The sequence below is a fragment of the Streptomyces sp. NPDC103540 genome (genome assembly GCF_055584445.1).
In genome coordinates this window covers 397,428-454,157 of the sequence record NZ_JBVJMA010000005.1, presented here as the reverse complement: position 1 = coordinate 454,157, position 56,730 = coordinate 397,428, and the positions used below count along the sequence as shown (strand labels likewise).

49 protein-coding genes (2 of these 49 running past the window's edge) are annotated in these 56,730 nt (G+C 74.2%); 32 read left to right on the top strand and 17 right to left on the bottom strand.

Annotated elements, in window-relative coordinates; translation table 11 throughout:
• Positions 1-361 carry the 5' end (the start) of an NAD(P)-dependent malic enzyme gene (locus tag ACZ6ZI_RS15385; RefSeq protein ID WP_469520378.1) on the bottom strand. The gene continues 842 nt to the left of window position 1, outside the view, so 361 of the gene's 1,203 nt are visible here — the first part of the coding sequence; its start codon is at positions 359-361; its stop codon lies beyond the left edge, outside the window.
• A 526-nt stretch (positions 362-887) separates the two neighbouring features.
• Between ACZ6ZI_RS15385 and ACZ6ZI_RS15380 the strand changes: the two genes are divergently transcribed.
• Genes ACZ6ZI_RS15380 through ACZ6ZI_RS15370 form a run of 3 tightly spaced genes read left to right on the top strand, consistent with a single transcriptional unit; the run spans position 888 to position 3,577 of the window.
• Positions 888-1,832, top strand: a complete 945-nt coding sequence (locus ACZ6ZI_RS15380; RefSeq protein WP_363053246.1) for an ABC transporter substrate-binding protein — start codon at positions 888-890, stop codon at positions 1,830-1,832.
• Positions 1,833-1,862: 30 nt separating this feature from the next.
• Entirely contained in the window at positions 1,863-2,813 is a 951-nt protein-coding gene (locus ACZ6ZI_RS15375; RefSeq protein WP_469520375.1) for an amino acid ABC transporter permease, read from the top strand.
• 11 nt (positions 2,814-2,824) lie between these two features.
• Complete coding sequence (locus tag ACZ6ZI_RS15370; protein WP_363053428.1) at positions 2,825-3,577, top strand: amino acid ABC transporter ATP-binding protein; 753 nt, start codon at positions 2,825-2,827, stop codon at positions 3,575-3,577.
• A 149-nt stretch (positions 3,578-3,726) separates the two neighbouring features.
• Here ACZ6ZI_RS15370 and ACZ6ZI_RS15365 read toward each other — a convergent pair whose 3' ends face one another.
• Positions 3,727-4,497, bottom strand: a complete 771-nt coding sequence (locus tag ACZ6ZI_RS15365; RefSeq protein ID WP_363053248.1) for a class I SAM-dependent methyltransferase — start codon at positions 4,495-4,497, stop codon at positions 3,727-3,729.
• A 93-nt stretch (positions 4,498-4,590) separates the two neighbouring features.
• Between ACZ6ZI_RS15365 and ACZ6ZI_RS15360 the strand changes: the two genes are divergently transcribed.
• Positions 4,591-5,220, top strand: a complete 630-nt coding sequence (locus tag ACZ6ZI_RS15360) for a CGNR zinc finger domain-containing protein (RefSeq protein ID WP_469520370.1) — start codon at positions 4,591-4,593, stop codon at positions 5,218-5,220.
• On the opposite strand, the gene sodX is transcribed toward ACZ6ZI_RS15360, so the two are convergent.
• Entirely contained in the window at positions 5,124-5,543 is a 420-nt protein-coding gene (gene sodX / locus ACZ6ZI_RS15355) for a nickel-type superoxide dismutase maturation protease (RefSeq protein WP_469520366.1), read from the bottom strand. The genes ACZ6ZI_RS15360 and sodX overlap by 97 nt on opposite strands.
• Positions 5,544-5,716: 173 nt before the next feature.
• Here sodX and sodN point away from each other — a divergent pair, with 173 nt between their 5' ends.
• The 4 genes from sodN to ACZ6ZI_RS15335 all read left to right on the top strand — a co-directional run bounded on the left by sodN (position 5,717) and on the right by ACZ6ZI_RS15335 (position 8,448).
• Entirely contained in the window at positions 5,717-6,112 is a 396-nt protein-coding gene (gene sodN, locus ACZ6ZI_RS15350; protein WP_007266490.1) for a superoxide dismutase, Ni, read from the top strand.
• Positions 6,113-6,313: 201 nt separating this feature from the next.
• Positions 6,314-7,558: a helix-turn-helix domain-containing protein gene (locus ACZ6ZI_RS15345; protein ID WP_469520362.1), complete on the top strand. Its 1,245-nt coding sequence runs from the start codon at positions 6,314-6,316 to the stop codon at positions 7,556-7,558.
• An 87-nt stretch (positions 7,559-7,645) separates the two neighbouring features.
• A complete protein-coding gene (locus ACZ6ZI_RS15340) occupies positions 7,646-8,122 on the top strand; it encodes a hypothetical protein (protein WP_469520359.1) in 477 nt (158 codons plus the stop codon).
• Entirely contained in the window at positions 8,119-8,448 is a 330-nt protein-coding gene (locus ACZ6ZI_RS15335) for a hypothetical protein (RefSeq protein WP_469520356.1), read from the top strand. Before ACZ6ZI_RS15340 ends, ACZ6ZI_RS15335 begins: the two co-directional genes overlap by 4 nt.
• Positions 8,449-8,524: 76 nt before the next feature.
• Here ACZ6ZI_RS15335 and ACZ6ZI_RS15330 read toward each other — a convergent pair whose 3' ends face one another.
• Positions 8,525-8,710, bottom strand: coding sequence for a DUF6104 family protein (locus ACZ6ZI_RS15330; protein WP_164267593.1), 186 nt, complete (start codon positions 8,708-8,710; stop codon positions 8,525-8,527).
• A gap of 148 nt (positions 8,711-8,858) precedes the next feature.
• Between ACZ6ZI_RS15330 and ACZ6ZI_RS15325 the strand changes: the two genes are divergently transcribed.
• The 7 genes from ACZ6ZI_RS15325 (at position 8,859) to fxsT (ending at position 22,025) form a co-directional block, all read left to right on the top strand.
• Positions 8,859-10,940, top strand: coding sequence for a VMAP-C domain-containing protein (locus tag ACZ6ZI_RS15325; RefSeq protein WP_469520353.1), 2,082 nt, complete (start codon positions 8,859-8,861; stop codon positions 10,938-10,940).
• A 145-nt stretch (positions 10,941-11,085) separates the two neighbouring features.
• On the top strand, positions 11,086-12,150 hold the full coding sequence (locus ACZ6ZI_RS15320; RefSeq protein WP_469520351.1) for an AAA family ATPase: 1,065 nt from the start codon (positions 11,086-11,088) through the stop codon (positions 12,148-12,150).
• A gap of 4 nt (positions 12,151-12,154) precedes the next feature.
• Positions 12,155-15,628, top strand: a complete 3,474-nt coding sequence (locus tag ACZ6ZI_RS15315) for an SAV_2336 N-terminal domain-related protein (RefSeq protein WP_469520348.1) — start codon at positions 12,155-12,157, stop codon at positions 15,626-15,628.
• A 181-nt stretch (positions 15,629-15,809) separates the two neighbouring features.
• Positions 15,810-16,025, top strand: a complete 216-nt coding sequence (fxsA, locus tag ACZ6ZI_RS15310; RefSeq protein WP_469520346.1) for an FxSxx-COOH cyclophane-containing RiPP peptide — start codon at positions 15,810-15,812, stop codon at positions 16,023-16,025.
• Positions 16,026-16,153: 128 nt separating this feature from the next.
• The gene (locus tag ACZ6ZI_RS15305; RefSeq protein WP_469520343.1) at positions 16,154-17,467 is read left to right on the top strand and encodes an FxsB family cyclophane-forming radical SAM/SPASM peptide maturase; all 1,314 of its coding nucleotides are present in this window, start codon (positions 16,154-16,156) and stop codon (positions 17,465-17,467) included.
• Positions 17,464-18,921 carry an aKG-HExxH-type peptide beta-hydroxylase gene (locus ACZ6ZI_RS15300; protein WP_469520340.1) on the top strand — a complete coding sequence of 486 codons (1,458 nt, stop codon included), beginning with the start codon at positions 17,464-17,466 and terminating at the stop codon, positions 18,919-18,921. Before ACZ6ZI_RS15305 ends, ACZ6ZI_RS15300 begins: the two co-directional genes overlap by 4 nt.
• Before the next feature lie 101 nt (positions 18,922-19,022).
• On the top strand, positions 19,023-22,025 hold the full coding sequence (gene fxsT, locus ACZ6ZI_RS15295; protein ID WP_469520338.1) for an FxSxx-COOH system tetratricopeptide repeat protein: 3,003 nt from the start codon (positions 19,023-19,025) through the stop codon (positions 22,023-22,025).
• Between the two features lie 78 nt (positions 22,026-22,103).
• Here the strand turns inward: fxsT and ACZ6ZI_RS15290 are convergent, their stop codons facing one another.
• From ACZ6ZI_RS15290 to ACZ6ZI_RS15275, 4 genes are all read right to left on the bottom strand, one after another.
• Positions 22,104-25,997 (bottom strand): multifunctional oxoglutarate decarboxylase/oxoglutarate dehydrogenase thiamine pyrophosphate-binding subunit/dihydrolipoyllysine-residue succinyltransferase subunit, encoded by a 3,894-nt coding sequence (locus ACZ6ZI_RS15290; RefSeq protein WP_469520335.1) that lies wholly within the window; start codon positions 25,995-25,997, stop codon positions 22,104-22,106.
• A gap of 257 nt (positions 25,998-26,254) precedes the next feature.
• A complete protein-coding gene (locus ACZ6ZI_RS15285; RefSeq protein WP_469520332.1) occupies positions 26,255-27,379 on the bottom strand; it encodes a HAMP domain-containing sensor histidine kinase in 1,125 nt (374 codons plus the stop codon).
• The gene (locus ACZ6ZI_RS15280; RefSeq protein ID WP_469520329.1) at positions 27,376-28,116 is read right to left on the bottom strand and encodes a response regulator transcription factor; all 741 of its coding nucleotides are present in this window, start codon (positions 28,114-28,116) and stop codon (positions 27,376-27,378) included. The genes ACZ6ZI_RS15285 and ACZ6ZI_RS15280 overlap by 4 nt, the downstream gene beginning before the upstream one ends.
• A 279-nt stretch (positions 28,117-28,395) precedes the next feature.
• Complete coding sequence (locus tag ACZ6ZI_RS15275) at positions 28,396-28,998, bottom strand: hypothetical protein (protein ID WP_469520326.1); 603 nt, start codon at positions 28,996-28,998, stop codon at positions 28,396-28,398.
• A 300-nt stretch (positions 28,999-29,298) separates the two neighbouring features.
• Between ACZ6ZI_RS15275 and ACZ6ZI_RS15270 the strand changes: the two genes are divergently transcribed.
• The 5 genes from ACZ6ZI_RS15270 to ACZ6ZI_RS15250 all read left to right on the top strand — a co-directional run bounded on the left by ACZ6ZI_RS15270 (position 29,299) and on the right by ACZ6ZI_RS15250 (position 35,699).
• Complete coding sequence (locus ACZ6ZI_RS15270) at positions 29,299-30,618, top strand: glycosyltransferase family 39 protein (RefSeq protein WP_469520324.1); 1,320 nt, start codon at positions 29,299-29,301, stop codon at positions 30,616-30,618.
• A gap of 37 nt (positions 30,619-30,655) precedes the next feature.
• Positions 30,656-31,681 (top strand): sulfurtransferase, encoded by a 1,026-nt coding sequence (locus ACZ6ZI_RS15265; protein WP_469520322.1) that lies wholly within the window; start codon positions 30,656-30,658, stop codon positions 31,679-31,681.
• A 92-nt stretch (positions 31,682-31,773) separates the two neighbouring features.
• Complete coding sequence (locus ACZ6ZI_RS15260; RefSeq protein ID WP_469520319.1) at positions 31,774-32,547, top strand: DUF4097 family beta strand repeat-containing protein; 774 nt, start codon at positions 31,774-31,776, stop codon at positions 32,545-32,547.
• 143 nt (positions 32,548-32,690) lie between these two features.
• Positions 32,691-35,087: an endopeptidase La gene (gene lon / locus ACZ6ZI_RS15255; protein WP_469520316.1), complete on the top strand. Its 2,397-nt coding sequence runs from the start codon at positions 32,691-32,693 to the stop codon at positions 35,085-35,087.
• A gap of 171 nt (positions 35,088-35,258) precedes the next feature.
• Positions 35,259-35,699, top strand: coding sequence for a MarR family winged helix-turn-helix transcriptional regulator (locus tag ACZ6ZI_RS15250; RefSeq protein WP_363053266.1), 441 nt, complete (start codon positions 35,259-35,261; stop codon positions 35,697-35,699).
• A gap of 13 nt (positions 35,700-35,712) precedes the next feature.
• Here ACZ6ZI_RS15250 and ACZ6ZI_RS15245 read toward each other — a convergent pair whose 3' ends face one another.
• Positions 35,713-36,486, bottom strand: a complete 774-nt coding sequence (locus ACZ6ZI_RS15245; RefSeq protein WP_469520312.1) for a protein phosphatase 2C domain-containing protein — start codon at positions 36,484-36,486, stop codon at positions 35,713-35,715.
• A 378-nt stretch (positions 36,487-36,864) separates the two neighbouring features.
• Between ACZ6ZI_RS15245 and ACZ6ZI_RS15240 the strand changes: the two genes are divergently transcribed.
• The 5 genes from ACZ6ZI_RS15240 to ACZ6ZI_RS15220 all read left to right on the top strand — a co-directional run bounded on the left by ACZ6ZI_RS15240 (position 36,865) and on the right by ACZ6ZI_RS15220 (position 42,839).
• Positions 36,865-39,999: a sensor histidine kinase gene (locus ACZ6ZI_RS15240; protein WP_469520309.1), complete on the top strand. Its 3,135-nt coding sequence runs from the start codon at positions 36,865-36,867 to the stop codon at positions 39,997-39,999.
• Positions 39,996-40,475, top strand: a complete 480-nt coding sequence (locus ACZ6ZI_RS15235) for a roadblock/LC7 domain-containing protein (RefSeq protein WP_363053269.1) — start codon at positions 39,996-39,998, stop codon at positions 40,473-40,475. The genes ACZ6ZI_RS15240 and ACZ6ZI_RS15235 overlap by 4 nt, the downstream gene beginning before the upstream one ends.
• Positions 40,472-40,855, top strand: a complete 384-nt coding sequence (locus ACZ6ZI_RS15230) for a DUF742 domain-containing protein (protein ID WP_363053270.1) — start codon at positions 40,472-40,474, stop codon at positions 40,853-40,855. Before ACZ6ZI_RS15235 ends, ACZ6ZI_RS15230 begins: the two co-directional genes overlap by 4 nt.
• Complete coding sequence (locus ACZ6ZI_RS15225) at positions 40,836-41,462, top strand: GTP-binding protein (protein ID WP_469520305.1); 627 nt, start codon at positions 40,836-40,838, stop codon at positions 41,460-41,462. Before ACZ6ZI_RS15230 ends, ACZ6ZI_RS15225 begins: the two co-directional genes overlap by 20 nt.
• A 117-nt stretch (positions 41,463-41,579) precedes the next feature.
• The gene (locus tag ACZ6ZI_RS15220; RefSeq protein ID WP_469520302.1) at positions 41,580-42,839 is read left to right on the top strand and encodes a styrene monooxygenase/indole monooxygenase family protein; all 1,260 of its coding nucleotides are present in this window, start codon (positions 41,580-41,582) and stop codon (positions 42,837-42,839) included.
• Here ACZ6ZI_RS15220 and ACZ6ZI_RS15215 read toward each other — a convergent pair.
• A complete protein-coding gene (locus tag ACZ6ZI_RS15215; protein WP_469520299.1) occupies positions 42,836-44,131 on the bottom strand; it encodes a C40 family peptidase in 1,296 nt (431 codons plus the stop codon). The two genes, ACZ6ZI_RS15220 and ACZ6ZI_RS15215, sit on opposite strands and share 4 nt — an antisense overlap.
• Before the next feature lie 228 nt (positions 44,132-44,359).
• Here ACZ6ZI_RS15215 and ACZ6ZI_RS15210 point away from each other — a divergent pair, with 228 nt between their 5' ends.
• Positions 44,360-45,241 (top strand): aminoglycoside phosphotransferase family protein, encoded by an 882-nt coding sequence (locus ACZ6ZI_RS15210; protein WP_469520597.1) that lies wholly within the window; start codon positions 44,360-44,362, stop codon positions 45,239-45,241.
• Between the two features lie 78 nt (positions 45,242-45,319).
• Here ACZ6ZI_RS15210 and ACZ6ZI_RS15205 read toward each other — a convergent pair whose 3' ends face one another.
• On the bottom strand, positions 45,320-45,787 hold the full coding sequence (locus ACZ6ZI_RS15205) for a hypothetical protein (RefSeq protein ID WP_469520297.1): 468 nt from the start codon (positions 45,785-45,787) through the stop codon (positions 45,320-45,322).
• Complete coding sequence (locus tag ACZ6ZI_RS15200) at positions 45,784-46,179, bottom strand: DUF6325 family protein (protein WP_469520295.1); 396 nt, start codon at positions 46,177-46,179, stop codon at positions 45,784-45,786. The genes ACZ6ZI_RS15205 and ACZ6ZI_RS15200 overlap by 4 nt, the downstream gene beginning before the upstream one ends.
• Before the next feature lie 97 nt (positions 46,180-46,276).
• On the opposite strand from ACZ6ZI_RS15200, the gene ACZ6ZI_RS15195 reads away from it, so the two are divergent.
• Together ACZ6ZI_RS15195 and ACZ6ZI_RS15190 are read left to right on the top strand one after the other, a co-directional pair.
• On the top strand, positions 46,277-47,671 hold the full coding sequence (locus tag ACZ6ZI_RS15195; protein WP_469520293.1) for an FtsW/RodA/SpoVE family cell cycle protein: 1,395 nt from the start codon (positions 46,277-46,279) through the stop codon (positions 47,669-47,671).
• Positions 47,668-49,128, top strand: coding sequence for a penicillin-binding transpeptidase domain-containing protein (locus ACZ6ZI_RS15190; protein ID WP_469520290.1), 1,461 nt, complete (start codon positions 47,668-47,670; stop codon positions 49,126-49,128). Before ACZ6ZI_RS15195 ends, ACZ6ZI_RS15190 begins: the two co-directional genes overlap by 4 nt.
• Before the next feature lie 164 nt (positions 49,129-49,292).
• Here the strand turns inward: ACZ6ZI_RS15190 and ACZ6ZI_RS15185 are convergent, their stop codons facing one another.
• Both ACZ6ZI_RS15185 and ACZ6ZI_RS15180 read right to left on the bottom strand, forming a co-directional pair.
• Positions 49,293-50,039, bottom strand: a complete 747-nt coding sequence (locus ACZ6ZI_RS15185; RefSeq protein WP_469520288.1) for a LamG domain-containing protein — start codon at positions 50,037-50,039, stop codon at positions 49,293-49,295.
• 116 nt (positions 50,040-50,155) lie between these two features.
• Positions 50,156-51,283, bottom strand: coding sequence for a ferritin-like domain-containing protein (locus ACZ6ZI_RS15180; RefSeq protein WP_469520285.1), 1,128 nt, complete (start codon positions 51,281-51,283; stop codon positions 50,156-50,158).
• 168 nt (positions 51,284-51,451) lie between these two features.
• On the opposite strand from ACZ6ZI_RS15180, the gene ACZ6ZI_RS15175 reads away from it, so the two are divergent.
• From ACZ6ZI_RS15175 to ACZ6ZI_RS15165, 3 genes are read left to right on the top strand one after another with little or no spacing between them, the layout of a single operon-like run.
• Positions 51,452-52,381, top strand: a complete 930-nt coding sequence (locus tag ACZ6ZI_RS15175) for an AurF N-oxygenase family protein (protein ID WP_469520282.1) — start codon at positions 51,452-51,454, stop codon at positions 52,379-52,381.
• Positions 52,382-52,403: 22 nt separating this feature from the next.
• Positions 52,404-53,117 carry a TetR/AcrR family transcriptional regulator gene (locus tag ACZ6ZI_RS15170; RefSeq protein ID WP_469520279.1) on the top strand — a complete coding sequence of 238 codons (714 nt, stop codon included), beginning with the start codon at positions 52,404-52,406 and terminating at the stop codon, positions 53,115-53,117.
• Between the two features lie 10 nt (positions 53,118-53,127).
• On the top strand, positions 53,128-53,424 hold the full coding sequence (locus ACZ6ZI_RS15165) for a hypothetical protein (RefSeq protein WP_469520276.1): 297 nt from the start codon (positions 53,128-53,130) through the stop codon (positions 53,422-53,424).
• 145 nt (positions 53,425-53,569) lie between these two features.
• Here the strand turns inward: ACZ6ZI_RS15165 and ACZ6ZI_RS15160 are convergent, their stop codons facing one another.
• The 3 genes from ACZ6ZI_RS15160 to ACZ6ZI_RS15150 all read right to left on the bottom strand — a co-directional run bounded on the left by ACZ6ZI_RS15160 (position 53,570) and on the right by ACZ6ZI_RS15150 (position 56,290).
• Entirely contained in the window at positions 53,570-54,799 is a 1,230-nt protein-coding gene (locus tag ACZ6ZI_RS15160; RefSeq protein ID WP_469520272.1) for an ATP-binding protein, read from the bottom strand.
• Entirely contained in the window at positions 54,796-55,521 is a 726-nt protein-coding gene (locus ACZ6ZI_RS15155) for a hypothetical protein (RefSeq protein ID WP_469520269.1), read from the bottom strand. Before ACZ6ZI_RS15155 ends, ACZ6ZI_RS15160 begins: the two co-directional genes overlap by 4 nt.
• A gap of 175 nt (positions 55,522-55,696) precedes the next feature.
• Positions 55,697-56,290 (bottom strand): hypothetical protein, encoded by a 594-nt coding sequence (locus ACZ6ZI_RS15150; protein WP_469520267.1) that lies wholly within the window; start codon positions 56,288-56,290, stop codon positions 55,697-55,699.
• A 196-nt stretch (positions 56,291-56,486) separates the two neighbouring features.
• Here ACZ6ZI_RS15150 and ACZ6ZI_RS15145 point away from each other — a divergent pair, with 196 nt between their 5' ends.
• Positions 56,487-56,730: the start of a nuclease-related domain-containing protein gene (locus tag ACZ6ZI_RS15145; protein ID WP_469520263.1), read on the top strand. Its footprint extends 557 nt past the window's final position; only the first 244 of its 801 coding nucleotides appear in the window; it begins with the start codon at positions 56,487-56,489; the stop codon falls past the right edge of the window.

Below are 56,730 nucleotides of genomic sequence, written 5' to 3'. Positions count from 1 at the left end.
CGAGCGCGATCGGAACCGCGTCGACACCGCCGAACTGCTTGAAGAGGATGGCCTTGCCCTCCATCACGGGGAGGGAGGCCTCGGGCCCGATGTCACCGAGTCCGAGCACGGCCGTACCGTCGGTGACGACGGCGACCACGTTCGACTTCCAGGTGTACTCGTTCACGAGCTCGGGCTGCTCGGCGATGGCGGTGCACACCTTCGCCACGCCGGGGGTGTACGCCAGGGACAGGTCGTCCTTGTCGTTCACCGGCACCGTGGCCTGGATGGCCATCTTTCCGCCCCGGTGCAGTGCGAACACCGCGTCGGGGTTGTTGTCCGTCGCGCTGTCGCTGCGAGGGTTGACGATCTCCGCTGCCACTTCGTGTGACCCCTTAGGTCCTTTGAATCGTTGAGGGTGGCCACTCCTGGTTAAGAAGTGGGCGGGCACCGCGTCCGTACTCCGCATCGACGGTTGGCCCGTCTCCGCGAAGGGGAGGTTCGTACGCGCGGGCACGCCGCACGCGCGCCCTGAGCCCCGGATGAGGGGTGTAAGGATCTGTTCTACCGGAAGAACGCTCACCCAGACGAGTCGATTCCTGCTCGACCATAGGCTGCTTGTCCTGTTTTTGGCTAAAAGTCCAAAGCTCTGTGTCCACTGGGCGAGACGCACCGTAAAAAGTGCTCCCAAAAGGGCTGGTCACAGCGTTTTGTGCGGCCCCGAGAGCCGTTCCCCGCAGGGCTGTTGGGTCTACGCGGGCACCCGTTATCTGATTTTGACCTGACGGGCAGCCTGAATGCGTCAGTCCGAATGGCAAGATGCCGTAATCACACAAGGTCGCGACACTCGATGGTGCGTGCCCGACCTGTCTCGGATGCTTTTCCACCCCTGTCGGAGGAACCAGCTCATGACCGCTAGCACCACCCGTCGTACGACCGCCGCCCGGTCCCGGATCGCCGCGGTCGGCGCGATCGCGGTCGCCGGCGCCCTGATCCTCACCGGCTGTGGCGACCAGACCGACAGCGGTTCCGCCACCAAGGAGAAGACCAGCGACGCTCCGCTGTTCTCCAAGCTGCCCAAGAAGATCCAGGACGCGGGTGTCATCAAGGTCGGCACCGACGCGGCCTACGCCCCCATGGAGTTCACCGAGGGCGGCAAGATCGTCGGCGTCGACCCCGACATCGCCGACGCGCTCGGCAAGCAGCTCGGCGTGAAGTTCCAGTTCACCTCCGGCACCTTCGACGGTCTGATCACCTCGCTGGAGACCGGTCGTCAGGACGTCGCGATGTCCTCGATCACCGACAACAAGAAGCGCCAGGAAGGCCTCGACGACAAGGGCGCCAAGATCGGCAAGGGCGTCGACTTCGTCGACTACTTCTCCTCCGGTCTCTCCCTCCTGGTCAAGAAGGGCAACCCGGACAACATCAAGTCCCTCGACGACGTCTGCGGCAAGACGGTCGCCGTCCAGCGCGGCACCATCTACGAGGACACCTTCAAGGCCCAGGCCGAGAAGTGCGGGGACAAGAAGCTCACCATCGAGGCCTTCGACACCGACGCCGAGGCGCAGACCCGCGTCAAGGCCGGCGGCGCCGTGGCCGACCTCAACGACTTCCCGGTCGCCGCGTACATCGCGAAGACCTCGGGCGGCGGCAACGACTTCGAGGTCGCCGGCCAGCAGGCCGACGTGGGCCTCTTCGGCATCGCGGTCTCCAAGGAGAACACGCAGCTGCGCGACGCCCTCAAGGAAGCCCTCGACGCCATCATCAAGGACGGCTCCTACGCCAAGGTCCTGGAGAAGTGGAACGTGAAGGACAGCGCCGTGCCGTCCGCCACGGTCAACGCAGGAAAGTAAGACCGAGCGCTCCACTGAAGGGCAGTCATTGTGACTGACAAGATCGACAAGGGTCCGGCCGCCACTCCGCCGGCCGGGCCCGGCGCCTCGGGCACCCCCTACGAGGCGATCAAGGCCATCCCCGTACGGCACTACGGTCGCTGGATCAGCGCCGTCGTCGTGGCCGTACTGCTCACCTGGCTCGTCTACGCCTTCTCCCAGGGCAAGATCATCTGGGGCACGGTCGGTGACAAGCTGTTCGACCCCTCGGTGCTCGCCGGTCTCGGCAACACCGTGATCATCTCCATCGCCTCGATGGCGCTGGGCCTCGCGCTCGGCATCCTCTTCGCGGTGATGCGGCTGTCGAAGAACCCGGTCACCAGCTTCGTGGCCTGGCTCTACATCTGGTTCTTCCGCGGCACCCCGGTCTACGTGCAGCTGCTGGTCTGGTTCAGCCTCCCGCTGATCTTCCAGTACATCGACCTCGGTCCGATCTACAAGAACGAGACCGTCGACGTCATGACCCCGTTCATGGTCGCCCTGCTGGGCCTCGGCCTGAACGAGGGCGCCTACATGGCGGAGATCGTCCGGGCCGGCATCCAGTCCGTCGACGAGGGCCAGACCGAGGCCTCGCACGCGCTCGGCATGACGCAGGTCCAGACGATGCGCCGGGTCGTGCTCCCGCAGGCGATGCGCGTGATCATCCCGCCGACCGGCAACGAGTTCATCAACATGCTGAAGACCTCCTCCCTGGTCTCGGCGGTGCAGTACACCGAACTCCTGCGGGCCAGCTCCAACATCGGCACCACGGCCGGCGCGGTCATCGAGATGTACTTCGTCGCCTCCATCTGGTACCTCGCCCTCACCAGCGTCTTCAGCGTCGGGCAGTACTACCTGGAGCGCCGCTACGCCCGCGGTTCCCTGCGCAGCCTGCCGCCCACGCCGCTCCAGCGGCTGAAGGCCAACCTGAACCTGTTCCGCCGTACGGAGGTGGCGAAGTGACCGCCCAGCCGATGGTCAAGGCCGAAGGCGTCCACAAGTCGTACGGCGCCGCCCACATCCTGCGCGGCATCGACCTGGAGGTCGCCCCCCGCGAGGTCTTCTGCCTGGTCGGTCCCTCCGGCTCCGGCAAGTCGACCTTCCTGCGGTGCATCAACCACCTGGAGCGCATCAACGCCGGCCGGCTCTCGGTCGACGGCCACCTGGTGGGCTACAAGCAGAAGGGCGACAAGCTCTACGAGCTGAAGGACAGCGAGGTCGCGGCCCAGCGCCGGGACATCGGCATGGTCTTCCAGCGCTTCAACCTCTTCCCGCACATGACGGCCATCGAGAACGTCATGGAAGCCCCCGTCATGGTCAAGGGCGAGAGCAAGGCCGTCGCGCGGGAGCGCGCCGTCAAGCTCCTCGACCGCGTCGGCCTCGGCGACAAGGGCGGGAACTACCCGACGCAGCTCTCCGGCGGCCAGCAGCAGCGCGTGGCCATCGCCCGCGCGCTGGCCATGGAGCCGAAGCTGATGCTCTTCGACGAGCCCACGTCGGCCCTGGACCCGGAGCTGGTCGGTGACGTCCTCGACGTCATGCGCGACCTGGCCGAGTCCGGCATGACGATGGTGGTCGTCACGCACGAGATGGGCTTCGCCCGCGAGGTCGGCGACAACCTCGTCTTCATGGACGGCGGCGTGGTCGTCGAGTCGGGCAACCCGCGTGACGTCCTCGGCAACCCGCAGCACGACCGCACGAAGGCGTTCCTGTCCAAGGTGCTGTGACCGTCGTGACCGGTCCCGGCGCGTTAGGCACGGTCCCCGCGACACGCGAGAGGGGCGGTACGGAAGACCCGTACCGCCCCTCTCGCGCGTTCCCGACCCCGACCCCGTTCCCGCCGGGGCGGGCGGGCGCCGCCCCTCCTTCGGTCCCGCTACCTCAGCCCGAGGACCAGCGCGTCCGAGGGGGAGCGCCAGACGGTACGGGCCTCCGCGAAACCGGCCTCGCGCAGCGTGCGGGCGTGCCAGGCCTCGTCGGGGGTGTCGCCGTCGGCGTGCTCGCCGTAGATCTCGAACCGGGCCTTCGTGGGCTCCGCCAGCACCGGGTCGGCGGCGGCCAGGGCCCACCACTCGCGCCAGTCGGGCACGCCCTGCGCGCGGGCCCGGTCCATGCCGGCGTGCCGGTGGGCGTGCTCGGCGGCGTCGATGCGCGGGGTGCTCGGGTCGGGCATGTGGTCGGCGTTCATGAACACCCCGCCGGGGCGCACCAGCGGCGCGATCCGCCCGTAGAGGACCGACAGGTCCGCGCTGGGCAGCCAGTGCAGGGCGGTGGCGGTCAGCACGGCGTCGTAGGAGTCGTGGGGGAGCGCCGCCGGCCAGTTCGGGTCCTTGAGGTCGGCGGTGACGAAGGTGACGCGGTCGTCCCCCTCGAAGTGGCCCCGGGCGATCGTCAGCAGCGCGGGGTCTAGATCCAGCCCGGTGCTCGTCGCCTCCGGGAACCGCTTGAGGAGCCGGTCCGTGATACTTCCCGTACCGCACGCGAGATCCAGGACCCGGGGGGTGGGACCGACCAGTGCCTCGACCATGTCCAGCATGACCCGGAACCGTTCCTCGCGGTCGGGCATGTACCACTCCTGCTGGCGGTCCCAGCTGTCCTGCCAGGCCTGCCAGTCCGTGCCGATCGAGTCGGTCCGCGCATCCGTCATCCCGAAACCCTCCTCCACGTAATACCCTCGAACGTATATCGGCCGTTACAGCCGGCCCCCGCAGACACTAACCCGCAGCCGTAAGGACTACAAGTGGAACTGGCCCATTACTCGGACTATGCCGTGCGCCTGGTCAACACCGAGGAGCCGGCCCGCGGCAAGGACTCCCTCACCTCCGCCGACGACGTCCGCGCCCTCTTCGGGGCCAGCGTCCAGATGGCCCGCCGGGTCACCGACACCGACGTCACCCGCTTCCGCAACGTCCGCGGCCGGCTGCGCTCCGTCTTCGAGGCCGCCGACGGCGGCGACCACGTCCTCGCCGTCGACCTGCTGAACTCCCTGCTCATGGAGTTCCCCGTCAGCCCCCAGGTCTCCGGCCACGAGACCGTCGGCCCGGACGGCCACCCCGACTGGCACATCCACCTCGCCGACCACCCCTCCAACGCCTCCGCCGGCTACGCCGCCATCGCGTCCTTCGGGCTCGCCTTCCACCTCACCGAACACGGCCCCGACCGGCTCGGCCTCTGCCAGGCCGCGCCCTGCCGCAACGCCTACCTCGACACCTCCACCAACCGCTCCCGGCGCTACTGCTCCGACCGCTGCGCCACCCGCGCCAACGTCGCCGCCTACCGCGCCCGCAAGCGCCTGGAGGCCGAGGAGTCCGCGCGCAGCGGCCGCGCCGCCGACAGCAGCCAGGACAGCCGGGCCCTGAGCGAGCGCTGAGCCGGGTCGCGCGGGCGCAGGCGCAGCACGGCCGTCGCCAGGACCAGGTCCTCGGGCACCGCCCCGTAGACGGTGCTGTCGCCGGTCTCGTTGAACGGGTTGTCGCCGAGCATCCACCAGCCGCCCGGGCGCCGCTCCACCGCCCGCTTCACCACGAGCAGGTCCTGCTGGAACGGATGCCGGAACACGACCACGTCACCCGGTCGGACCAGCGCCCCGTAGCGGACCACGAGCCGGTCCCCCTGCGACAGCGTCGGAACCATCGACGGGCCCGTCACCTCGACGACACCGAAACGCACCCGTTCGCGCCTGTTCTCCGTCATGTCCGCCCTCCTTGTCCCTCCCCGCATGCTGCCGTACGGCGCCGTACGTTCGCTCACCACTCCTCGTCCGGGGCTGGACTTTTGTCCCAAGCCCATGGGGGCGCCCGCGATTTCCCCTTTCTCAGCGAGTAATCTCCACCCTTGAGAAGACGATCACGAGGAGGACAAGCCCCATGCTTTCCCGTTTCTTCGCCCCCAAGGTGAAGGTCTCCGCCCACTGCGACCTGCCCTGCGGCGTGTACGACCCGGCCCAGGCCCGCATCGAGGCCGAGTCGGTCAAGGCCGTCCAGGAGAAGTACCAGGCCAACGAGGACGCGGACTTCCGCGCGCGCGCCATCACCATCAAGGAGCAGCGCGCCGAGCTCGCGAAGCACCACGTGTCGGTGCTGTGGAGCGACTACTTCAAGCCCCCGCACTTCGAGAAGTACCCGCAGCTCCACACCCTGGTCAACGACACCCTGAAGGCCCTCTCGGCCGCCAAGGCGTCGAACGACCCGGCGACCGGCGCCAAGGCCCTGGAGCTCATCGCCGAGATCGACCGGATCTTCTGGGAGACCAAGGCCGCCTGATCCCGGTGCCCGGGGGATCCCCCCGCGCCGCTCAGCGCGCACGCGACAACGGCCCGACCGCTCCGAGCGGCCGGGCCGTTGGGCTGTCCGCCCCCGGTCGAGGCCTCGGGGCGCGGGACGAGACTGCCGCTCTCGATCACACGGATCGAGCCCGCCTCTTACCCTGTCGGTGTCGAGCCGCACGGTAGGAGGGCAAGGCCCATGTCACCTGATGCTTCCCCGCACCCCTACGGCGATCCCCTGGCCTTCGGCCAGCGGATGCAGATCCTCCGCACTCGTCGAGGCGTCACCCGCGACCAACTCGGCGGCCTCACCGGCCGATCCGGATCGTGGGTGAAGGCCGTCGAGACGGGTCGGCTGAAGACCCCTTCCCTGTCACTCATCCTGCGGATCGCCGAGGCGCTGCGCGTGCGGGATCTTTCCGAACTCACGGGGGACCAGTCCATGCACACCGCCCTGTTCGCCGGACCCGGGCACGCGCGGTTCGCCGCCGTCAGGGAGGCGGTCAACGAGCTGCCCCTCGGCGTCGGCCGCGACGCGCCGTCCGCCGCGCACCTGTCCGCCCGACTGACGCGCGCCTGGTCGGCCCGGCACTCGGCCCCCCACCACCGCGAGGTGGTGGGGGCGCTGCTGCCGGACCTGATCCGGGACGCCCAGGCCGCCGTCCGGCAGGCCGCCACGCTCGCGGACCGGAAGGCGGCCCAGGCCCGACTGGCGGAGACCTACTTCCTGACCCAGTTCTTCTGCGCCTACCAGCCGGACGCTCCCCTCGTGTGGCGGGTCGCCGAGCGCGGCATGATGGCGGCCCAGGACTCCGAGGACCCCCACGCCATCGGCCTGGCCGCGTGGCTGACCACACAGGCCCACCGCGACAGCGCCGGGTTGGACGCGGCGGACGCCATCACCTCGGAGGCCCTGCGCTACCTGGAGCCGTTGCTGCCGGACGCCGGGGAGGACGTCCGGGCCGTGGCCGGGGCACTGACGGTCGAGGCGGGACTGACCGCCGCGCGCCGTGCCGAGACGGGTACGGCCTGGCGGTACTGGGACGAGGCCCGCAGGCTCGCCGAGACCCTGCCCGCCGGCTACTTCCACCCGGTCACGAGCTTCTCGCGGGCGGTGATCGGCGCGCACGCGGTATCCGTCGCGGTCGAGCTGCACGCGGGTGGGGAGTCCGCGCGCCAGGCGGCACGCGCGGAGGCCGACGCGATCCCCTCCCGGCCGCGCAGGGCCCGCCACCGCATCGAGCAGGCCCGCGGCTACCACCTGGACGGACAACCCGACGTCGCCCTCGCGACGGTCGCGCAGGCCCACGAGACGGCACCGGAGACCGTCCAGTACAACGGCTACGCGAAGCGGATCGTCCTGGAGGAGGCCGATTCGAAGGTTCCCGCCCGGCGCCGCCGGGCCTCCGAACTGGCCCAGCGGCTGGGGCTGCTGACGGCCTGACCGATGGGGGCACAATCCGTACCCCCGTCGTGGCGCCCCCGCCCCTACCGTCGTGCCACCACTCGCTGACGACGGTAGGGAGCCGCCGTGTCCTGTAGGAGAACGGCCGACTGGTACGCGCGGTGTCTGGACGATCCGGCGGTCGCGCACGCCGAGTGGCGGGAGCGGGGCGTGGCCGTGCTGCCGCTCGGGGCGCGGTTCGAGGCCGTGCGGATCCCCGACGCCCTGGCCCGGGCCGCGACCCTGAGCGACCGGGACGACGTCGTGGGCCTCGTCCTCGCCGTGGCCCTGGAAGGACCCGTCATCCACGACGCGCGCGGGCGCAACCACTACGCCCTCGTCGAGCCCGGCACGGCGCGGGGGTGGGGTGCCCGCGCCGGCGCGGAGTGCCTCGGCCACGGCACGTACCTCGGGGTGCCCGACCCGCTGCGGGCCCGGGGCGAGGAGCGGCGGCCCCTGTACTGGGCCGCGCCCCCAGTCCCCGGGGACTGGTTCTGCCGCACCGCCGCCGTCCGCCTGCTCGTCCGCGTCGGCGAGGCCCGGCTCGGCGGGGCGGGCGGATGATCGAGGTCGCGGCGTCGCACGCGCACCCCGACGGGCTGTGCGCGCGGCCCTGGACACCGTGCGCCGGGTGCGGCCTGCCCGCGCCGGTCGTGTTCCGCTACGGCGGCCCCATGGCCGACTGCCGCCCCTGCCGCCACGCCCGAGCCGTCCACCACCACCCGGACCGCTGCGGATGGGCCCGCAGCCACTACTTCGACGGAGACGCGGACGAGGCGTTCCTCGCGGCCCGGGTCGCCGCGCTCACCCCGGTGCTCCTCGCCGCGTGCGCCCGGCTCGCCGCGCGGTCCGAAGCTTTTCGGTCGCCGGGCGGGTGTGGGGGTGGGTGACGGGCGAGGGGCCCGACCGGGTGTGGTCGGGCCCCTCGGGGGTGTGCGCGCCGGGCCCGGGGCCGGGCGGGCGGGGTCAGTCGTCGTCCTCGTCCTCGTCGTCGAGACGGGCCAGCCAGGTGGCGAGGCGCTCCACCGGGACCTCGAAGTCCGGGTTGAGGTCGACGAACGTACGGAGCTGCTCGGCGAGCCACTCGAAGGTGACCTCCTCCTCGCCGCGCCGCTTCTCCAGCTCCTCGATGCCGCGATCGGTGAAGTACAAGTCGGGCTCCGTGCCGTGTCGTGGTGGGGGTGTTTCCCGCCAGGATAATCCGCCTTACGACCACACCCTCCCGCCACGTCCGTCCCCGGGGCTAGCCTGGACGGCCACGATGGGGCGACAGGGCCTGACGGTGGGCGGGGGGCGCGGGATGCCTGACGGGCTGGGCACCGGTTCGGCGCGTGCCTACGCGCTCCTGGAACCCCTGGTCCGGGCCGCGACGGTACGCGTCCATCCGCCCCGGGGCGGGTATGACAACCCCGGCAGCGACTGGTCCGGACCCACCTGGGGCAGCGGCTTCTTCATCGCCCCCGGCTGGGTCCTGACGTGCGCGCACGTGGTCGGCGAAGGGGGTGCCGCGATGCGGCTGGCGGGGCGCGAGCTCGGCATCACTTTCCAGTCCGGCCCCGACGGGGCCACCGGAACCGTCGCGGGCCGGGTGGAATGCGTCCTGCCCGAACGGCTGGAGGAACGGCGCCCCGGCCGCCGGGCCCTGTGGGACCTGCCCGACCTGGCCCTGGTCCGGGTCCTCGCCCCCGTCTCGCACGCCTGCGTCTGGCTCACCGACCGCGCCGGCCCCCACCTCGACGAGGCCGCCTACTTCGGCTGCACCGAGGAACTCGGCGTCCCCGAGATCACCGGCCGCACCACCCGGCTGCGCGGCATCGCCGCCCACGGCGCCGCCATCCGCCTCGGGGACGACGACGAGATCGAGGCCGGCATGTCCGGCGGCCCCGTCGTGGACCTCGCGCGCGGCGAGGTCGTCGGCGTCGTCAAGGCCCGCCGGCACGGCGGCGGGGGAGGACTCGCCGTCTCGGTGTCCCAACTGCGGACCCTGCCCATGGCCGCCACCGGCCAGACCGGCCTGTACCGCAGGGTGATGCAGGCCCACGACCTCTACCACCACGACCGCCACCTGAGCGACCTCGACAGCCGCCGCACCTGGACCGACGTCCACGACGAACTCGCCCCCGCCGAGCCCGACCGGTACGGCGCACGCCACGGCGGCCGGGGCCGGCTCACCCCCGGGGAGTTCACCACCCTGTGCGGGCTGCTCGCCGAGCTGCCGCCGCCCGGCTCCTCGGAGGCCGTGCGCGAGCTCGTCGAACAGGCCCGGGGCGAGGAACCGGACACCGCCGTACCGGCCCCGCTCGGCTGGCGCGACGGCCTCGGCCTGCTGCACGATCCGCCCGGCGTCGGCGGTGAGGCCGCGGCGATGCTCCGCTACGCGACCGGCGTGAGCGTCGCCGACCACCGCGAGCCCCCCTCGCCCGGCGCGGACGACGAACTGTGGGACTGGGTGCGCACCACCGCGGAGCGACTGTGGCGCCCGCTGCGGCGCGAACTGGGCGAGCAGCGCGACCGCGGCCTCGTCGAACGCGAGCGCCGCCGCCGCGCCCACGCCGCGACGGGCGCGCGCGGCCGGTCCAGGACCGCCACGGGACCCCCGTCGGGACCCTCCGTACTGCTGGAGGTGTGGGCGCACGGCTGGGAGGACGTCCACGACTGGCGGGTCTCCGTCCTGGCCGGTCCCGCCCGCCCCGGCCACGTCACCCCGATCGCGTCCGGCGTCCGCGTCCGCCCCCCGGACCTGCCCGAGGTCCTGCGGGCCCCGCTCGCCGAGGGCTTCCGGCGCTGCGACACGCACGAGGCGGCATCGCTCCTCGAAGTGGCCGTGGAACCGGAGCTGTTCGGACTCCCGGTGGACGCCTGGACGCTGTCGGGCGGGGTGCCCGTGGGCGTCCAGCGCCCGGTGGTGCTCCGCCACCCGGACGGCGACGGGGGACCGGCCGCGGCCGGCCGGTGGGCGCGGGTGCGCGAGGGGCCGCTCCTCGACCAGCGGGCCGACTGCGCGCGCGGGCGACCGCGCAGCCCCTCGCCCGGCTGGCTGGCCGGACTCCTGGACAACACCGTCCCCGTGCTCTGTCGGGCGGCCGACGCCGAACCGACGCTGGGCGCGCTGCGCGCCGTACGGGAGACGGGCTACGGCGTGCTGGTCGGCCGCCGCCCGCCGCCCGGCCCGCCCGTGTCCTGCGCGCCCTTCCACCGCGGGCTGCGCGAGGAGTTGGCCGAGGCGGGCCGCGCCGCGGTGTTGCCGCAGCGCCTGCGGGCGCTGCGGGCCCGGGCCTACGGGGCGGACCCCGACGCCTACTGGGCGGCCGGGGTGACCCTCGTCTGGGACGACCCGGCGCGGCCCCTGCCCGAGGACGAGCCGCTCCAGGGGGACCTGTGAGCGGGCGGCGGACGACCGCCCCGGGCGCCGCGCCCGGGGTGCGGGGGAGCCGGGCGGCGGCGGGCGCGGCGTCCGGGGGAGCACGGAGCGCGGGACCCGTACGGAGCGGGTCCGTACGGGTGTGGGGTCGTGGGAGGGAGCGGGCGTGAGCGAGGAATGGCTGATCTACCGGGGGGTGGGCGAACCCCACGACGGGATCGGGGCGCTGCCCGACCCGCCGCCGTGGCGGGACTTCGACGGCGGACCCCTCGCCGAACCGGAGGGGGCCGCCGCGGCCGTCGACGGGAGCGTGGCGCGCAGGCTGGGCGCCCACCGCCGGGCCGCCGCCCTGCACCGGCCCGAACCGGAGGAGCTGGAGGCGGTCAACGCGGCCCTCTACCTGCGCCGGCCGCTGCTGGTCACCGGCTACCCGGGCACCGGGAAGTCCACCCTGGCGCACGCCGTCGCCCACGAGCTGAAACTGGGGCGGGTCCTGCGCTGGCCGGTGGTCTCGCGGACCGTCCTCCAGGAGGGCCTCTACCGCTACGACGCCCTCGCCCGCCTCCAGGACGTCCAGATCACGGCGGGCGCCGGCCGGTCGGACCGGGCCCCCGACGGCGGAGTCGACGCCGGAGGCCACGGCGGAGTCCACGGCGGAGCCGACAGCGGCATCGGCCGGTACATCCGCCTCGGCCCGCTCGGCACCGCCCTGCTGCCCACCGCGCGACCGCGCGTGCTGCTCATCGACGAACTCGACAAGAGCGACATCGACCTGCCCAACGACCTCCTGAACGTCCTGGAGGAAGGCGAGTTCACGCTGCCCGAACTGGAACGGGTCGCCGACTCCGAACCCGAGGTGCGCGTCCTCACCGACGACGGCACCAAGGTCACCGTCCGCGACGGCCGCGTGCGCTGCCGGGCCTTCCCCTTCATCATCCTCACCAGCAACGGCGAACGGGACTTCCCCGCCGCCCTGTTGCGCCGCTGCATCCAACTCAAGCTCGGCCCCCCGGGCGAGAAGCGCCTCGCCGGCATGGTCCGCGCCCACCTCGGGGAGGAGGCGGCGCAACTCGGCGCCGACCTGATCCGCGAGTTCCTCAGCCGCTCCCGCTCCGAGCTGGTCGCGGCCGACCAACTCCTCAACGCCATCTACCTCACCCACTACGCCGCCCCGCCCACCCGCGAGGACCTCGCGGACCTGCTCATCCAGCGCCTCGACCGTCCGAGGTGAGCCCGTGGCCGCATCCCCCGACCCGGTGATCCGCGCCCTCGCCGGCCTGCTGCGCTCCGTCGGGCTCGACCCCTCCGCCGAGGAACTCGCCGACGCCCTGTGGCTGGCCGGCCGCACCCGCGAGGCGGCCCGCGCCGCCGCCCCGGGCGGCCCGCGCGACACCCCGCCCCGACCGGACCGAGAGGAGGGAGATTCCGGCGAGGAGACCGGCGAGGGACCGCGCCCGACCCGCCCCCGGGCGGAGACCGACGCCGAGGAGGCGCTGCGCCTCTACCCGGCCGGCGGCGCCCCCGCCCCCGGGACCGACCCGGACGGGGAGACCGGTGCCGAGGCCGGCCCCGACGCCGACGGCGAACCGTTCGGCGGCGGGCAGACGCCGGGCGCGATCCCCGTACGGGTGCCCGCGGCGGCCGCGCTGCCGCGCATCCTGGAGGTCCAACGAGCCCTGCGCGCCCTGCAACGCCACCGCCCGCCCGGCCCGCCCACCCGACACGTCCTGGACGAGGCCGCCACCGCGGAGGCCGGAGCCCGCGCCCTCGGCCTGCTCATCCCCGTGTTCCGGCCCGAGACCCGCCGCGAGGCGACCGTACGGCTGGTGATGGACGCCTCCCCGTCCATGGCCGTCTGGCACGAGATGTTCGAGGAGCTGCGGGCCGTCTGTGAACGCCTCGGCGCCTTCCGCGACGTCCAGGTCCACTACCTCCACCGGCCCGCCGACGGCACGGCCGCGATCGGGCGCGGCCCCGCCCCCGGCACCGCCCTGCGCTCCGGCGACCAACTGCGCGACCCCACCGGACGCACCCTGACCATGGTCGTCTCCGACTGCGCCGGACCGCTGTGGCGCGAGGGAGAGGCCCAACGCCTGCTCCACCGGTGGGCCCAGTGCGCGCCCTGCGTGGTCGTCCAACCCCTCCCGCAGCGCCTCTGGAGCCGCAGCTGGCTGCCCACCGAACGCGGCGTGCTGGAGCGCGCCGACGGCGGCGCGGGCGCGGGCGCCGGCCCGCTGCTGCGCTTCCGCTCCGACCGGGCGCCCCGGCCCGGCCGGCCCACCGGAGGGCTCACCGTCCCGGTGCTGCCGCCCAGCGCCACCGCCCTCGGGGCATGGGCCCGGCTCGTCGCGGGGCTGGGCACCGGCCCCGTACCGGCCGAGGTGGGCCGCGTCCTCGCCCGCCACCCCGCGTCCCCCCAGCCCCTGCCCAGGGCCGCCCGACCGCCCCGCGAACTCGTGCGCCGCTTCCGCTCCTCCGCCGCGCCCGACGCCGTCCGGCTCGCCGTGTACCTGTCCGCGGCCCCGCTCACCCTGCCCGTGATGCGGCTCGTCCAGCGCACGATGCTCCCCGACTCCGAACCCTCCGACCTCGCCGAGGTCCTGCTCAGCGGACTCCTGCGGCGCAGCGGGGAGGCGCCGGGCCAGTGGTACGAGTTCGTCCCCGGGGTGCAGGACGTGCTGCTGGGACCCCTGGGACGGGACGAGGCCGCGCTCGTGCTCACCCACTGCTCCGAGTACGTCCTCGCGCACTTCGGCCGCGGCGTGCGCAACTTCCCCGCGCTCGCCGTCTCCCAGCTCACCGGCGTCCCCCTCACCGAACCCGGGGCCGAAGCCGGCCGGGTGCCCCCGCTGCGCCCCCCGCAGGCCTTCGCCCACGTGTCGGCCAAGGTCGTACGCCGCTACCTGCCCGGCCCGCCCGAAGAGGACCCCGCCCACGCCGTGACCGCGCCCCCCGCACCGCCCGTCCCCGACCGCGCCCGCTCCCTGCGCGCGGCCCTGGACCGGCTCGTGGACGGCGACGCGCGGGCCCTGTACGAGGCCGCCGCCCTGCTGCGCCGGGCCGTCACCGCCCCGCCCGGACCCGAGGACCCGCCGGAGGAGGCCGAGACCGCGCTCGCGGAGGTCCTGCTGTGGCTGTGGGCCGAACAGCGCGACCCCGAACTCCTCGACGAGGCCGAACGGGCCCTGACCGGCCTGCGCACGCCCGCCGCCGGCGCCGCCCTGGGCCGGGTGCTGTACGAACGGGCCCTGGCCGGCCGCCCCGACGCGGAGCTGCTGGCCGCCGCCGAGCGGGAGTTCGCGCAGGCCGGCGCCGCCGCCGACCCCCGCCTGCGCCGGGACTGCGCGGTCCGGCGGGCGCAGACCCTGATCCGGCTGGGCGAGCTGCGCGGCGACGCCGGCCCGCTGCACGAGGCGCGGGTGGCGCTGGAGGCCGCGGTCCTGCCGCAGGAGGCCCCGGGCGGCCCGGGCGCCCACCCCGAACTGCTGCTGGCCCTGGGCCGGGTGCTGCTGGCCCTGCTGCCCCACACCCCGGACCCGACGGAACGCACCGCCCTGGCCGAACGGGCCGCCGCCCGTCTGGGCACCGCCCTGGCCGCCCTGCTGGACGGCGCCTCCGCCACCGACCCCGACGCGCCGCGACCGCACGGGCGGGGCGCCGCCGAGCACGGCGCCGGCGGGCACGACGGGAACGCCGGGCACGACGGGAACGCCGGGCACGACGGGGCCCCGACCGATGCCGACGCCGACGCCGACGCCGGGGCGGGCGCGGCCGGGATCCGGGAACGCCGGGTCGCCCGGCCCGTCGGCCCGACGGAGGCGCGCGGGACGCGGGCGCGCGTGCGCGTGGAGCTGGCCGCCGCGCTGCGCCACCTCCCGGCGCGGCTGGAGGAGGCGGCCGGGCAGCTGGCCCGGGCCCTGGAGGAGTCCGTCGGGGACCCCGAGCTGCGGTTGGCCGCCCTGCTGTGCCTGGCCCGGGTGCACCGGGCCCGGTACGCGCGCGACGGCGACCCGGCGGCCCTGGAGGAGGCCGGCGAGGCCTACGGCCGGGCCCGGGGGCTGATCCCACGGGACGCGGACGCCTTCGCGGAGCTGCTCCCCGAGTGGGGCGACGCGCTCCTGGACCGGGCCCGGGCCGGCGACGGCCGCCGCTTCGCCTCCCTCGCCGTACGGGTCCTGCGCGAGAGCCGGGCGGCGGTGCCCCAGTCCGACCCCGGATCGGCGTACCGGCTGCTGAGGCTGGCCGCCGGGCTGCGGCTGCGGCACGCCTACGAGGGGGACCTCGTCGACCTCAGGGAGGCGGAGTACCTGTTGGAGCTGGCCGTCCGGCAGAGCCACGGCCCCCTCGAACGGGCCCGCGCCTGGCGGGAACACGGGGACGTGCAGCAGGAGATCCACGCCCACACCGGCACCGCCGACCGGCTCGACCGGGCCGCCGACTCCTACCGGCGGTCCTGGCGCGCCGCTCTGGAGGCCGACCACGACGCCCGCGAGGACCACGCCGACCGCCGCGCGGACGGCGCCGCCCTGCGCCTCGCGGCCCGCGTCCAACAACGGCGCGGGGACGTCCTGGAACGGCTGGCCCGCCCCCGCGCGGCCCTGGACGCCTACCGGGCCGCCCTGGAACTGTGGCAGCGCCTCGGCACCCCGGACGACGAACGGGCCCGCGCCGTCCGGGCCCGCGTTCACGCCCTGGAGACGGGGGGTTAGGCGCTCTCCTCCGCGTCTTGCCCGGCCCGCGCCGCCCGCCGCGGGTACGCCCCGGCCGTTTCCGCCCGCCCGGCGACGGGAAAGGGCAGTGGACCACCGCATACGACAGGGGGACGGACTGCCCATGGTGACGGGACGTCGGGACACGACCACGCCGGCACCTCCGGCCACGACCACACCGGTGACCCCCGTGGCCCCGGCCCCCGGCCGGCCCCCCGCGCGGGAGGCGGCCCCGCCCCGCCCCTGCCCCGCCCGACTGCCCGACCTGTCAGGCCTCGACCTGGCCGCCCTGCGCGGGATCGACCATCCCGTCCTGGCCGAGGTCATCGAGGGCATGGTCGACCGCGTCACGCACCCGGCCGAGATCCTCAACGCCTTCGACTCCGGCGTCGTCTAGTCGCCCCCGGTTTCCACCGGACCGGGTCCGTACCGGCCGGAGTTGACCACTTTCCGCCGTTAGCGGGGACTCTGCGCAGGGCAGGGATGCACCGTCCGCGGCGAGAGGTACAGGCGATGGGCCAAGCGATGACGAGCGTTCCCGTGCTGCCCGCGCACCGACCGCCGGTCGTCGGCGACCCCGCCGAACCGGCCGCGTCCGGCGCACCGGGCGAACCGCCCCCGCCCGTCGCGCACGCCCGTCACGCCCCCTGGCCCTACGCCCGGCTCGACGTGCCCGCCCTGCGCTCCGCCGGCCACGCACCGCACCCCGTACGGCAGTTCGTGCTCAAGACCCACAGCCGCTGCAACCTCGCCTGCACCTACTGCTACGTCTACGAGATGGCCGACCGCAGCTGGCGCGACCGTCCCGCCGTCATGGCGCCCGCCGTCGCCGCGCGCGCCGCCGAACGCATCGCCGAGCACGCCGCCGCCCACGACCTCGGCCGCGTCGACCTGGTCCTGCACGGCGGCGAACCCCTCCTCGGAGCCCCCGCCCGGCTGGCCGCGCCCGTCGAGGCGGTACGGGAGGCGCTGGCCCGCCGGGCCCCCCGCACCCGGCTCACCGCGAGCGTGCAGACCAACGCCACCCTGCTGACGCGGGGCCGCGTCGCCGCGCTGGCCGCCGCCGGGATCCGGGTCGGCGTCAGCCTCGACGGCGGGCTCCCCGCGCACAACGCGCGCCGCGTGGACCACACCGGGCGGCCCGCGTTCGCCGCCGCCGCCCGGGGCCTGCGCCTGCTCGCCCGGCATCCCGCCGGGTACGCCGGGGTGTTGTGCGTCGTGGACCTCGCGCAGGACCCGGTGGAGACGTACGAGTCCCTGCTGGAGTTCGCCCCGCCCGTCATCGGCCTGCTGCTGCCGCTGGCCAACCGGTCCGCCCCGCCGCCCGGCCACACGGGCACCGGAGCCCCGTACGGGGACTGGCTCGTCGCCGTCTTCGAACGCTGGTGGCACGACGGGGCGCGGCGCACCCGGGTCCGCGTCTTCGAGGAGGTGATCGCGCTGCTGCTGGGGTTGCCCGCCGCGACCGAGACCCTGGGCCTGGCGCCCGTCACCACCGCCGTCGTCGAGACCGACGGCAGCATCGAACAGGCCGACTCGCTGAAGTCCGCGTACGAGGGGGCCGCCGCGACCGGCATGGCCCTCGACACCCACAGCTTCGACCAACTCCTCGACCACCCCGGCTTCGTCGCCCGCCAGCTCGGGCGGGAGGCCCTCGCCGACGCCTGTCGGTCCTGCGAACTGGTGGAGGTGTGCGGCGGCGGGCACTACCCGCACCGCTACCGCGAGGGGGAGGGGTTCCGGCAGCCGTCCGTGTACTGCGCCGACCTCCAGCGACTCATCCGGCACGTCGCCGACGCGCTGCACACCGCCGCCACGACGGGACGGGCCGCCTCATGAACCACCGCACGGACCCCGGCCGCGCCACCCCCGGCCGTACCGACCCCACCCGTACCGACCCCACCCGTACCGACCCCACCCGTACCGCGCGCCCCGGCGATCCGGCCGTCCCCACCCCACGCACCCCCGGGACGGACCCCCTCGGCGCGCCGCCCGCCACCGCCGCCGACGCCCCCGACTCCGCCCTCGACTCCTTCGCCGTCAGCTCCCGCACCCTGCGCGCCCTCGCCTCCACGGAACCCACCCCCGAGGGCACCCGCCTCGTGCGCGACGTACGCCGCTCCAAGCGGCTGCTCCTGCTGCGCGCCGTCCTCGACGCCGCCCCCGACGGCCCCGGCGGCGAGACCGGCGAACGGTGGGCGCTCCTGGAGGAGGCCGAACGACAGGACCCCGACGCGGTGCGCGACGTACTGCACTACCCCGCCACCGGCGTCTGGGCCGAGGAGACCCTGCGCCGGCTGCACGCCCCCTACGGTCCGGCCCCCGACCTCGCCCACCTCGGCGCCCTCGCCGTCGCCGCCGCGCTGCGCGCCGGGATCGGCTTCAAGGCCACCCTGCGGCCCGTCAACGGCCGCCTCGTCCTGCCCACCCTCGGCCTGCTGCGCCCCGACCGCCCCGGCCCGCTCGCCCTGACCGAACGCTCCTGGGACAGCGCCGACGCCCTGCCCCTGCACCCCCTGCCCGGCGGCCGGGCCTCCCTCGACGACCTCGACCCCTACCGGGTCCGGCCCCCCGGCGGACCCGCCCCCGGCCACCCCGCCGAACTCCGGCCCGAGCCCGTGCGCGCCGCCCGCCGGCTCACCCCCAAGGGGCACAAGCGCTGGGACATCCAGTGGTCCGGCGCCCTCACCCTGCTGGAGCGCTACGACTCCACCCGCGCCGAGGAGGTGGACGCCCTGCTGCGCTCCGTCGTGCCCCTGGCCGGCGGCTCCCGCTCCACCGGCGCCACCCTGCCCGCCGCCGCCGGCTCGCTCCTGGCCCGCAGCCAGGCCCCGCCCGCGCTGGCCGCGACCCTGGTCCACGAGGTCCAGCACGGCAAACTGGCCGCGCTCGCCGACATCCTGACCCTGCACACCGCCGACCGCACCCCCTGCCACTGGGCCCCCTGGCGCGAGGACCCCAGGCCCCTGGAGGGACTGCTGCACGGCACGTACGCCCACCTGGCCCTCGCCGGCTACTGGCAGCGCGCCGCCCTGTACGGGGCCCGCGGCGCGTGGGCCCAGCACGCCCGCCTGCGCGCCCAGGTCGCGGCCGTGCTGCCCGCCCTGCGCGCCGAACCCCATCTGACCGTCACCGGAAGGGAGTTCGTCGAGGGCATGGCCTGCGCGGAGCGGGCCATGGACGAACTGCCGCCGCCCGGCGACCAACACGCCACGGCCCGCCGCGCCCTCGACCGGGAACGCCGCGCCTGGTACGAGGCGCACCCCGAAATCGCCCCGCCCCGCCACGGCTGAGGACCCCCGGGGCTGCGGTACCTTTCAATCCCGCACCGCCCCGCCCCGCTCCACCCCCTCCCATTCCAGTCCACCGCCGGGATCACAGGGAGACGGCAGCCATGACCGCCACCGGTACGCGTCACGACCGCGACGGAGCCGACCGACCGCGCCGCTTCGTCATCAGCTTCGCGGGCTTCAACCGGCCCTGGGCCGCGTGGATCGCCCACCGCCTGGAGGAACACGGCCACCGCGTCGTCCTCCAACGCTGGGACCCCCAGACCAGCCCCGGACTGGCCGAGGCCCTCGACGACCTGGCCCGGGCCGGCGGCCGGATCCTCCTCGTCCTCAGCGAGCGCTACTTCTCCCTGGGCACCCACGCCGACGACGAGTGGAACACCGCCCTGCGCGCCGTCACCGAGGCCCACCCCGACCGGTTCGCCGCCGTCTGCCTCACCGACGCCCCCCTGCCCAGCGCCGTCGCCGCCCTGGAGAAGACCGACCTGTGGGGCCTGGACGCCTACGAGGCCGAGTACCGGGTCCTGCGCCGCCTGGAGCTGCCCACCGACCGCATCGGCACCGAGTCCGGCCGGCGCGGCCCCCGCTTCCCCAACGACCCGCCCGAGGTCTGGGGCCGCGTCCCGCGCCGCAACCCCCGCTTCACCGGCCGCAACGACGTCATCGGCCGGCTGCGGTCCGCCCTCGCCGAGGCCCCGCCCGGCGCCTCCACCGTGACCCTGCTCGGCCTGTCCGGCGTCGGCAAGACCCAGGTCGCCACCGAGTACGCCTACCGCTTCGCCTCCGAGTACGACGTCGTGTGGTGGGTCCCCGCCGAGGACCGGCCCACCCTGCGCGAACGCCTCGCCGACCTGGCCCCCGCCCTCGACCTGCCGCGCGGCGCCGGCAGCTACGGCGAGCAGATCCGCGCCGTACTGGAGGCCCTGCGGCGCGGGAACCCGTACCACCGCTGGCTGCTGGTCTTCGACGGCTGCGACCACCCCGACGACCTCACCGACCTGCTGCCCTCCGGCGCCGGCGACGTGATCATCACCTCCCGCAACCGGGAGTGGGCCACCCGCCACACCAGCCTCGTCGAGGTCCCCCTGTACGCCCGCCCCGAGTCGCTCACCTTCATCCGCCGCCGGGCCCGCCGGCTCACCGCCGACGAGGCCGACCAGCTCGCCGAGGCGCTGGAGGACTACCCCCTCGCCCTCGACCAGACCGCCGGCTGGCTCGCGGACTCCCCGATCGGCGTCGGCGAGTACCTGGGCCTGCTCCAGCGCCGCCTCGACTCCCACGAGGCCGTCACCCTCTCCGACGACTACCCGCTGCCCTTCCCCACCGCGCTGGCCATACTCCTCAACAACGTCCGGGAGAACTTCCCCGACGCCCTCGCCCTGCTGCGGCTGTTCGTCTTCTTCGCCCCCGGTCGCGTCCCGCTGCGCCTGCTGCGCGAGTTCCCCGCCGACGACGTGCCCGAGCACCTCGCCGGCATCGTCAACGACCAGATCCGCTGGAACGCCGCCCTCAACAAGCTGGTCCAGTTCTCCGTGGTCCGCCTGGAGTACTCGGACCTGTCCGTGGAGGAGGGCGGCGGCCTGGAGACCGTGCAACTCCACCGCATGGTCCACAACATCGTCCGCGAGAACCTCGCCGAGGAGGAGGCCGAACAACTCTCCCGCGCCGTCCGCCAGGTGCTCGCCGCCGCCGACCCCGGCCGCCCCACCGACTCCCGCCTGTGGCCCCGCTACGCCGAACTCGTCCCGCACCTGGAGTCCGCCGGGGTCCTCACCAGCACCAACCCCCGCATCCAGAACTTCCTGCTGCACTGCCTGCGCTACCTCATCCTCGCCGGCGAGTACCGCACCTGCCTGCGCCTGTCCGAACGGACCGACACCGTCTGGCGGGCCATGCTCGGCGACGACCACGACCAGGTCCGCGAACTCAGCTACCACCACGGCGGCGCCCTGCGCATGCTCGGCCACTTCCGCCAGGCCGAACAACTCGCCCGCCAGGTCGCCGACCGCCTCCTCGCCGAACGCGGGGACCGCGACCTGGAGACCCTGCGCGCCACCAGCACCTACGCCGGCGTCCTCCTGGGCACCGCCAAGTTCGACGAGGCCCGCGTCCTGCTGGAACACGCCTTCGCCACCTACCGCGAACTCCTCGGCGAGGACGACTCCACCACCCTCGGCGCCCAGAACAACGTCGCCGTCGTCCTGCGCCTCCTCGGCCGCTACCAGGAGGCCTACGACACCGACCTGGACACCCTGCGCCGCCGCGAACGGGTCCTGCGCGTCCGGCACATCGCCACCCTCTCCTCCGGCATCGGCTGCGCCATGGGCCTGCGCCTCATGGGCCGCTACCGCGAGGCCCTCGCCCGCCAGGAACAGGGCCTCAAGCTCAACACCCAGGTCCTGGGCCCCAACCACCCCCAGACCCTGCGCGCCGAACACAACCTCGGCATGTGCCTGCGCCGTTCGGGCGACATCACCGGAGCCGGATCCCGCCTGCGCGGCGTCCTGGAACGCTCCACCCGGGTCTTCGGCGCCGAATTCCCCTGGACCCTGATGGTCGCCTCCGACTACGCCACCTACCTGCGCGAGTACGGGGACATCGAGGAGGCCCGCCGGATCTCCGAGGAGGTGGTCCGCGGCTACCAGTCCCAACTCGGCCTCGCCCACCCGTACAGCATCGGCACCGTCGGCAACCTCGCCCTCGTGCTGCGCGCCCAGGGCGAACGCGCCGAGGCCCTCAACCTCGCCGAACAGGCCCTCGTCGGCATGCGCGGAGCCCTCGGCGACCGCCACCCCTGGACGTTGGGCTGCGCCCTCAACGCCACCGGGCACCGCAACATCACCGGCCGCTTCGAGGACGCCCTCGACCTGAGCCGGGAGACCCTGCGCGGAGCCGAACGGATCCTGGGCCCCGACCACCCCATGGCCCTCAGCGCCCGGACCGCGCTCGCCGCCGACCTGCGGGCCGTACGCGAGGACACGGAGGCCGCCAAACACGAGGACGCCGCCCTCAAAGCCCTCACCCGCACCCTCGGCCCGCAGCACGTCCACACCGTCTCGGCCCGCCAACAGGCACGCCCCTACTGGGACTTCGAACCCCAACCGTAGGGGCGCGGGGCCCCCGGAACGCCGGAAGGCCCGGCTCCCGAAGGAGCCGGGCCTCGGCGTTCGCGGGCGGCGCCGCGATCAGGCCTCGAAGACCTCGTTCAGCAGCTGCTGCTGCTCGGCCTGGTGACGCTTCGCCGAGCCCACGGCCGGGGACGAACCGTGCGGACGCGAGATGCGCCGCAGCCGCTCGTTGGCCGGGACCTCGGCGCCGACCGCCAGGTCGAGGTGGTCGATCAGGTTCAGCGCGATGAACGGCCACGCACCCTGGTTCGCCGGCTCCTCCTGCGCCCAGATGTACTTCGCCGCGTTCGGGAACTTGGCGATCTCCGCCTGGAGCTCCGCGCCCGCCAGCGGGTACAGCCGCTCGATGCGGACGATCGCGGTGTCGGTGATGCCGCGCTTCTCCCGCTCGGCCTCCAGGTCGTAGTAGACCTTGCCCGCGCAGAAGACGACCTTGCGGACCGCGTTCGGGTCCACCGTGGTGTCGCCGATGACCGGACGGAACGAACCGGTCGTGAACTCCTCCGCCTTCGACGCCGCGGCCTTCAGACGCAGCATCGACTTCGGGGTGAAGACGACCAGCGGCTTGTGGTGCGGGTTGTGGACCTGCCAGCGCAGCAGGTGGAAGTAGTTCGACGGCAGCGTCGGCATCGCGACCGTCATGTTGTTCTGCGCGCAGAGCTGGAGGAAGCGCTCCGGGCGGGCCGAGCTGTGGTCCGGACCCTGGCCCTCGTAGCCGTGCGGAAGCAGCAGCGTGACGCCGGAGGTCTGGCCCCACTTCTGCTCGGCCGAGGAGATGAACTCGTCGACGACGGTCTGCGCGCCGTTGACGAAGTCACCGAACTGCGCCTCCCACAGGACCAGCGCGTCCGGACGGGCCAGCGAGTACCCGTACTCGAAGCCCATGGCCGCGTACTCGGAGAGCAGCGAGTCGTAGACGTTGTAGCGGGCCTGGTCGTCCGACAGGTACTGCAGCGGGGTGTAGTCCTCGCCGGTCTCCCGGTCGATGAGGACCGCGTGACGCTGACCGAAGGTGCCGCGGCGGGAGTCCTGGCCGGACAGCCGGACCGGGGTGCCCTCCATCAGCAGCGAACCGAAGGCCAGGGTCTCGCCCATGCCCCAGTCGATGGTGCCGTCGTCGATCATCGCCGCGCGGCGCTGGAGCTGCGGCAGCAGACGCGGGTGGACGGTGACGCCCTCGGGGATGGTGACCTGGGACTCGGCGATCCGCTTGACGACGTCCTGCGAGATCGCCGTGTTCACGGCGACCGGGAAGTCGGCCTGGTCCACCGGGGCCGGCGCGGCGACCGCGGGCTGCGTGGCGGCCTCGCGGACCTCCGCGAAGACCTTCTCCAGCTGGCCCTGGAAGTCCTGGAGCGCCTGCTCCGCCTCTTCCAGGGTGATGTCGCCGCGACCGATCAGGGACTCGGTGTACAGCTTGCGCACCGAGCGCTTCTTGTCGATCAGGTCGTACATCAGCGGCTGCGTGAACGCCGGGTTGTCCGACTCGTTGTGACCGCGGCGGCGGTAGCAGATGAGGTCGATGACGACGTCCTTGTTGAACGCCTGACGGAACTCGAAGGCGAGCCGCGCGATGCGGACCACGGCCTCCGGGTCGTCGCCGTTCACGTGGAAGATCGGCGCCTCGATCATGCGGGCCACGTCGGTCGCGTACATCGACGAACGCGAGGACTCCGGGGCGGCGGTGAAGCCGACCTGGTTGTTGATGACGACGTGGACGGTACCGCCGGTGCGGTAGCCGCGCAGCTGCGACATGTTCAGCGTCTCGGCGACCACGCCCTGGCCGGCGAAGGCCGCGTCACCGTGCAGGGCGACCGGCAGGACCGTGAAGTCCGTGCCGCCCTTGTTGATGATGTCCTGCTTGGCGCGGACCACGCCCTCCAGGACCGGGTCCACCGCCTCCAGGTGCGAGGGGTTCGCGACGAGCGAGACCTTGATCTGCTCCCCGTCCAGGCCCGTGAAGGTGCCCTCGGCGCCCAGGTGGTACTTGACGTCGCCGGAGCCGTGCATGGACTTCGGGTCGAGGTTGCCCTCGAACTCGCGGAAGATCTGCGCGTACGACTTGCCGACGATGTTCGCGAGCACGTTCAGGCGGCCGCGGTGGGCCATGCCGATCGCGACCTCTTCGAGGCGGGCCTCGGCGGCCGAGTCGATGACGGCGTCGAGCAGCGGAATGACGGACTCGCCGCCCTCCAGCGAGAACCGCTTCTGGCCGACGTACTTCGTCTGGAGGAAGGTCTCGAAGGCCTCCGCCGCGTTCAGCCGGCGCAGGATCCGCAGCTGCTCCTCGCGCTCCGGCTTGGAGTGCGGGCGCTCGATGCGGTCCTGGATCCAACGGCGCTGCTTCGGGTCCTGGATGTGCATGAACTCGACGCCGGTGGTGCGGCAGTACGAGTCGCGCAGCACGCCGAGGATGTCGCGCAGCTTCATCATCGACTTGCCGGAGAAGCCGCCGACCGCGAACTCGCGCTCCAGGTCCCACAGGGTGAGGCCGTGCTCGGTGATGTCGAGGTCGGGGTGCTTGCGCTGCTTGTACTCCAGCGGGTCGGTGTCGGCCATGACGTGGCCGCGGACCCGGTAGGAGTGGATGAGCTCGAAGACGCGGGCGGCCTTCGTGACGTCGTCGTCGTGCGAGGCGTCGATGTCGCGGTTCCAGCGGACCGGCTCGTACGGGATGCGCAGCGCCTCGAAGACGTCGTCGTAGAAGCCGTTCTCGCCGAGCAGCATGTTCGCGACGACGCGCAGGAACTCGCCGGAGGCCGCGCCTTGGATGACCCGGTGGTCGTAGGTCGAGGTCAGGGTCATGACCTTGGAGATGCCCAGCTTGTTCAGGGTGTCCTGGGAGGTGCCCTGGAACTCGGCGGGGTAGTCCATGGAGCCGACGCCCATGATGACCGACTGTCCGGGCATCAGGCGGGGCACGGAGTGGACGGTGCCGAGGCCGCCGGGGTTGGTGAGGGAGACCGTCACGCCGGTGAAGTCGTCCATCGTCAGCTTGCCGACGCGGGCGCGGCGGACGATGTCCTCGTAGGCCTGCCAGAACTCGAAGAAGTTGAGGGTCTCGGCCTTCTTGATGCCGGCGACGACGAGCTGGCGGTCGCCGTTCGGCTTGACCAGGTCGATCGCGAGGCCGAAGTTCACGTGCTCCGGCTTGACCAGGGTCGGCTTGCCGTCCTTCTCCGCGAAGGAGTGGTTCATGGACGGCATGGCCTTGATGGCCTGCACCATCGCGTAGCCGATGAGGTGGGTGAAGGAGATCTTCCCGCCCCGGGCGCGCTTGAGGTGGTTGTTGATGACGATGCGGTTGTCGAACAGCAGCTTCACCGGGACGGCGCGGACGGACGTGGCCGTCGGGACGTCGAGGGAGGCGTTCATGTTCTTGGCCACGGCGGCGGCGGGGCCGCGGAGCGTCACCAGCTCGGGGCCCGCGGGGGCCTCGGTGGTGGGCGCGGCCTTCTGGGCCGGCGTGGTGGCGGCGGCCGGAGCCTGGGCCTGAGGGGCGGGCGCGGCCGGTGCGGCGGCCGGGGCCTGGGAGGTGACAGTCACAGCAGGGGCACCAGAGGGGGTGGCAGGAGCAGGGGCAGGAGCTGACACAGGCGGAGAGGTCGGCGCGACGGGCGCGGGCGCGGTCACGGCGCCTGCCGCCCCCGTGGCGGCGGCGTCGATGGCCTGCGGGGCGCCGGCGGCGGAAGGGGCGGCCTGTGCGGAGGCGCCCTCCGTCGTCGCGGGCTTCTCGGGACCGTCCGACTTCACCGGAGCGACAGCGCCCCCCGGCTTGTAGTCGGCGAAGAAGTCCCACCAGGCCCGGTCGACCGAGTTCGGGTCCTGGAGGTACTGCTGATAGATCTCGTCGACGAGCCACTCGTTCGCGCCGAAGCCTGAGGCGGGGTTCTTCCCGCCCTCTGCTGCTTCGGTCGTGGTGCTCGGGTTACTGGGGGACTGTGGCGACACGGCGGCAACCGCCCTCTTCCGCTTCACAAGGTATGGACAGCGGGAATAAAGGCTACGCCTCCCGGGCCGTGTCATGCAGGCCGGGCGGGACTTCCGTCACGCAGGTCACACCGAACGGCGGGTTTCGTCGCCCTGAATGGCGGGAAACCAGCCTGGTTCGGGTAGGGGACAGCGAGGTTGCGGCCTGCTGGCTTCGCACCCCTGACGATCGCGGGCACGTGTGGCCGAGATCATGTCCCTACACCTCGAACCCTACGTCAAGACGGCGCCGATGAGCTGCCCGGAAGAGTGACAAGGATTCGGCAACCCCGTGACGATTCGGCCACGCCGATGTGCCCGCCGTGCAGCGCGACCGCCCACCGGGCGATCGCCAGCCCCAACCCCGTGCCCCCGTCGCCGCCCCCGGACGCACCCCGGTTGAACCGTTCGAAGACCCGGTGGCGCTCCGCCTCCGGGATGCCGGGCCCCTCGTCCACGACCTCCAGGGCCAGGCTCCCGGGCGCGTCACCGGCCCGCGCCCGGACCGTCACCCGACCGTGCGGGGGACTGTGCTTGACCGCGTTGTCGATCAGATTGGCCACCACCTGGTGCAGCCGCTCCGCGTCCGCGTACGCCGCCAGGTCCGAGGGGAACACGTCCAGGTGGAGGTGCACGTCGTTGCGGGTGTGCCCGCCCGAGCCGGTGGTCAGCCCCGGCCGCCCCGCCGCCGCCAGCCCCGACTCCTTCAGCACCCCCGACAGGTAGGGCCACACCTCGAAGCGGCGGGCCCGCAACGGCACCACCCCGTTGTCCAACCGGGACAGGTCCAGCAGGGTCTCCACCAGCCGGCCGAGGCGCTCCGTCTGCTTCAGCATCGTGCGCATGGTCTCCGGATCGGCGCTCGACACCCCGTCCACCACGTTCTCCAGCACCGCCCGCAGCGCCGCGATCGGCGTCCGCAGCTCGTGCGAGACGTTCGCGACCAATTCCCTACGGTGCCTGTCCACGGCCTCCAGATCGTCGGCCATCAGGTTGATCGTGACGGCCAGATCGCCCAGCTCGTCGCGGCGCCCCGCGCCCCGCACCCGACGCGTGTAGTCCCCGTGGGATATCGCGCGGGCCACCGTCGTCATGTCGTCCAGCGGCGCCGTCAGACCGTGCGCCACGAACTGGGTGATCAACATCGAGGCGATCACCGAGAACACCGTGATGAACCGCAGTTCGGTGTCGGTGCGCAGGGCCACCAGCAGCAGCCCCGTCGTGATGAACACCGACACCACGACGAGCGTGCCCAGCTTCGTCTTGATCGAGAACGGCGAGAAGGGCCGCAGCCCCCCGTCGCGCGCGGCGGCCCCGCCGGGGCGGCCGTCCCCGCGCCTGCGATCGGGCCGGGCCCCGCTCACGGCTGGGCCGGGGTCTCCAGGGCGTACCCGACGCCGTGGACCGTACGGATCCGCTCCGCCCCGATCTTCCGGCGCAGCGCCTTGATGTGGCTGTCGACCGTACGGGTCCCCGAGGCGTCGGCCCAGTCCCACACCTCCGCCAACAGCTGCTCCCGCGAGAGCACCGCGCGCGGCGTGCCCGCCAGGCACACCAACAGGTCGAACTCCGTCGGCGTCAGGTGGACGTCCTCCGCCTGCACCCGGACCCGGCGCTGCGCGTGGTCGATCTCCAGGTCGCCGAGGCGCAGCGTGGCCCCGCGCGGGGCGGTCGCGGCCTGCGTGGCCCGCTCCACCCGGCGCAGCAGGACGTGCACCCGGGCGGCCAGCTCCCGCATCGAGAACGGCTTCGTCATGTAGTCGTCCGCGCCGACGCCGAGGCCGACCAGCATGTCGGTCTCGTCGTCCCGGGCGGTCAGCATCAGCACCGGGACCGGCCGCTGCGCCTGCACGCGCCGGCACACCTCCAGCCCGTCGAAGCCGGGCAGCATGACGTCCAGGACCAGCAACTCGGGCAGCCAGCTCTCGGCGGCCGTCACCGCGGCGGGGCCGTCGTAGGCCGTCTGCACCTGGAAGCCCTCGGCCCGCAGCCGGGCCGCGATGGCGTCCGCGATGGTGTGGTCGTCCTCGACCACGAGAACGCGCCGCTGGGCGCCCGGGGTGGCCGCGGCGCCGTTGTGGGTGGTGTGTGTCTGTTCCATGTCCCGCCCCTGAAGATCCCGCGTGATGGGGTGCAGCGTAGAGGAGCCACCGGCCTGCGGCCATGCGGGGTTCGGACAGGGGTGGGCGGGCTGACGTCCGATGACGGCCGCGACCCCGGGTCCCGTCGTCGACGTGGCGCCGGTCGGGCCCGCGGCGTCCGGCTCCGTGCGTCGCACGACGGAGGGACGCCCGTGAACCGGCCGTACCCGTGCGTCCCGACGACGCGCCGGGGGGCCGTGGCGGGCGTCGCGGGCCGGGCGCCCCATCGACGACAGGGCCTACGGGGTCGCGGAGAAGCTCGGCAGGTGTTCGAGGACCTCGCCCAGCGCCGGGGCGAGCGCCTCCTCGTCGCCGCTCACGGTGTGGCCGCCGTACGTGAACGCGTAGCGGAAGCCGTCGTGGATCGGCGGATCGGCCTTCGCCTCGCGGGGCAGGCGGGCGAAGTCCGCGGCGCCCAGCGCGCGGCGCAGCTCCTCCAGCGCGGCCGGCGCCAGCCGCCCGGTCCGCAGCACCGCGGCCTTGTCGTCCACCAGGCTCCAGGAGCCGTCGCCGCGGACCAGCAGGCCCGTCGAGCGGCCGGCGAAGCCGCCGGAACGGATGACCGTGACCAGGTGCTCCGCCCGGGGATCGGGGGAGGCCGTCGGGGCGGGCGAGCCGGAGGGGCCGGGACTGCCGCCGGGGGCCGACGCGGAGGCGGAGGGGCTCCCCGGGGCCGACGCCGAGGGGGTCGTCGGCGCAGGGGTCGTCGGCGCGGGGGGCGAGGTCGCGGGGGCCCCGGAGGAGCCGGCCGGTCCGGAGGCCTCGGACGGGCCGCCCGAGCCGCAGCCGCCCAGCAGCGCCACCGCCAGCACCGCCGCCGTGACGGCGCCCGCCGCGCGCACGGCCCGCGCCGCCGGGAGCGTACGCGTCGTCGCCGCGGCTCGCGCCGTTGCCGCCGTTGCCGTCGCGCGGTCCGTCGGGAGGGTTCGCGTCGCCGCCGCCCGCGCCGCCGCCCGCGCCCCCCGTGCCGTCCCTGTCGCCCGCGCCGTTCGCACCGTTCGCACACCCACCTCCGCGGGTCTCGGACCGAACCCCGAGTATGGAGGCCCCGTCCCGCCACGGAAAGCACCCCGGAGGCCGCCATCCGCCACCTGGCCCCCTGGCGCGCGGCGCCCCCGCTCCTGGCCCTCCTCCTCGGCGTCGTGGGCCTCGAACGCGGCCCCGGCGGCGGCAGCATGTGGCGCGACGAGTCCACCACCTGGCAGGTCGCCCACCGCCCCCTGCCCGAGCTGTGGCGCCTCCTCGGCGAGGTCGACGCCGTCCACGGACTCCACTACCTCCTCGCCCACGGCGTCTTCGCCCTCTGGGACGGCGGCCTGTGGGCCCTGCGCCTGCCCTCCGTCGCCGCCACCGCCCTCGCCGCCGCCGGCGTGGCCGCCCTCGCCCACCTCCTCGCGGGCGCACGGGCCGCGCTCCTCGCCGGCTGCGCGTACGCGCTGCTGCCGCCCGTGCAGGCGTACGCGCAGGAGGGCCGCTCGTACGCCCTCGTCGCCGCCGCCGTGGCCTGGGCGACGTACCTCATGCTGCGCGAACGGTGGGTTTCCTACGCGACCGTCCTGCTGCTCGGCTGCTGGCTGCACGAGTTCGCCCTCCTCGCCCTCCTCGCGCACGCCCCCACCGCCCACCGCTCGCGCGGCTGGCGGTGGGGCGCCGCCGCCGTCTGCGTCGCGTCGGCCCCCCTGGTCCTGCTCAGCTCCCGGCAGGCGGCGGTCCAGTTGGGCCGGCTCGCCGGGCCCGGCCTGGAGGACTGGGCCGGCTACGGGGCGCTCGCGGCCGCCGTCCTGCTCCTGGCCCGCGCCTGCCCCCGGCGCGACCTCGTCCGCGTCGCCGTCCCCCTCGCGCTGCTGCCGCCCGCCCTGCTCATGACGGTCTCCCTCGTCCGCCCCCTGTACGTCGACCGGTACGTCCTCTACGCCCTGGTCGGGGTCGCGCTCCTGGTCGGGGAGCGGCTCGCCCGCCCGCTCCCGGCGCGGTCGTGGTCGGTGGTGGCCGCGCTGCTCGTGCCCCTGCTCTGGTGGTCCGTCCACCTGCGCACCCCCGAGGCCCGCAAGGACGACGTCCTCGCCGTGGCCGCCGCCGTGCGCGAGCACGCCCGGCCCGGGGACGCGGTGCTGTTCCTGCCCTCCCGCCGGCGCGAGTGGCTGCTGTCCTCCCCGGAGGTCCACGCGGGCCTGCGCGACATCGCCCTCGACCGCGCCCCGACGGCCTCGCACACCCTCCACGGCACCGAACTGCCGCCCGGGGCCATCCGCGAGGCCCTGCTGCGCTCGCCCCGGGTGGTGGCCCTGCTGGACCCGGCAGGGCAGCCGCAGGACCGCGAGCCCGCCGAGGCGGTCAAACGCGACACCCTGGCCGCCGACTTCGAGCGCTGCTCCGAGACCCGCGTGCACGGGGCCAGGGTCGCCGTGTACGCCCGCCCCGGCGGCTGCGGGCCGGCCCCTCCGCACGCGGGTCGGGCATGATCCACGGAACACGCCCCAGGCCCAGGAGGTTCGCCCCATGCCCCCGCCCGAAGACCCCGCCTCCCCGTCCGCCCCGGCGACCCCGACCACCCGCCCGCCGGCCCCTTCGTCCGTCCCGCTGACCCCGGCCGTCCGCCTGCCGGCCCCTGCGTCCGTCCCCGTGACCCCGGCCGGCCCGGCGGCCTCGGTGGGGCCCGCCGGCGCCGGCGGGCCCGGGCCGTCCGCCGTGCCGGTTCCGGTCGGGCCGCTGATCGGGGTGGAGCGGCTCGCCGCGTGCCTCGGGGCGCCCGGGCTGGTCCTCTTCGACGCCTCCGTCGGCGCCCACCGGGCGAGGGCCCCGCGCCTGCCGGGCGCCCGGCCCTTCGACCTCGACGGGGCCCTGTCCGACCACGAGGCCCCCGCGCCGCACACCATGCCGGGCCCCGACCGCTTCACCGCGGCCCTGCGGGAACTCGGCCTTCACGACACCGACACCGTCGTCGTCTACGACGCCGCCGGGATCTACTCCAGCGCCCGGGCCTGGTGGATGCTGCGCGCCATGGGCTTCGACCGGGTCGCCGTCCTGGACGGGGGCCTGCCCGCCTGGACCGCCGCCGGGCTGCCCGTCGAGGACCGCCCGGCCGGCTACGAGGGCCCGCCCGGCTCCTTCACGGCCCGGCCCCGCCCCGGGCTGCTGGTCGACGCCGACACCGTCGCCCGGGCCCTGGGCGACCCGGCGGCCGCGGTGCTCGACGCCCGCACCCCGGGTCGGTTCGCCGGCACGGAGCCCGAGCCCCGGCCCGGACTGCGCGGCGGCCACATGCCGGGCGCGGTGAACCTGCCCTTCGGGGAACTCCGCCGGCCCGACGGGCTGATGCGGCCGGCGGCCGAGCTGCGGGAACTGTTCGCTGCCGCGGTCGGCGACCGCGAGCGCCTCTACTTCAGCTGCGGTTCCGGGGTGACGGCCTGCGTCCTCGCGCTGGGCGCGACGCTCGCCGGCCACCGGGACACCGCGGTCTACGACGGCTCCTGGAGCGAGTGGGGCCTGCCCTCGCCCACCCGCCCGGTGGTCACGGGGACGTAGACGGGCCCGACGCCGGTGGCGGGGGATAACCCCACCACCGGCCGGGTACCGGCCCCATCGCGGGCCGCGACGGACCCGGCCAGGGTGGGGGCATGGCATCCCACACCCCGTCAGAGCGTCCCGTCCGCGCCGCAGTCGGCGCCTCCGCCTTCGCCGTCACCCTGACGGTGGCCGCCCTCCTCGTGTCGGGCTGCTCCTGGGTCGAACCCGTGGCCACCAAGACCGTGGCCGCCGACGCCTCGGTCGCCGAGGCCGTCACGGCCGTGGAGGTCGGCGACGTCCGCAGCGGCTCCGTCGAGGTCACCGTCGGCAGCGGCCCGGGGGTGAGCGTCCACCGCACCGTGCGCTACCGGGGCGACACCGAGCCCCGTCCCGGCCAGCGGGTGTCCGGCGGGGTCCTGACCTTCACCGAGGGCTGCGCGGACACCTGCCGGATCGACTACCGGCTGGAGGTGCCGGCCTCGGCGAAGGTCAAGGTGGTCAGCAGCAGCGGCCGGGTCGCGCTGACGGGCGTGGCCGCCGCCGAGGTCGAGTCCGACTCCGGCGACGTACGGGCCGAGGCCATCGCGGGGCCGGTGCGGATCCGCACCGCCTCCGGGGACGTCACCGGCACCGCCCTGGGCGCCGAGGCCGACGTCCGCTCGACCTCGGGAGACTCCCGCCTGGACTTCACGCGGGCCCCCGCCGCGGTGTCGGTCACCGCGCGCTCGGGCGACGTCACCCTCAAGGTGCCGCGGGCCCCGTACCGGCTGGAGACCTCCACCGACTCCGGCACCCGCGACCTCGCCCTTCCCTCCACCCCCACCGCCCCCTCCGGCCTCGCGATCCGCACCACCTCGGGCGACATCCGCGTCTCGGCGCTCTGAGGAGCCCTCTGACCAGCCCTCTGAGGAGCCCTCTGAGGAGCCCTCAACTGCCGTTCGCCCCCGGCGAACGGCCGTCGGGGAACATCGACGGGCGCAGAAGCATTGAGTCGGCATAGCTCAACTTCACTGCCGGAGGGAAGATCATGGCTTCGACGTCCGTAACGCTCACTCTGCCCGTGCTGCCGCTTGACGACGAGGTCGTGCTGCCCGGCATGGTCGTCCCGCTGGACCTGTCCGACGCCGAGGTGCGGGCCGCCGTCGAGGCCGCGCAGGCGGCGGCGGGCACGGGCAAGCCCCGGGTCCTGCTCGTGCCCCGCATCGACGGCACGTACGCGGGCACCGGAGTGCTCGGCACCGTCGAGCAGGTCGGCCGGCTGTCCGACGGCGACCCCGGGGCCCTGATCCGCGGCCGCGGCCGCGTCCGCATCGGCGCCGGCACCACCGGCCCCGGCGCGGCCCTCTGGGTCGAGGGGGAGACCGCCGCGGAGCCCCTGCCCGACCCCCTGCCGGGCTCGGTGACCGAGCTGGTCAAGGAGTACAAGGCCCTCGCCACCAGCTGGCTCAAGAAGCGCGGCGCCTGGCAGGTCGTCGACCGGGTCCAGCAGATCGAAGGGGTGTCGGCCCTCGCCGACAACTCCGGCTACTCCCCGTTCCTGACCGTCGCCCAGAAGGTGGAGCTGCTGGAGACCGCCGACCCGGTCGCCCGTCTCCGCCTCGCCGTCAAGGCCCTCAGCGACCACCTCGCCGAGCAGGACGTCGCCGAGTCCATCGCCAAGGACGTCCAGGACGGAGTCGACAAGCAGCAGCGCGAGTTCCTCCTGCGCCGCCAGCTGGAGGCCGTGCGCAAGGAGCTGCGCGAACTGGGCGGCGAGAAGGAGGGCGAGGAGTCCGACGACTACCGCGCCCGCGTCGAGGCCGCCGACCTGCCCGAGAAGGTCCGCGAGGCCGCCCTGAAGGAAGTGGACAAGCTGGAGCGCTCCAGCGACCAGTCCCCCGAGGGCTCCTGGATCCGCACCTGGCTCGACACCGTGCTCGAACTGCCCTGGAACGAGCGCACCGAGGACAGCTACGACATCCGCGGCGCCCGCGCCGTCCTCGACGCCGAACACGCGGGCCTGGGGGACGTCAAGGACCGCATCACCGAGTACCTCGCCGTCCGCAAGCGGCGCGGCGAGCGCGGCATGGGCGTGATCGGGGGCCGCAGGGGCGGCGCCGTCCTCGCCCTCGTCGGCCCGCCCGGCGTCGGCAAGACCTCCCTCGGGGAGTCCGTCGCGCACGCCATGGGCCGCGAGTTCGTCCGCGTCGCCCTCGGCGGCGTCCGGGACGAGGCCGAGATCCGCGGGCACCGCCGCACCTACGTCGGCGCGCTGCCCGGCCGCATCGTCCGCGCCATCAAGGAGGCCGGGTCCATGAACCCGGTCGTCCTGCTCGACGAGATCGACAAGGTCGGCTCCGACTTCCGCGGCGACCCGGCCGCCGCCCTCCTGGAGGTCCTGGACCCGGCGCAGAACCACACCTTCCGCGACCACTACCTGGAGGTCGAGCTCGACCTCAGCGACGTGGTCTTCCTCGCCACCGCCAACGTCCTGGAGGCCATCCCCGAGGCCCTCGCCGACCGCATGGAGCTGGTCCGGCTCGACGGCTACACCGAGGACGAGAAGGTCGTCATCGCCCGCGACCACCTCCTGCCCCGCCAGCTGGAGCGCGCCGGACTCGGCGCCGACGAGGTCACCCTGGAGGACGACGCCCTGCGCCGGCTCGCCGGCGAGTACACCCGCGAGGCGGGCGTGCGCACCCTGGAGCGGTCCCTGGCTCGCCTGCTGCGCAAGGTGGCCTCCCAGCACGAGCTGGGCCGACGGGAGCTGCCCCTCACCATCGGCGCGGGCGATCTGCGCGCCCTCATCGGACGCCCGCACCACGTCCCCGAGTCCGCCCAGGACCCGGCGGAGCGGCGTACGGCCGTCCCCGGCGTGGCCACCGGCCTCGCCGTGACCGGCGCCGGCGGCGACGTGCTGTTCGTCGAGGCCTCCCTCGCCGACCCCGAGACCGGGGCCGCCGGGCTCACCCTCACCGGTCAGCTCGGGGACGTCATGAAGGAGTCGGCGCAGATCGCGCTCAGCTTCCTGCGCTCGCGCGGCGCCGAACTGGAACTCCCGGTGGCCGACCTGAAGGACCGGGGCGTGCACATCCACTTCCCGGCCGGGGCCGTGCCCAAGGACGGTCCGAGCGCGGGCATCACCATGACCACCGCCCTGGCCTCGCTGCTCTCGGGCCGCCCGGTCCGCACCGACGTCGCCATGACCGGCGAGGTCTCCCTGACCGGACGGGTCCTGCCGATCGGCGGGGTCAAGCAGAAGCTGCTCGCCGCGCACCGGGCCGGTCTGACCACCGTGATCATCCCCAAGCGCAACGAGGCGGACCTCGACGACGTCCCCGCCGAGGTGCTGGAGGGACTGGAGGTACACCCCGTGACGGACGTGCGCCAGGTGTTGGAGCTCGCCCTCGCCCCGGCGGAGATCTCCTTCACCAAGGCCGCCTGAGGCACGCCGCGGCGGCCGGCGGCCCGAGGGGCGCGCGCGGCACGTCCACGGACCCGGCCCGGGAACCCGCTTCGGCGGGGCCCCGGGCCCTCGGCGTACCCGCTGCGAAATACTGACCCCGTACGGGGAAGCCACACGCCACCCGACACTCACCACGAAACGGAGCGGGACGTGCACGGGAGCGAAGACCAGGAGTTCCTTGCCCTGGAGCGGGAGCTGTCCGTCTTCCTCCGGCGGGCCCGGGCCTCCTCCGGCGAGATGGCCCGCGCGCTGCACCCCGAGCTGGAGCCGGCCGCGTACGGGCTCCTCGTCCGGCTGGAGGCCGCCGGCCGCCAACGGGCCACCGAGCTCGCCGCCTACTTCGGCGTCGGCAAGGCCACCATGAGCCGCCAGCTGCGCGCCCTGGAGGTGCTCGGCCTGGTGGCCCGCGAGCCGGACCCGGCCGACGGCCGTGCCTTCCTCGTCGGGCTCACCGCCGAGGGCCGGGAGCGCTTCCTGCGGGTCCGGGGCGCCCGGCGCGAGCAGTACATGCGCAAGCTCGCCGACTGGGACCGCGGCGAGGTGGCGGAACTGGCGAGGCTCCTGCGCCAGTTGAACTCCGGCGAGGAGTAGGGCCCGCGGGCGCTCAGAGCTCCGCGTAGACCACCGAGGCGTCGTCGTGCCGCTTGCCCCGCGCCGGCGGGCGCAGCGGATCGGATTCGAGGGCGCGGACCCGCCCGATCAGCCCCTGTGCGCCCTCCTTGCGCAGCACGTCCAGACACGCGGCCCAGCCGCCCTCCGCGAAGGTGTCCGTCCAGCGGCTCGCCCCGTCCGTGAGGGCGGCCACCGCCCGCACCCGGGCCCGCGGGGTGCGCCCGGTCACCGCCCGGTCCGCCACCGCCGGGTCCGCCGCCGCCGTGAAGAAGCCGCCGTCCGCGTTGCGCAGCGCGTCGGTGTCCCGCGTGGAGCGCAGCACCCGGGAGGGGATCCGGTCGAGCCGGTCGTCGAGCACCGCGGTGACCTCCCCGTCGGGCCCGCGCAGCAGGAGCACGGAATCGGAGAGGACGAGGTGCTCCACGTACGCGGCGTCCCAGCGGACCATCACGACCGTCGCCTGCGGAGTGCGGACGTGAGAAAGGTCACAGGTTTCGCGGTGGGCGTCGGCGGTGTCCGTGATGGCCTCGGCGAGCACGCGGTCCAGGGGCATGTCCCGCCGCGATCCGGACAGTTCGGTCAATCGGCCGCCGAGCCGCGTCGAGAACCAGGGCACGCCGTGGACGCATCCGTCGCCGCCGCGCGGGGGCGTCACCCCGTCGAGGACGACCAGGACGCCGCCTCCCGGCGCAGGTGTCGCGGCCGACACCCAATCCTCGTTGGGGCGTTCCGGGTCGCCGGGGGCCGTGGCCAGGTCGATGCGCATGGGGACATTCTCCCCGCCGGAGCCCCGTACGGACCGAATGGTCCGGACCAATATGCGGGGGGGTGGGGGTGCCCCCGGGGACGGCGTTACCCGCGGTCCGATCGCGATGTGGGCGCGCATATTGCCAAAGGCCGGCTCGATGTTTCAACCGCCCGTCCACGACGGGCCCCTGACACGGGATGTCCGAGTTGGTCGGCCACTCCTCCGTGATGTTCACTCCTTCGAGTGGCCGGGTGGGCGATGTGCGGCTCTCCTCCCAACACACTGCGAAGGTCTGAGGCGGTACGAGGGGGCAGGGGGCGTTTACTTGTTGACCGGCCGTTACCTCGGCCACACGAGTAGACGAGCACGAGCACACGTACAGGATTGCGAGCACCGGTGCAGAAGAAGCGGTCTCGGAAGAACGGCACCGCCAGCGCCGACGTTCCCGCCCAGGCAGGAAGACGCGTACGCGTCCGCAGTCGACTGGTGGTCGGAGTGGCCGTCGCCGGACTCACCGTCCTCGCGGCAGGCACCCCCGCCGTCGTCTCCGCCACGAGGGAACTGAACGACTCCCAGCGCCTGGTCACCCTCGCGCAGCAGTCGCAGCAGGCCCTCACCCTCGCCCACCTCCTCGGCGACGAGCGCGACGCCGTCGTCGACTACGTGGCCAAGGGACGCCCCGGCGGCGCCAAGGCGCCCGTCGACGAGCGCACCGGTCGGACCGACCGGCAGATCGGCGAACTCCGCCCCGAGGCCGACGAGGACCTCACCCGCGCCCTCGGCAAGGTGGCCGCGGTCCGCGCCGAGGCCGTCGACGGCAAGGGCGGCGCCCTCGCCGCCCACCAGGCCTACGCCGGGCTCATGGACGAACTCCTGGCCCCCGGCGACCGGCTCGCCGAACTCACCCCGCCGCGCGCCGAGGACGCCCTCGCCGTCACCCGCCCCCTGGCCCCCCTGGGCCGGGCCGTGGAACAGGCCGCCGCCACCCGCGGACTGCTGCTCGCCGCGCTGGCCGTCCCCCGCGGCGAAACACCCCCGAACTCCGCGATCGTCGACGAGCTCACCACCGCCTCCCAGCGGGCCCGCGTCCGCGAACAGGCCGCCCTCGACGACTTCGCGCGCGCCGCGCGCCCCGACGTGCGCCAGACCCTCGCCGCCACCGTCACCGGCCCCGAGGTCAAGACCGCCGAGGACTACCTCAAGCGGCTCACCGACCGGCCCGTGCTGACCCCCGCCGACCGCAAGGTCGACGCCGGCGCCGTCGGCACCGCCCTCACCGCCCGCGTCGACCGCATGCGGTCCGTCGAGGCCACCCTCGCCGGCGAGCGCGCGACCGCCCTCGCCACCCTGCGCGACGACGACGTCACCCGACTGGAGCTCCTCGTCGCCGGACTCGGCGTCCTGTTCCTCTTCGTCGTCGGCTTCTCCACCGCCATCGCCCGCTCCCTGACCCGACCCCTGTCGGTCCTGCGGCGCGGCGCCGAACGCCTGACCACCCCCGAGGGCTCCGTCGAGCCCGTCCGGTTCACCGGCCGCAACGACGAGTTCGCCGAGGTCGTGCGCCACCTGAACGCGGTCCGCGACCAGACCGTCGCCCTGCACACCCGCGTCGCCGGCCTCGACGCCGACCGCCGCCGCCTCATCGGCCGCAACGAGGCCCTCGCCTCGGGCCGCGAGGCCCTGGAGAACGAACTCGCCTCCGGCCGCGCCGCCATGGAGGCCGAACTCGCCGAACTGCGCGCGAGCCTCGAAGAGCACCGCCGCGTCATGTCCACCACCTCCGTCTCCCTCTCCCTGCGCACCCTCGGCCTGGTCGAACGCCAGCTCGCGGTCATCGAGGAGCTGGAGTCGAAGGAGGGCGACCCCGACCGGCTCGCCACCCTCTTCAAGCTGGACCACCTGGCGACCGTCATGCGCCGCCACAACGAGAACCTGCTCGTCCTCGCCGGACAGGAACACGGCCACGGCCAGAGCCTGCCCGTCGCGCTGGTCGACGTCATGCGGGCCGCCGTCAGCGAGATCGAGCGCTACGAGCGCGTCGACCTCACCGAGCTCCCCTCGTACACGCAGGTCGCCGGCCACGCCGCCGACGACATCTCGCACGTCCTCGCGGAGCTGCTGGAGAACGCCACCACCTTCTCCCCGCCGGACGCCAAGGTGAAGGTCTCCGGCCGGCTCCGGGACTCCGGCGACGTGGTCCTGTCCGTCGTCGACACCGGCATCGGCGTCACCGAGGACCGCCTCGCCTCCCTCAACGAGCGCCTGGCCACCCCCGACGCCTACGACGAGGAACCCGAAGCCGAACACGGACTCGGACTCGGCCTCTACGTCGCCGGCCGCCTCGCCGCCCGCCACGGCGTCACCGCCGAGCTGCGCGCCGGGGAACACGGCGGCACCGAGGCCCTGGTCGTCATCCCCGCCGCCCTGCTCCCGACCACCCCGCCGGCCTCCCCGCTGCACAGCCTGGACGTGACGGGCCTGCCCGCCTACCAGCTGCCCGGCGTGGTCGCCGAGGCCAACGAGAACACCCTCCCGCCGCGGCTGCGCCCGCAGCCCGAGACGCCGGTCGAGACGCCGGTCGAGACGCCCGACGCCGACCCGTCCGCGCCCCGCGCCGAAGCCGAAGTCGACGCCGAAGTCGACGCCGCGTCCGAACTCGAAGCCGACGCCGCGTCCGACCTCGACGCCGACCCGGGTACGGACCTCGAAGCCGACCTCGGCATGGACCTGGGCATGGACCTGGACTCCGTGCTCGCCCGGGGCGCGCGGGAGGACGCCGCGCGGGCCGCGACCGAGGCCGATGACGCCGACGAGGCCGCCGTGCGGGCCGAGGAGCCCGCCGACGGCGAGGCGCTGCCGCCCGCGGACCAGGTCTTCACCGCGCTCGCCCCCGAGGCCGCCGCGCCCGCCGGGACCCTCGCCGACCCGGACCCGGAGCCGGAGCCGGCCCCCGAGCCCACGACCGACCCCGCCCCGGAGGCCGTCGCCGACGCCGCCGAGGAACTCCTCGCCCGCGTCGTGCCCGACCCCGACGCCCCCGAGCCGACCCCCGAGCCCGTCGAGCCCCACCAGGTGCCCGAGGAGCAGGCCAGGGTGGTCCCGCTGGCCGAGGCCTTCGAGGACGCGGTCCTGCCCCCGGCGGAGCCCGCCCCGGCCGCCGCCGAGGTCGACGAGCCGACCCTCACCATCCCCGTCCCCGACGTCGAGCAGCCCGCCCACCGGCGCGCCGCCGACGCCGACGACGGCTTCGTCCCGCGTCAGGGCAGCCACCCCGGCCACGACGCCGAGGCCGTCACCGACAAGGGCCTGCCCAAGCGCACCCCCCGTGCCTCGAAGGCCCCCGTCGCCCGCCCCGCCGCGGCCCGACCCGAGGCGCCGCGCCGCGTGGACGCCGAGGAACTGCGCCGCCGGCTCGGCGGCTTCTACCAGGGCGCCCAGGACGGGCGGCGCGTCGTGGCCGCCGAACTCGCGCAGGACCAGGGGCAGGGGCAGACCGACCAGGGGGACACCGCACAGGAGGCACGCACATGACCGCGCCCAGTACGTACGGACTGAGCACCCAGGCCCGCAACCTGCAGTGGCTGCTGACCGACCTGGTCGAGGAGGTGCCCGGGGTCAACTCCGTGGCCGTCGTGTCCTCGGACGGGCTGCTGCTGCTCTCCTCCGAACCAGGAGCGGCGCGGCCCGCCGACGAGGGCCGCCCCAAGGGCCCGCGCGGAGCCTCCGCCGACCTCGCCACCATCGTCTCCGGGCTCGGCAGCCTCACCACCGGCGCGGCCGCCCTCATGGAGTTCGGCTCCGTCAAGCAGACCATGGTCGCGATGGAGCACGGCTCCGTCTTCGTCATGGCCATCAGCGACGGCTCCCTGCTGGGCGTGCACGCCACGCCCGACTGCGACATGAGCGTCGTCGCCTACCACATGGCCCTGTTCGTGGGCCGTGCCGGCCACGTCCTGACCCCCGAAGTCCGCAGTGAGCTGCGCCAGTCGATGGAGAAGACCCCGTGAGGAGTACGGCCTCCGACCGGCTGCCGATACGCGGCGCCGACCGGCGCCCCGCCCGCGTCCGCCCGTACTCCCTCACGGGCGGTCGCACCCGCTTCACGCAGGTCCTGCGGGTGGAGACGTTCGTCGCCACCCTGGACAGCGGCCCGGCCAAGACGCCCGACCGCATGCCCGAGATGCGCGCCATCGTCGAGGTGTGCCGCCGGATGCGGACCATCGCCGAGATATCCGCCCTGCTGAAGCTGCCGCTCGGCGTCGTCCGGGTCCTCGTCAGCGACCTCTCCGACCAGGGCCGCGTACGCGTCTACGGCACGGGGCAGGGCTCCGGCCGCCCCGAGCGCGCACTGCTGGAAAGGGTGCTCAGTGGTCTTCGCCGTCTCTGAATCGGCCGCCGCCCTCCTGGACGACGAACCCGTCCAGCCCTGGCAGTACGACCGCTCCCGCGCGCCCGTGGCCGTCAAGGTGCTCGTCGCCGGCGGCTTCGGCGTCGGCAAGACCACCTTCGTGTCCTCCGTCTCGGAGATCGCCCCGCTGCGCACCGAGGCGGTGATGACCCAGGCCGGCGCTCCCACGGACGACCTGAGCGGGACCCCGGACAAGAGCACGACGACCGTCGCCATGGACTTCGGCCGCATCACCCTCGCCGACGACCTCGTGCTGTACGTGTACGGGACGCCGGGCCAGGAGCGGTTCTGGTTCATGTGGGACGACCTCGTCCGCGGCGCCATCGGCGGGCTCGTCCTGGCCGACACCCGCCGGCTGCGCGACTGCTTCCCCGCGCTGGACTACTTCGAGAGCTGCGGGCTCCCCTACGCCGTCGCCGTCAACCACTTCGAGGGCTCGCGCTCCTACGCCGTCGAGGACGTGCGGGAGGCGCTGACCATCCCCGCCGAGGTCCCCGTCGTGATCATGGACGCGCGGCGCCGCGACACGGTCGTGGAGTCCCTGCTGACGCTGGTGGGCCACGCGCTGGACAGCACCCCCGAATAGCCGAGCCGTGCCGTAGCCGTGCCGTAGTCGTAGCCGAGCCGTAGTCGAAGTCGAAGCCGTAGCGACACTCGAAGCCGCCGCCGTCCTCCCCGGCGCGGTCCGGATGGAGAACGTGAAATGCGCAGGATTCTTGTCGTGGGGGCGGGCCAGTCCGGCCTTCAGCTGGCCCTCGGCCTCCAGGCGAAGGACTACGAGGTCACCCTCATGTCCAACCGGACGGCGGACGAGATCCGCACCGGTCGGGTCATGTCCACGCAGGTCATGTTCGACTCCGCCCTCCGGCACGAGCGCGACCTCCGGCTGAACTTCTGGGAGCGCCAGGCCCCGTCGATCCGCGGCCTCGGCTTCTCCGTCGCCGCCCCCGACGCCTCCCGCGCCGTCGACTGGCTCGGCCGCCTCAAGGGCCCCGCGCAATCCGTCGACCAGCGCCTGAAGATGGCCGGTTGGCTGGACGTGTTCACCCAGCGCGGCGGACAGCTGGTCATCCACGGCGCCTCCGTGGCCGACCTCGACTACTTCTCCCGCACCTACGACCTGGTGCTCGTCGCCGCCGGCAAGGGCGAGCTGGTCTCCCTCTTCGACCGGGACCCCGCCCGCTCCCCGTACGCGGCCCCCCAGCGCGCGCTGGCCGTCTCCTACGTGCGCGGACTGCGGCCGCGCCCCGAGCACCCCGACGCGGAGACCGTCCGCTGCAACCTGGTCCCGGGCGTCGGCGAGCTGTTCGTCATGCCGACCCTGACCACCTCGGGCCGGGCGGACATCCTGTTCTGGGAGGGCGTGCCGGGCGGCCCGCTCGATGTGTTCCGGGGGGTCAACGACCCCTCCGAGCACCTGGAGCTGACGCTCGACCTGATGGAGAGGTTCACCCCCTGGGAGTACGAGCGCGCCACCGGGGTCGAGCTGACCGACGCGGGTGGCACGCTGGCGGGCCGCTACGCGCCGGTCGTGCGCAAGCCGGTCGGCCGGCTGCCCGGCGGGGGCCTCGTCCTGGGCGTCGGCGACGTGGTGGTGGCCAACGACCCGATCACCAACCAGGGCACGAACGCGGCGGCCAAGTGCGCGGCCTCGTACCTCTCCTCGATCCTCATGCACGGCGACAAGCCGTTCGACGAGGCGTGGATGAAGGCCACCTTCGACAAGTTCTGGTTCACGACCGGCAAGCACGTCACCGACTGGACCAACACGATGCTGGGCACCCCGCCGAGGCACGTCCTCGACCTGATCCGGGCGGCCGGGGAGCACCAGCGGGTGGCGGATCGATTCGCCAACGGCTTCGACAACCCGGCCGACTTCAACGCCTACTTCTACGACCCCGAGGACGCGGCGGACTACCTCGCCGAGGTGTCGGCCTCGGTGGCGGTCCAGGTGTCCGCCTAGGCGTCGTCCTCGCTGTCGGACCGGGTGCCGGCCCGGGCGGCGGACCGGGCGGCGGCCTCCTCGGCGGGCTCCGGCGCCTCCTCGGCCGAGTAACCGGAATCGTCCCCCGCAGTCGCGGCCCCCGGCAGCGGCGGCGGGGTGAACTCCGTCAGCGGCTCGCCCTCCGGATCCGGGCGCACCGCCCCCAGCAGCGGGTTCGCCGCGATGGGGGAGACCTTCACCCGGGCCCCCGGACGCGGAGCCTGGATCACCTTGCCGTCGCCGACGTACAGGGCCACGTGCGTGGCCTTCGGGAAGTACACCACCAGGTCCCCGGGCCGCAGCTCGTCCAGCGGCACCCGGGGCAACCGCGCCCACTGCTCCTGGCTGGTCCGCGGGATGGCACGCCCCGCCTCCTCCCACGCCCGGGAGGTCAACCCGGAACAGTCGAAGGACGCCGGTCCCTCCGCGCCCCACACGTACGGCTTGCCGATCTGGCGCGCCGCGTAGCGCAGGGCCGCGCCGCCCGCCGCCGTCGGCGTCCCGGTCCGGGCCGGCAGCCGCCCGGAGCCCAGCAACTCCCGCTGGGCCCCCGCCGTCACCGCCGCCTCGCGCGCCCCGAGCCCCCGCAACTGCTCCGGGGTCAGCGCCGCCAGCAGCGCCTCCACCTCCTTGAGCCGCCCGGCCACCTCGACCTGCCGCCGCTTGCGCTCGGCCGCCAACGACCGCTCGGCGTCCAGGGCCTTGCGCGCCCCGGCCGCCAGGACGTCGGCCCGTTGCTCGCCCCGCTCCAGCCGGGCCACGACCCCGGCCCGCCGGGCCCCCTCGCGGGCGGCGAGCCGCCGCTGGTCGACGGCCTGCTGGGGGTCGCCGGAGAGCAGCATCCGCAGGTACGGCGAGAACCCCTGCGCGCCCTGGTACTGCTCGCGGGCCAACCGTCCGGCGGCAGCGCGCTCCGTGCCCAGGGCCGTACGGGCCCGCCCGAGCTCGGTGGTGAGGCGCCGCTCCTCGTCCTGCCGCGCCGTGAGCGCCACCTCGGTGGCGTTGTAGGCCTCGGTGGCCTCCTCCGCCTTCTGGTACAGCCCCTGCAACCGGGTCAGCAGCTCCCCGACGGATTCCGTCACGGGAGCGGAGCCGGCGGCGGGGGTGGTCGCGGGGGTGCCGGCCGCGGGGGCGGTGGGCGCGGTGGCGGCGGGCGTCGGGGAAGGCGTCGGGGTCGGGGCGGGGGCGGGGTCGGCCCGTACGGCGGCCGGGGGGCCGGCGGCGACGAGGAGCGTGACGAGACAGGCGACCCGCAATAGTCGTTTTGTCATGTAATCCCTCCGTGGGGCCCGATGTTTCCACGCCCCACGCCACGAGCGGCCGACCCGGGCCGGCGGGGTGGACGCTCTCACCCGGATGGGGGCGGGAGGAGGCCGGGAGGGGCCCGGGAGGGGTCGGTGAGCGTCCGTGGGGCCGCCCGAAATCCTCTGGAAGGCCGGGCGGGGATCCGATTACGCTGCCGGCTCCGGTGCCGAGGAAGGGAGGGAGCCGGCGTGAGGATGCATGCCGACGAGGTCGACATCGACGAGGCCCTCGTCGAGCGGCTGGTCGCCGCGCAGTTCCCGCAGTGGGCGGACCTGCCCGTCACCGCGGTGCGGTCCGCGGGCACGGACCACGCGATGTACCGGCTGGGTTCGCGCCTGGCCGTGCGCCTGCCGCGCGTTCCCGGCTCCGTGGACCAAGTGGCCCGGGAGAACCGCTGGTTGCCGCGGCTCGCGCCGCACCTCCCGTTGGCCGTTCCGGCGCCGGTGGGGGCGGGCGTCCCCGGTGAGGGCTTCGCCTTCCCGTGGTCGGTCTACGGATGGCTGGACGGCGAGGACCTCTACGACGCGCCCCTGACGGACCTGAGCGGCGCGGCGGTCGAGCTGGGCCGTTTCGTCGCCGCGCTGCGGCGGATCGACACGACCGGCGGGCCGCGGTCCTTCCGGGGAGGGCCGGTCGCCGCGCGGGACGCCGGGGTCCGGGCCGCGATCCGGGACCTGGGGGCCGACGGCGTCCTCGACGCGGACGCGGCCGACGCGGTGTGGGAGGAGACCCTCGGTCTCCCGCAGTGGGAGGGCGCCCCCGCCTGGCTCCACGGCGACCTCCTGCCGGGCAACCTCCTGGGTCGGGAGGGCCGGCTCGCCGCCGTCATCGACTTCGGCTGCGTGGGCGTCGGCGATCCCGCCTGCGACACGATGGCCGCCTGGACCCTGCTGACGCCCGAGACCCGCGGCGCGTTCCGGGAGGCGGTCGAGGTGGACGACGCCACCTGGGCCCGGGGGCGAGGCTGGGCCCTGGCCTTCGGCCTCACCGCCGAGCACTCCTACCGCCTCACCAACCCCGTCCTGGCCGCCGTCGCCCACCGCGCGGTCGCGCAGGTCCTCGCCGACGCCCTCTGAACCGCCCCCGCCTCCCGGGGTGCGCCACCCGCTTCCGCGGTGGCCGGCGCGTCCGGTTCGAACCGCCCCCGGGGCCCGCTACCGCCCCAACAGGAGTTCCTTCGCCCGCGTGAACTCCTCCGGGGTCAACAGGCCCTCGCGGGCGAGGTCGGCCAGTTGGGTCAGCTCCGCCACCAGGTGTTCGGGCGCCGGGTGTTCGGGCGCCGGGTGTTCGGCCACCGGGCGCTCCCGCTCCGCCGGGCGCCGCGCGGGGCTCGCCGACGGGGGCGGCTCGACCTCCTCCCACGGCGCGGGCTCCGGGAAGGGGTCCTCGTAGCGCGCCGCGTCCGCCAGGGCCTCGGCCTCGTCCTTGGCGAGCGCCTCCGCCAGGACCTCGGCGCGGCCCTCCTCCCGGTCCTCGGCCTCACCCCACTCCGCGGCCCCCGCCGCCCTGCGCAGCAGGCCCCGCAGCAGTGGCCCGCCCGGGGCGCGGGTCGCCGCCGCGACCTTCGCGCCCACCGGCCGGATGAACAGGACGCGTCCCGCGCCGCCGCCGCTCGCGCTCACGCCGCCCCCGCCCCCACCCGCTCCGCGGGGATCCGCACCGAGCCCACGATCCGCCCGCCGGCCGCCCGTACGGCCACCGCCGCGTCCTGCGCCCACACGTGCTCGACCACCAGCAGCAGCGCGCAGCTGCCGCGTTCCAGCAGCTCCGCCGCCTCCCGGACGTCCTCGGGGCCGATGAGCCGGGCCGCGTCACGGCCGGCCAGGATGCCCCGTAGCTCCACGAACTCGTCGAACTCGGCGGCCAGTACCTCTCCCGCGGCCGTCTTCGTCGCGACGAGGCCGTCGATCAGGCGCACCACGCCCGTCTTCCTCAGCCCCATGACGGCCTCGACCGCCGGGACCCGCAGCTGCTCCTCGGGGAAGGCGAGGACGATGAACTCCACAGGTCCCATGGGGCGGGGCTCCCTCACTCCTGACCGTTTCTGACGACTCTTCGGCACACTATGACATAACCGGACATACTCGCCTCACCCTTGCTACGTTTCCCCCATGACCGCTCTGACGGCGAAGGTGGCGGAACCCGCTCCGCTCCCGCCCCCCGCCCGCGCCCCCAAGCGGCGCGGCATCGAGCTGACCCTCCTCGTCGGCGCGGTCCTGATCTCCGTACTGGGCCACGTCTACGTCGGCCTCGCCGCCGGCGCCCCCGCGCCCGGCCCCGGCGCCCCCGCTCCCGCCCCCCGCCCCGTCGCCCCCTACGCGGCCGGCCTCGGCGTCGCCGCGCTGCTGGCCCACCTCGCCGTCCGACTCCGGGCCGCCCACGCCGACCCGCTGCTGCTCCCCATCGCCGTCCTGCTCAACGGCCTCGGCCTCGTCCTCATCCAGCGCCTGGACCTGGCCACCCCCGGCGAGAGCGGCGCCGGCGACCAGCTGCGGTGGTCCGCGCTCGGCGTGACGCTCTTCGTGCTCGTCGTCGGCCTCCTGCGCGACCACCGCGTCCTCCAGCGCTACGCCTACCTCGCCGTCACCGTCGCCCTCGCCCTGATGCTCGTCCCCGTGTTCTTCCCGGCGGTCAACGGCGCCCACATCTGGATCCGGTTCGCCGGCCTCTCCTTCCAGCCGGGGGAGTTCGCCAAGATCCTGCTCGCGGTGTTCTTCGCCGCCTACCTCGCCGCGAACCGCACCGCCCTCGCCCTCACCGGCCGCCTCCTGTTCTGGAGGCTGCGGCTGCTGCCCGGCCGGGTCCTCGGCCCGATCCTGGCGATCTGGCTGCTCAGCGTCGGGCTGCTGGTCCTGGAACGGGACCTCGGTACCTCGCTCCTCTTCTTCGGCCTCTTCGTGATCATGCTGTTCACGGCCACCGGCCGGATCGGCTGGATCGCCATCGGCCTGCTGCTCGCCGCCCTCGGCGCCTACGCCGTCGGAACCTTCGAACCCCACGTGAACAGCCGCGTCGACGACTGGCTGAATCCTTTCGCCTCCATCGAGCGCGGCGAAGGCCCCGGCCAGCTCGCCCAGTCCCTCTTCGCCTTCGGCGCCGGCGGCCTGCTCGGCGCCGGACTCGGACACGGCCAGTCCTTCCTCATCGGCTTCGCCGCCAAGTCCGACTTCGTCCTCGCCACCGCCGGCGAGGAACTCGGCCTCGTCGGCCTGACGGCGATCCTGCTCCTCTACGGCCTGCTCGTCTCCCGCGGCTTCCGCGCCGGCCTCGCCCTGCGCGACCCCTTCGGCCGCCTCCTCGCCACCGGACTCGCCTCGATCATCGCCCTCCAGGTGTTCGTGATCGCCGGCGGCGTCACCGGGCTCATCCCGCTGACCGGCATGGCCATGCCCTTCCTGGCCCAGGGCGGCTCCTCCGTCGTCACCAACTGGATCATCGTCGCGCTGCTGGTCCGGCTCAGCGACAGCGCCCGCAGACCCCGCCCCGAGCGGGAGGGGGTCGAGTGATCCGCTACATCCGCTGGTGCGCGTACTTCTGCGCCCTGCTGCTGCTCGCCCTGCTCGTCAACGTGGCCCGGGTGCAGGTCTGGGAGGCCGCCGCCTACGGGGCGAACCCCGCCAACAAGCGCCCGGCCGTCGCCCGGTACGCCGAACCGCGCGGCGACATCCTGGTCGACGGCAGACCCGTCACCGGCTCCCGCGACAGCGGCCAACTGCTGCGCCACGAGCGGACCTACGTCAACGGCCCGCTCTACGCGCCCGTCACCGGCTTCTCCTCCCAGACCTACGGGACCAGCTTCGTCGAGCGCGCCGAGGACGCGGTCCTCGCCGGGGACGACCCGGCGCTGTCGGCCTTCCCGCTCTGGTACGAGCTGTCCCGCGGCCGCCCCGGCGGCGGCGACGCGGCGACCACCGTGCGGGCCGCCCTCCAGGAGGCCGCCTACCGGGGGCTCGGCGGCAAGCGCGGGGCGGTGGCCGCGCTGGAGCCGGCGACGGGCCGGATCCTGGCGCTGGTCAGCAGCCCCTCGTACGATCCGGGCCTGCTGTCGGGCACCGGATCGCGGGTCAAGGCGACCTGGGAGCGGCTGAACGCCGACCCGGCCCGGCCCATGCTGAACCGGGCGCTGCGCGAGACGTACCCGCCGGGCTCCACCTTCAAGATCGTGACGGCGGCCGCGGCGCTGGACGCGGGCGTGGTCACCGACGTGGACGCCCCGACCCGCACCCCCGACCCGTACCCGCTGCCCGGCACCCACACCCTGCTGCCGAACGCGGGCACCGGCTGCGAGGACGCCTCCATGGCGGAGGCCGTGCGGTGGTCCTGCAACACGGTGATGGCGAAGATCGGGGTCCAGGTGGGGCTGCGACGGATGGTGGAGGCGGCCGAGCGCTTCGGGTTCAACGACGCCGGCCTGCGGGTTCCGTCGTGGGTCTCCCGGTCCGGCTTCGACACGGACATGAGCCGGGACCAACTGGCCCTCTCCTCGATCGGGCAGTTCAACACGAGGGCGACCCCCCTTCAGATGGCGATGGTGGCGGCCGCCGTCGCCAACGGGGGAGAGCTGCGCACCCCCCACCTCGTCGACCGCACCACCCGGGACGACGGCTCCCCGGTCCGCCGCACCGACCAGCGGACGCTGGGTCGCGCCATGAGCCCGGCGACGGCACTGCGGATGCAGGAGCTGATGGTGCAGGTCGTCGAGGACGGCACCGGACGCAACGCCGCCATCCCCGGCGCCGTCGTCGGGGGGAAGACCGGCACCGCGCAGCACGGCGTGGGCAACGCCGGCACCCCGTACGCCTGGTTCATCGCCTGGGCCAGGGCCGAGGGCGCGCCGCAGCCGGCCGTGGCGGTCGCCGTGGTGGTCGAGGACGCGGCGGCCGACCGCCGGGACATCAGCGGCAACAGCGCGGCGGCGCCCATCGCGCGCGCGGTCATGGAGGCCGCCCTGAGGACCGGCTGACCCCCGCCGAGGGTCGGCCGTGGGGGAACGCCGTCCGCCCGCGGGGCCTCGCGGGCGGACGGCACCGCACGGACCGGCGCGGCACGGTGCGGCACCGCACGGACCGGCGCGGCACCGCACGGACCGCATCGCACCGCACGGGGCGGCGGCCCGCCGTATCCGAGCTAGGACCGGTACACGCGCAGCTCCCGCACCTCGTAGGACATCTCGGCGACCCCGGGCCCGGGCGAGGGGTGGTAACGCCCGGCCGACACCGACAGGTTGACGATGAGGTACGCGTGCCAGCCGCGGCCCACGCCGCGACGGTCGGCGAAGACGCGGACGCCGTTCAGCCACCACACCACGGACCTTCTGCCGAACTCGCACTTCAGGTCGATCCAGCCGCCGGGCCGGACCTTCGCGTCGCGGTGGTAGCGGTGTGCCTCGTGGACGTGGTTGGACAGTTCCAGCAGGTCGGGGTTGTCGGGGTGGTACTCGAAGACGTCGATCTCCTGGCCGCCGTCCCGCCAGGTCCAGATCGCGGGCCAGGCCCCGACCTCCACGGGCAGGCGGACCCGGGCCTCCAGCACGTCGCCCGTGCGCACCATGAACCCCTCGTCGCTGCCCTCGGTGGTGAGCAGCCCGGCGTCCCAGTTGCCGTCGGGGCGCGGGGTGGCGCGGAAGGTACCGCCACGGCTGTAGGCGGGGTCGGTGGTGAGGTGGTCGAGTTTGTTGTCGCCCGGGTTGACCGGGCCGCCGCCGGGATAGGCCCACGAGCGGCCGGCCACCCATTGTGACGGCGAGGAGAAGTCGGCGGTGAAGACGGGAGCGCGGCGGGGGGCGAACAGCGGCAGCACGCCGCCCCCGCCCTCACCACCCGTCACAAGGCGCCGGGTGAGGCGCCGCAGCCATCCAAGTGCTTCCGGTTCCATTCCTCTGGCATGCCCGCCCCGCGCCGCGCCACACGTCCTGTTCTCACTGAGAGTAATCACAGTAATCCCGAGTGATCACAGTGTCGTACGGGATCACGCCGCGCCGGTCGCCTCGTTCAGGTGTCGGATTCGGCCGGCGCGTCGCCCGCGCCCTGCCGGATGGCGGCCTCGACCTCCGCCACGCGCTCGCGCTCCTCGGCGGCGAAGCGCTCGCGGTCGAGGTTCTCGGCGATCTCCTCGTCCTGGCTCATCAGCAGGTCGAGGTTGGAGTCGCCCATGTCGAAGACCCCCATCTCCAGGTACGCCTTCTGCAACCGCTCGCCCCACAGGCCGATGTCCTTCACGCACGGCACGATCCGGCTGAACAGCAGCTTGCGGAACAGGCGCAGGAAGTCGGAGCGCTCGCTGAACTCCTCGGCCTCCTTCCGCGGGATCCCGAAGTTCTCCAGGACCTCCACCCCGCGCAGCCGGTCGCGCATCAGGTGGCAGCCCTCGATCACGAACTCCTCGCGCTCGCGCAGCTCGGCGTCCGTCAGCTGCCGGTAGTAGTCGCGCAGGGCCATCCGCCCGAAGGCCACGTGGCGGGCCTCGTCCTGCATCACGTAGGCGAGGATCTGTCGGGGCAGCGGCTTGTCGGTGGTGTCGCGGATCATGCCGAACGCGGCCAGCGCCAGCCCCTCGATGAGCACCTGCATGCCGAGGTAGGGCATGTCCCAGCGGGAGTCGCGCAGGGTGTCGCCGAGCAGCTCCTTGAGGTTGTCGTCGACCGGGTAGAGCATCCCGACCTTCTCGTGCAGGAAACGTCCGAAGATCTCCGCGTGCCGGGCCTCGTCCATCGTCTGGGTGGCGGAGTAGAACTTCGCGTCGAGGTCGGGAACGGACTCCACGATGCGCGCCGCGCACACCATCGCGCCCTGCTCGCCGTGCAGGAACTGGCTGAAGTTCCAGGCGCTGTAGTGCCGGCGCAGCTCGCCCTTGTCCTTCTCCGTCATCTTCGCCCAGTGCCGCGTCCCGTACAGGGTGAGGACCTCGTCGGGGGTGCCCAGCGGGTCGTAGGGGTCGACCTCGATGTCCCAGTCGATGCGTTTGGCGCCGTCCCACTGTTTGTCCTTGCCCTTCTGGTACAGCGCGAGGAGCCGTTCGCGGCCGCCGTCGTACTCCCAGCTGAAGCGGGCCGAACCGGAGGCGGGGATCCGCCAGACGCCCTCGCCCGGGTCCTCGGTGTAGAGCTCGTGCGTCGACACTGACGCCTCCTGGTCTCACGTACTTCCGTACAGGACTGGACAGTTGGCAGCGTCACACGTTGGTAGACGCGGGGTCAACAAGTCGGGCGCGGGGGATTGACGGCCTTGCTGACAAGCAGTCTCATAAGAGGTGACCGCCGGTAACCCAGACGCGAGGTGCCCGAAGCCATGACGACAGTGACGCAGCGACCCGCGCTGAGGGACGCCCTCGGCCTCCTCAAGGACCGCGAACAGGTCGCCGAGCGACTGCTCGAATCCTCGGCCAGACACTCCTTCGACCCGGACACCGAACTCGACTGGGACGCACCGCCGATCGACGGCAAGTACTACTGGCCGCCCGAGCTGATCTCGCTCTACGACACCCCGATGTGGAAGGGGCTCGGCGAGGAACAGCGCATCGAACTCTCCCGCCACGAGGCCGCCGCCCTCGGCTCGCTCGGCGTCTGGTTCGAGATCATCCTCATGCAGCTCCTCGTCCGCCACATCTACGACAAGTCGGCGACCAGCAACCACGTCCGCTACGCCCTCACCGAGATCGCCGACGAGTGCCGGCACTCGATGATGTTCGCCCGCATGATCCGCCACCACGGAGCCCCCGAGTACCCCGTCTCCCGTGTCCACCACAACCTCGGCCGCGTCCTCAAGACGGTCTCCACCACCCCCGGCTCCTTCGCCTGCACCCTCCTCGGCGAGGAGGTCCTCGACTGGATGCAGCGCCTGACCTTCCCCGACGAGCGCATCCAGCCCCTGGTGCGCGGCGTCACCCGCATCCACGTGATCGAAGAGGCCCGCCACGTCCGCTACGCCCGCGAGGAACTGCGCCGGCAGATGCTCACCGCCCCCCGCTGGGAACGCGAACTCACCCGCGTCAGCTGCGGCGAGGCCGCCCGCGTCTTCTCCCGCGCCTTCGTCAACCCGGCCGTCTACGACAACGTCGGCCTCGACCGGCGCGAGGCCGTCGCCCAGGTCAGGGCCAGCGGACACCGCCGCGAGGTGATGCAGACGGGCGCCAAGCGGCTCACCGACTTCCTCGACGACATCGGGGTGCTCAGCGGAGTCGGCCGCCGACTCTGGCAGATGTCCGGCCTCCTCGCCTGAAGGTGTCGTCTACGCTGCGGACATGACCGTACGGGCCTACCGCAGACTGGGCGTCGAGGAGCGTAGGGCCCAACTCCTCGACGCCGCACTCACGTTGTTCGCGCACCGGGCACCCGAGGAGGTCTCCCTCGACGACGTCGCGGAGGCCGCCGGGGTGTCCCGGCCGCTGGTCTACCGCTACTTCCCCGGCGGCAAGCAACAGCTCTACGAGGCCGCCCTGCGCTCGGCCGCCGACATGCTCGAACTCTGCTTCGCCGAACCCCAGTCCGGCCCGCTCACCCGACGGCTCTCCCGCGCCCTGGACCGCTACCTGGCCTTCGTGGACGAACACGACGCGGGCTTCGCCGCCCTCCTCCAGGGCGGCAGCGTCGTGGAGACCTCCCGCACCACGGCGACCGTGGACGGCATCCGCCGCGCCGCCGCGCACCAGATCCTCCTCCACCTCGGCGTACCCACCCCGGGTCCGCGCCTGCGGATGATGGTCCGCACCTGGATCACGGCCGTCGAGGCCGCCTCGCTGATCTGGATCGACGAGGGCAAACAGCCGGAGGTCGCGTCCCTGCGCGACTGGCTCGTCGACCAGTTCATCGCCCTCCTCACCGCCACCGCCGCCACCGACCCGCAGACGGCGGCCACCGCCCGCGCCGCGCTCGCGCTCGAACCGGCCGACGGCCCCGTCGGCGTCCTCGCCCGGCGCGTGGTCCCGGTGGTCTCCGAAGCCGCTCACCTGCTGTGACACTGGTGGGGTGAGAAGCGAACCGACCCCCTTCGAGGGGGGCCCGATGGACGGCAGGGTCCTGCCGATCCTCGTCGGCCCGACCGGACACCCGCCGAAGTGGTACGAGATCCCCGTCCCGTCCCCGGACGGCGGCCCCGCGACGGTCCTGCTCTACGAGCGCGTCCCGGCCGGCTACACCAAGCTGCTGCACCTCCAGAAGGGCTGGAAGTACGCCTACTCCCCGACGGGCGTGAAGCCCCGCCCGCGCTGGCCCTGGACGAAGCCCCCGAAGCCCTCGCAGTCCCCGCAGCCCCCGCAGGACTGACCGGGGCACCCGGCCGCGTCCGGCGGCCCCGTCGGACGGCCGGTCGGGCCCGGGGGAGACCCGTACGAGGGCCGCGCCCCGGGATCCGTAGGCCGACCGGGGGCGCCGGCGCCCCGGGAGCACCACGTCGAGCGGGCCGCCGGCCCTACGGCAGGCGCAGCACCGCCTCCGCCCCGCCCCCCTCGGCCTCGCGGAACTCCAGCCGCGCCCCGATGGCCCGCGCCTGCCCCACCGCGATCGTCAGCCCCAGCCCGTGCCCCTTGCCCCCGCTGCGGAACCGCTGCGGCCCGCGCGCGACCAGGTACTCGGGGAACCCGTCGCCGTGGTCGCGCACGGACACCACCGGCCCGTCCACCGTCACCACCACCGGCACCCGCCCGTGCTTGTGGGCGTTGGCCACCAGGTTCCCCAGCACCCGCTCCAACCGCCGCCGGTCCGTCTCCACGTGCGCGTCCCGCAGGACCACCACCGCCGTGTCCGTCCCCGACGCCCGCACCACCCGGCGCACCAGCCGCTCCAGCTGGTGCAGGTCCGTCTCCATCACCTCGCTGCCGGAATCCAGCCGGGAGATCTCCAGCAGGTCCTCCGTCAGCTGCCGCATCGTCCGCACCCGCTCGCGCACCAGCTCCGTCGGCCGCCCGTCGGGCAGCAGCTCCGAAGCGGCCTGCAGACCCGTGAGCGGCGTCCGCAGCTCGTGCGCCACGTCCGCCGTGAACCGCTGCTCGCTCAGCAGCTTCCCCTGGAGCGTCCCCGCCATCGTGTCCAACGCCCCCGCGACCGTCGACACCTCGTCCTGGCGCCGCGCGGGGTCCTTCGTCCGCGGGTCCCCGACCCGCGCGTCCAGGTCACCCTGGCTGATCCGCCGCGCGACCGTCGCCGTCTGGTGCAGGCGCCGCGTCACCCGGGTCACCGCGAACGCCCCCATGAGCAGCGTCCCCCCGATCGCCAGCACCGACGACCAGATGATCGCGTTGTCCAGCCCCCGGATCGTCCGCGCGCTCTGCCCGTAGTCCACGGCCACCGCCAGCGCCCGCCCGTCCGCCGGGGCGGCGGCCCACATCAACGACCGTCCCCGGTACTCCGCCACGACCGTGCCGCGCTGCCCGCCGCGCACCGCCAGGGCCCGCAGCTGCGGCGGCAGCCCCGCCGGGTCGACCCCCGCGTCCGGCGGGAGCGCCTCCCCGGCCTCGTAGGCGCGCGAGGCGTCGTGCAGCCTGCCCAACGCCTTGTCGCGGGCCGTCGCCACCGTCTGCCGGGTCACCTCCACGTGCACCAACGCGCCCAGCACCGCCGCCAGCGAACAGCACATCACCACGATGAAACACGCGGACTTCCAGGTCAGCGTGGCCGTCCACGCCGGCAGTCGAGGTCTCACGGCGCTCCCGCGCCGGAGGGCGCGGTCGTCGCCGAGGCGCCCGGACCGGGCACGCGCACGATCTGCTCGCGCGTGGGCAGCATCGTCCGCTGCCGCGCGTCCCACGACCAGGCGGTGATCAGCGCGTAACCCGGATTCCCGCTCGGCACGCGCAGGACCACGTCCCGCCCGGCCAGCTCCACGGAGACCACCGTCTCGGTCGTCGCCATGATCCGGTTCAGCCGGCCGTCGGCGTCCGCCGTGTAGGCCCGTACGGACATCATCCGGTCGGGCAGCTCGATCCCGACGACCAGCTCGTCCCTGCCGTTCCCCGTCAGGTCCCGGTAGTACGGCTTCAGCACCGGGCACGCCCCCGGTGCCCGCCCCGCCGTCCCGCACCCCCTGATCGCGTCCGCCGTCTCGCGCGGCATCCCGTCCGGCCCCACGGAGATGTCCGGGTGCGCGTCCAGCTCCGCCCGCACCAGCGCCACCGGATCGACGCCGTGCACGTCCTGGTCGCGCACCGGCGGCAGTCCCCGTACGTACTCGGGCGGGGCGCCCCCCGGATCGGCGGGCGGTACGTCCGCCCCGCGCCGCTCCGGCCACAGGTGCACGGGACCGCTCGCCGTCGGGGTCGGCCCGGCGGCGGCCAGCCCGCCGGTGTCCCCGCACCCGGCCGTCGCCACCACCGCCGCGAGGGGCAGCAGCAGGGCGGCGCACGCGCGCGGCAGGCGCTCGTCCACGGCGGGGTGGCCTCCTTCGGGCGGTGCGGGCCGCGCGGTACGGGCGGCCCGCGGTGGCGGTCGGGTTCGACCAACCTTATGCAGACCTACGCACCTTTTGCCCGTACGGCCGTCCCCGCCGCCCCCGCGCCCGCACGGGTCCGGGCCGCACCGCACCCGCCTCGGAGGGGGTGCCTCAGCCCTCCGTACGCCCGCGCCGCAGCATCGCGAAGCCCAGCCCGGCGGCCCCGATCGCCGCGATGCCGCCGCCCGCGGCGAGCAGCAGCACGCCCTCGCCCGGACCGTCGGCCAGGGTGTTCAGCCGCAGGGTGTCGGCGGTCCCGACCGGGCCCCGGTCGGAGACGGGGGTGACGTGGGTACCGCCCCGCGTGCCGGTCTTGTGCCCGTCGCCGGCCACCAGGTGCGAGCCGTCCTCGGGGCCGGTGTCGCCGACCCACGAGGAGAGCCGGCCGTCGGGCCGCAGCGCGGCGTGCAGCTCGCCGGTGTTCCCGAAACCGGTGAACCCGTCGCGGCTGGTCAGGGTGGCGACGGTGGTGCCCGAGCGCAGGATGTCGGCCTGGAAGGCGTTCTTCGCGATCCGGTACACCCGCGCCGTGGAGCGGCCGTCGGCCAGGGCGACGCTCTTGACCAGGGTCCGCTGCACGGCCGAGGTGGAGGTGGCCGGAACGGCGTCGGCGGCGGCCGCGGCGGTGGGCAGGGCCAGCAGACCGGCGGCGCAGGCGGTCACGGCGGTGGCGCGAACGAGGGTGCGGCGGCTGACGGTGTTCACGGGCTTCCTTCGACACGGGGCAGGAGGACCCGGAGGATCGAGCGGGTCCTGAGGGCACCAACGTAGGGGCCCGCCGTTGCGGTATGACCGTGACCTTGTAACAGCGAGGCAGCAGCGAGCCGACGGAGTCGTTACACAACCGAGGGATTGCCGCGCGCGGCGGCGCCTGCTCCCATGGACGGCGGGGGTGACGCCGATGCGTGGACTCAAGGTGCTTCCGAGCGGCCGGCCCGGCCGCGGCAGGCTCTACGTCAACCGGGCCGACGGGCAGGCGGTGGCCTGGTACGACCGCCCGGCCAACCGGATCAGCGTACTGTCCGAAGACCAGCGCGAGGCGGTGCTGGCCGCCCTGCGCCCGTACCTCACCGGCGGCTGGACCATGGGCCCGCCGCCCGTCCCCACCGCCGCCGAGCTGCGCATGCTCGTCCTGCCGCCCGACG

Bases quoted from the DNA above. Each gene is read 5' to 3' on its own strand.
- ACZ6ZI_RS15380 (WP_363053246.1), top strand. From the start codon at position 888: ATGACCGCTAGCACCACCCGTCGTACGACCGCCGCCCGGTCCCGGATC.
- ACZ6ZI_RS15370 (WP_363053428.1), top strand. From the start codon at position 2,825: ATGGTCAAGGCCGAAGGCGTCCACAAGTCGTACGGCGCCGCCCACATC.
- ACZ6ZI_RS15365 (WP_363053248.1), bottom strand. From the start codon at position 4,497: ATGACGGATGCGCGGACCGACTCGATCGGCACGGACTGGCAGGCCTGG.
- sodX (WP_469520366.1), bottom strand. From the start codon at position 5,543: ATGACGGAGAACAGGCGCGAACGGGTGCGTTTCGGTGTCGTCGAGGTG.
- sodN (WP_007266490.1), top strand. From the start codon at position 5,717: ATGCTTTCCCGTTTCTTCGCCCCCAAGGTGAAGGTCTCCGCCCACTGC.
- ACZ6ZI_RS15345 (WP_469520362.1), top strand. From the start codon at position 6,314: ATGTCACCTGATGCTTCCCCGCACCCCTACGGCGATCCCCTGGCCTTC.
- ACZ6ZI_RS15335 (WP_469520356.1), top strand. From the start codon at position 8,119: ATGATCGAGGTCGCGGCGTCGCACGCGCACCCCGACGGGCTGTGCGCG.
- ACZ6ZI_RS15325 (WP_469520353.1), top strand. From the start codon at position 8,859: ATGCCTGACGGGCTGGGCACCGGTTCGGCGCGTGCCTACGCGCTCCTG.
- ACZ6ZI_RS15305 (WP_469520343.1), top strand. From the start codon at position 16,154: ATGACGAGCGTTCCCGTGCTGCCCGCGCACCGACCGCCGGTCGTCGGC.
- ACZ6ZI_RS15300 (WP_469520340.1), top strand. From the start codon at position 17,464: ATGAACCACCGCACGGACCCCGGCCGCGCCACCCCCGGCCGTACCGAC.
- fxsT (WP_469520338.1), top strand. From the start codon at position 19,023: ATGACCGCCACCGGTACGCGTCACGACCGCGACGGAGCCGACCGACCG.
- ACZ6ZI_RS15280 (WP_469520329.1), bottom strand. From the start codon at position 28,116: ATGGAACAGACACACACCACCCACAACGGCGCCGCGGCCACCCCGGGC.
- ACZ6ZI_RS15265 (WP_469520322.1), top strand. From the start codon at position 30,656: ATGCCCCCGCCCGAAGACCCCGCCTCCCCGTCCGCCCCGGCGACCCCG.
- ACZ6ZI_RS15260 (WP_469520319.1), top strand. From the start codon at position 31,774: ATGGCATCCCACACCCCGTCAGAGCGTCCCGTCCGCGCCGCAGTCGGC.
- lon (WP_469520316.1), top strand. From the start codon at position 32,691: ATGGCTTCGACGTCCGTAACGCTCACTCTGCCCGTGCTGCCGCTTGAC.
- ACZ6ZI_RS15245 (WP_469520312.1), bottom strand. From the start codon at position 36,486: ATGCGCATCGACCTGGCCACGGCCCCCGGCGACCCGGAACGCCCCAAC.
- ACZ6ZI_RS15235 (WP_363053269.1), top strand. From the start codon at position 39,996: ATGACCGCGCCCAGTACGTACGGACTGAGCACCCAGGCCCGCAACCTG.
- ACZ6ZI_RS15220 (WP_469520302.1), top strand. From the start codon at position 41,580: ATGCGCAGGATTCTTGTCGTGGGGGCGGGCCAGTCCGGCCTTCAGCTG.
- ACZ6ZI_RS15215 (WP_469520299.1), bottom strand. From the start codon at position 44,131: ATGACAAAACGACTATTGCGGGTCGCCTGTCTCGTCACGCTCCTCGTC.
- ACZ6ZI_RS15210 (WP_469520597.1), top strand. From the start codon at position 44,360: ATGCATGCCGACGAGGTCGACATCGACGAGGCCCTCGTCGAGCGGCTG.
- ACZ6ZI_RS15200 (WP_469520295.1), bottom strand. From the start codon at position 46,179: ATGGGACCTGTGGAGTTCATCGTCCTCGCCTTCCCCGAGGAGCAGCTG.
- ACZ6ZI_RS15195 (WP_469520293.1), top strand. From the start codon at position 46,277: ATGACCGCTCTGACGGCGAAGGTGGCGGAACCCGCTCCGCTCCCGCCC.
- ACZ6ZI_RS15185 (WP_469520288.1), bottom strand. From the start codon at position 50,039: ATGGAACCGGAAGCACTTGGATGGCTGCGGCGCCTCACCCGGCGCCTT.
- ACZ6ZI_RS15175 (WP_469520282.1), top strand. From the start codon at position 51,452: ATGACGACAGTGACGCAGCGACCCGCGCTGAGGGACGCCCTCGGCCTC.
- ACZ6ZI_RS15170 (WP_469520279.1), top strand. From the start codon at position 52,404: ATGACCGTACGGGCCTACCGCAGACTGGGCGTCGAGGAGCGTAGGGCC.